The 57,671-nt window shown below is 66.6% G+C and carries 42 protein-coding genes (2 of these 42 cut by a window edge); 13 read left to right on the top strand and 29 right to left on the bottom strand.

What is annotated here, in order from left to right:
- Positions 1-1,790, bottom strand: partial view of a DUF4347 domain-containing protein gene (locus AC1DVI_RS07590; RefSeq protein WP_476957419.1) — the 5' portion only. The gene continues 1,069 nt to the left of window position 1, outside the view; 1,790 of the gene's 2,859 nt are visible here — the first part of the coding sequence; the start codon lies at positions 1,788-1,790; the stop codon falls past the left edge of the window.
- 580 nt (positions 1,791-2,370) lie between these two features.
- Between AC1DVI_RS07590 and AC1DVI_RS07585 the strand changes: the two genes are divergently transcribed.
- Positions 2,371-3,489 (top strand): NAD(P)/FAD-dependent oxidoreductase, encoded by a 1,119-nt coding sequence (locus AC1DVI_RS07585; RefSeq protein ID WP_476957441.1) that lies wholly within the window; start codon positions 2,371-2,373, stop codon positions 3,487-3,489.
- 28 nt (positions 3,490-3,517) lie between these two features.
- Here the strand turns inward: AC1DVI_RS07585 and gmhB are convergent, their stop codons facing one another.
- Positions 3,518-4,060 (bottom strand): D-glycero-beta-D-manno-heptose 1,7-bisphosphate 7-phosphatase, encoded by a 543-nt coding sequence (gene gmhB / locus AC1DVI_RS07580; RefSeq protein WP_476957418.1) that lies wholly within the window; start codon positions 4,058-4,060, stop codon positions 3,518-3,520.
- 289 nt (positions 4,061-4,349) lie between these two features.
- Between gmhB and AC1DVI_RS07575 the strand changes: the two genes are divergently transcribed.
- Positions 4,350-5,303, top strand: coding sequence for a glycosyltransferase family 2 protein (locus AC1DVI_RS07575; RefSeq protein ID WP_476957417.1), 954 nt, complete (start codon positions 4,350-4,352; stop codon positions 5,301-5,303).
- A gap of 146 nt (positions 5,304-5,449) precedes the next feature.
- Entirely contained in the window at positions 5,450-8,122 is a 2,673-nt protein-coding gene (locus AC1DVI_RS07570; RefSeq protein ID WP_476957416.1) for a hypothetical protein, read from the top strand.
- A 170-nt stretch (positions 8,123-8,292) separates the two neighbouring features.
- Here AC1DVI_RS07570 and AC1DVI_RS07565 read toward each other — a convergent pair whose 3' ends face one another.
- Positions 8,293-10,137, bottom strand: coding sequence for a DUF7657 domain-containing protein (locus AC1DVI_RS07565; protein WP_476957415.1), 1,845 nt, complete (start codon positions 10,135-10,137; stop codon positions 8,293-8,295).
- A gap of 345 nt (positions 10,138-10,482) precedes the next feature.
- Here AC1DVI_RS07565 and AC1DVI_RS07560 point away from each other — a divergent pair, with 345 nt between their 5' ends.
- From AC1DVI_RS07560 to AC1DVI_RS07545, 4 genes are all read left to right on the top strand, one after another.
- On the top strand, positions 10,483-11,436 hold the full coding sequence (locus AC1DVI_RS07560) for a glycosyltransferase family 2 protein (protein WP_476957414.1): 954 nt from the start codon (positions 10,483-10,485) through the stop codon (positions 11,434-11,436).
- The gene (locus tag AC1DVI_RS07555) at positions 11,433-12,377 is read left to right on the top strand and encodes a WxcM-like domain-containing protein (protein ID WP_476957413.1); all 945 of its coding nucleotides are present in this window, start codon (positions 11,433-11,435) and stop codon (positions 12,375-12,377) included. Before AC1DVI_RS07560 ends, AC1DVI_RS07555 begins: the two co-directional genes overlap by 4 nt.
- A gap of 113 nt (positions 12,378-12,490) precedes the next feature.
- Positions 12,491-13,636 (top strand): DegT/DnrJ/EryC1/StrS family aminotransferase, encoded by a 1,146-nt coding sequence (locus tag AC1DVI_RS07550; protein WP_476957412.1) that lies wholly within the window; start codon positions 12,491-12,493, stop codon positions 13,634-13,636.
- Positions 13,637-13,850: 214 nt separating this feature from the next.
- Entirely contained in the window at positions 13,851-14,180 is a 330-nt protein-coding gene (locus AC1DVI_RS07545; protein WP_476957411.1) for a DMT family transporter, read from the top strand.
- An 86-nt stretch (positions 14,181-14,266) separates the two neighbouring features.
- Here the strand turns inward: AC1DVI_RS07545 and AC1DVI_RS07540 are convergent, their stop codons facing one another.
- From AC1DVI_RS07540 to AC1DVI_RS07485, 12 genes are all read right to left on the bottom strand, one after another.
- Positions 14,267-15,649 carry an ABC transporter ATP-binding protein gene (locus AC1DVI_RS07540; protein ID WP_476957410.1) on the bottom strand — a complete coding sequence of 461 codons (1,383 nt, stop codon included), beginning with the start codon at positions 15,647-15,649 and terminating at the stop codon, positions 14,267-14,269.
- A 285-nt stretch (positions 15,650-15,934) separates the two neighbouring features.
- Positions 15,935-17,563, bottom strand: a complete 1,629-nt coding sequence (locus AC1DVI_RS07535; protein ID WP_476957409.1) for a hypothetical protein — start codon at positions 17,561-17,563, stop codon at positions 15,935-15,937.
- A gap of 154 nt (positions 17,564-17,717) precedes the next feature.
- Positions 17,718-19,520, bottom strand: coding sequence for a class I SAM-dependent methyltransferase (locus AC1DVI_RS07530; RefSeq protein ID WP_476957408.1), 1,803 nt, complete (start codon positions 19,518-19,520; stop codon positions 17,718-17,720).
- Between the two features lie 34 nt (positions 19,521-19,554).
- Positions 19,555-20,661 (bottom strand): non-hydrolyzing UDP-N-acetylglucosamine 2-epimerase, encoded by a 1,107-nt coding sequence (gene wecB / locus AC1DVI_RS07525; RefSeq protein ID WP_476957407.1) that lies wholly within the window; start codon positions 20,659-20,661, stop codon positions 19,555-19,557.
- 46 nt (positions 20,662-20,707) lie between these two features.
- Positions 20,708-22,621: a glycosyltransferase gene (locus AC1DVI_RS07520; RefSeq protein ID WP_476957406.1), complete on the bottom strand. Its 1,914-nt coding sequence runs from the start codon at positions 22,619-22,621 to the stop codon at positions 20,708-20,710.
- Complete coding sequence (locus AC1DVI_RS07515; protein ID WP_476957405.1) at positions 22,618-25,362, bottom strand: glycosyltransferase; 2,745 nt, start codon at positions 25,360-25,362, stop codon at positions 22,618-22,620. Before AC1DVI_RS07515 ends, AC1DVI_RS07520 begins: the two co-directional genes overlap by 4 nt.
- 239 nt (positions 25,363-25,601) lie before the next feature.
- Entirely contained in the window at positions 25,602-26,465 is an 864-nt protein-coding gene (gene rfbA, locus AC1DVI_RS07510; RefSeq protein WP_476957404.1) for a glucose-1-phosphate thymidylyltransferase RfbA, read from the bottom strand.
- A 27-nt stretch (positions 26,466-26,492) separates the two neighbouring features.
- Positions 26,493-27,380: a dTDP-4-dehydrorhamnose reductase gene (rfbD, locus tag AC1DVI_RS07505; protein WP_476957403.1), complete on the bottom strand. Its 888-nt coding sequence runs from the start codon at positions 27,378-27,380 to the stop codon at positions 26,493-26,495.
- Positions 27,377-28,432: a dTDP-glucose 4,6-dehydratase gene (gene rfbB, locus AC1DVI_RS07500; protein ID WP_476957402.1), complete on the bottom strand. Its 1,056-nt coding sequence runs from the start codon at positions 28,430-28,432 to the stop codon at positions 27,377-27,379. The genes rfbD and rfbB overlap by 4 nt, the downstream gene beginning before the upstream one ends.
- A gap of 42 nt (positions 28,433-28,474) precedes the next feature.
- Positions 28,475-29,026 carry a dTDP-4-dehydrorhamnose 3,5-epimerase gene (gene rfbC, locus AC1DVI_RS07495; protein ID WP_476957401.1) on the bottom strand — a complete coding sequence of 184 codons (552 nt, stop codon included), beginning with the start codon at positions 29,024-29,026 and terminating at the stop codon, positions 28,475-28,477.
- Positions 29,027-29,030: 4 nt separating this feature from the next.
- The gene (locus AC1DVI_RS07490) at positions 29,031-32,336 is read right to left on the bottom strand and encodes a glycosyltransferase (protein WP_476957400.1); all 3,306 of its coding nucleotides are present in this window, start codon (positions 32,334-32,336) and stop codon (positions 29,031-29,033) included.
- 233 nt (positions 32,337-32,569) lie between these two features.
- Positions 32,570-34,183, bottom strand: coding sequence for a hypothetical protein (locus AC1DVI_RS07485; protein WP_476957399.1), 1,614 nt, complete (start codon positions 34,181-34,183; stop codon positions 32,570-32,572).
- A gap of 782 nt (positions 34,184-34,965) precedes the next feature.
- Here AC1DVI_RS07485 and AC1DVI_RS07480 point away from each other — a divergent pair.
- Positions 34,966-36,087 carry a class I SAM-dependent methyltransferase gene (locus AC1DVI_RS07480; RefSeq protein ID WP_476957398.1) on the top strand — a complete coding sequence of 374 codons (1,122 nt, stop codon included), beginning with the start codon at positions 34,966-34,968 and terminating at the stop codon, positions 36,085-36,087.
- A gap of 13 nt (positions 36,088-36,100) precedes the next feature.
- Positions 36,101-36,928 (top strand): phytanoyl-CoA dioxygenase family protein, encoded by an 828-nt coding sequence (locus tag AC1DVI_RS07475; RefSeq protein ID WP_476957397.1) that lies wholly within the window; start codon positions 36,101-36,103, stop codon positions 36,926-36,928.
- A 55-nt stretch (positions 36,929-36,983) separates the two neighbouring features.
- Here AC1DVI_RS07475 and AC1DVI_RS07470 read toward each other — a convergent pair whose 3' ends face one another.
- From AC1DVI_RS07470 to AC1DVI_RS07445, 6 genes are all read right to left on the bottom strand, one after another.
- Positions 36,984-37,955, bottom strand: coding sequence for a glycoside hydrolase family protein (locus AC1DVI_RS07470; RefSeq protein ID WP_476957396.1), 972 nt, complete (start codon positions 37,953-37,955; stop codon positions 36,984-36,986).
- A 32-nt stretch (positions 37,956-37,987) separates the two neighbouring features.
- Positions 37,988-38,650, bottom strand: coding sequence for an acetyltransferase (locus tag AC1DVI_RS07465; protein WP_476957395.1), 663 nt, complete (start codon positions 38,648-38,650; stop codon positions 37,988-37,990).
- Positions 38,647-39,285, bottom strand: coding sequence for a class I SAM-dependent methyltransferase (locus AC1DVI_RS07460; RefSeq protein ID WP_476957394.1), 639 nt, complete (start codon positions 39,283-39,285; stop codon positions 38,647-38,649). The genes AC1DVI_RS07465 and AC1DVI_RS07460 overlap by 4 nt, the downstream gene beginning before the upstream one ends.
- Positions 39,282-40,226 (bottom strand): glycosyltransferase family 2 protein, encoded by a 945-nt coding sequence (locus tag AC1DVI_RS07455; RefSeq protein ID WP_476957393.1) that lies wholly within the window; start codon positions 40,224-40,226, stop codon positions 39,282-39,284. Before AC1DVI_RS07455 ends, AC1DVI_RS07460 begins: the two co-directional genes overlap by 4 nt.
- Positions 40,223-40,921 (bottom strand): WbqC family protein, encoded by a 699-nt coding sequence (locus AC1DVI_RS07450; RefSeq protein WP_476957392.1) that lies wholly within the window; start codon positions 40,919-40,921, stop codon positions 40,223-40,225. The genes AC1DVI_RS07455 and AC1DVI_RS07450 overlap by 4 nt, the downstream gene beginning before the upstream one ends.
- A gap of 235 nt (positions 40,922-41,156) precedes the next feature.
- Positions 41,157-42,788 (bottom strand): hypothetical protein, encoded by a 1,632-nt coding sequence (locus AC1DVI_RS07445; protein ID WP_476957391.1) that lies wholly within the window; start codon positions 42,786-42,788, stop codon positions 41,157-41,159.
- 196 nt (positions 42,789-42,984) lie between these two features.
- On the opposite strand from AC1DVI_RS07445, the gene AC1DVI_RS07440 reads away from it, so the two are divergent.
- A complete protein-coding gene (locus AC1DVI_RS07440) occupies positions 42,985-43,350 on the top strand; it encodes an EamA family transporter (RefSeq protein WP_476957390.1) in 366 nt (121 codons plus the stop codon).
- Positions 43,351-43,390: 40 nt separating this feature from the next.
- On the opposite strand, the gene rffA is transcribed toward AC1DVI_RS07440, so the two are convergent.
- The 8 genes from rffA to AC1DVI_RS07400 form a co-directional block, all read right to left on the bottom strand.
- Positions 43,391-44,524: a dTDP-4-amino-4,6-dideoxygalactose transaminase gene (gene rffA / locus AC1DVI_RS07435; RefSeq protein ID WP_476957389.1), complete on the bottom strand. Its 1,134-nt coding sequence runs from the start codon at positions 44,522-44,524 to the stop codon at positions 43,391-43,393.
- Between the two features lie 184 nt (positions 44,525-44,708).
- Positions 44,709-45,497, bottom strand: a complete 789-nt coding sequence (locus tag AC1DVI_RS07430) for an ABC transporter permease (protein ID WP_476957388.1) — start codon at positions 45,495-45,497, stop codon at positions 44,709-44,711.
- Positions 45,498-45,612: 115 nt separating this feature from the next.
- Entirely contained in the window at positions 45,613-46,689 is a 1,077-nt protein-coding gene (locus AC1DVI_RS07425) for a glycosyltransferase family 4 protein (protein ID WP_476957387.1), read from the bottom strand.
- A 166-nt stretch (positions 46,690-46,855) separates the two neighbouring features.
- On the bottom strand, positions 46,856-47,827 hold the full coding sequence (locus AC1DVI_RS07420) for a replication protein RepA (protein WP_476957386.1): 972 nt from the start codon (positions 47,825-47,827) through the stop codon (positions 46,856-46,858).
- Between the two features lie 461 nt (positions 47,828-48,288).
- On the bottom strand, positions 48,289-49,248 hold the full coding sequence (locus AC1DVI_RS07415) for a UDP-glucuronic acid decarboxylase family protein (protein ID WP_476957385.1): 960 nt from the start codon (positions 49,246-49,248) through the stop codon (positions 48,289-48,291).
- A 140-nt stretch (positions 49,249-49,388) separates the two neighbouring features.
- Entirely contained in the window at positions 49,389-51,293 is a 1,905-nt protein-coding gene (gene cysC / locus AC1DVI_RS07410) for an adenylyl-sulfate kinase (protein ID WP_476957384.1), read from the bottom strand.
- On the bottom strand, positions 51,293-52,198 hold the full coding sequence (gene cysD / locus AC1DVI_RS07405; protein WP_476957383.1) for a sulfate adenylyltransferase subunit CysD: 906 nt from the start codon (positions 52,196-52,198) through the stop codon (positions 51,293-51,295). The genes cysC and cysD overlap by 1 nt, the downstream gene beginning before the upstream one ends.
- A 165-nt stretch (positions 52,199-52,363) precedes the next feature.
- Positions 52,364-53,869 carry a glycosyltransferase gene (locus AC1DVI_RS07400; protein ID WP_476957382.1) on the bottom strand — a complete coding sequence of 502 codons (1,506 nt, stop codon included), beginning with the start codon at positions 53,867-53,869 and terminating at the stop codon, positions 52,364-52,366.
- Positions 53,870-54,061: 192 nt separating this feature from the next.
- On the opposite strand from AC1DVI_RS07400, the gene AC1DVI_RS07395 reads away from it, so the two are divergent.
- From AC1DVI_RS07395 to AC1DVI_RS07385, 3 genes are all read left to right on the top strand, one after another.
- A complete protein-coding gene (locus tag AC1DVI_RS07395; protein WP_476957381.1) occupies positions 54,062-55,528 on the top strand; it encodes a DUF2142 domain-containing protein in 1,467 nt (488 codons plus the stop codon).
- 159 nt (positions 55,529-55,687) lie between these two features.
- Entirely contained in the window at positions 55,688-57,448 is a 1,761-nt protein-coding gene (locus AC1DVI_RS07390; RefSeq protein ID WP_476957380.1) for a class I SAM-dependent methyltransferase, read from the top strand.
- 42 nt (positions 57,449-57,490) lie between these two features.
- Positions 57,491-57,671, top strand: partial view of a rhamnan synthesis F family protein gene (locus tag AC1DVI_RS07385; protein ID WP_476957379.1) — the beginning only. Its footprint extends 863 nt past the window's final position; the window shows 181 of its 1,044 coding nt (coding positions 1-181); the start codon lies at positions 57,491-57,493; its stop codon lies beyond the right edge, outside the window.

Raw genomic sequence — 57,671 nt, 5'->3', positions numbered from 1 at the left:
TCGCCGCCGTCGTAGGTCACCGTCCCGGCGTCGCTCTGCGCCGCGATGATGAAGGTGTCGTTGCCGGCACCGCCCTGGATGATGTCGGCCTCGGGCAGGGGGTCGTGCGCGCCGCTGTAGAACACGTCGTCGCCGTCGCCGCCGATCATCGTGTCGACGCCCCAGTCACCGATCAGCGTGTCGTTGCCGGTGCCGCCATCGAGCATGTCGTTGCCGCCGCCGCCGGCCAGCAGGTCGTTGCCGGCCTCGCCGTACAGCATGTCGTCGTCGGCCCGCCCGAAGGCCCGGTCGTCGCCGCCGCCGCCGTAGATCGTGTCGTTGCCGATGCCGCTTTCCATCGTGTCGTTGCCGGCGCCGCCGATCTCGACGTCGTTGCCGCCGTGGCCCCAGAACCAGACGCCGTCGTCGTTACCGACCAGACGGTCGTCGAACTCGCTGCCGATCCAGCGCTCGATGTTGGTGAAGCTGTCGCCCGCGGCGTCGCCCGTGCTGTTCGCCGGGTTGCGCAGATCCAGAACGATGCCCGCGGTCGAGTTCGCGTAGGTCACCTCGTCGAAGCCGTCGCCGCCGTCGAACACATCGGCGCCGGCGCCGCCCTCCATGGTGTCGTGGCCGATGCCGCCGATCAGCGTGTCGTTGCCGGCACCACCGTTCATCAGGTCGTTGCCCTGGCCACCGTCCATGCTGTCGTCGCCGTCACCGCCGTTGATGGTGTCGGTGTCCCCTTCACCGAACAGGGTGTCGTTGCCGGCGCCGCCGTCGAGCATGTCGTTGCCCCAGCCGCCGTAGATCAGGTCGTTGCCGTCCTCGCCATAGAGAACGTCGTTGTCGGCGCGGCTGTAGATCTGGTCGTCGCCGGCGCCGCCATAGACGGTGTCGTTGCCGTCGCCGCTCTCCATCGTGTCGTTGCCGGCGCCGCCGATCTCCACATCGTCGCCCGCGTGCCCCCAGAACCACACGGGGTCGTTTCCGGCCCTCATGGTGTCGGCAAAGTTGGAGCCGATCCAGCGCTCGATGCCGGTGAAGCTGTCGCCCGCGGCGTCGCCCGTGCTGTTCGCCGGGTTGCCGATGTCGATGACCATGCCGGTGGTGGCGTTCTCGTAGGTGACGACGTCGAAGCCGTCGCCGCCGTCGAACACGTCGGCACCGGCGCCGCCGTCCATGGTGTCGTGGCCGACCCCGCCGATCAGCGTGTCGTTGCCACCGTTGCCGAACAGGATGTCGTTTCCGGCCCCGCCGTTGATGTTGTCCGCCGCGTCATCGCTGGTCAGCGTGTCGTTGCCGTCGGTCGGGGTGCCGGTAACGGCCAGCTCGTGGGCCCAGCCGCGCGCTCCAACGCCCTCGACCCCGGCGAAGGGGGAGGGGGTGAACACGGGCGCGGTGCGCACGTCGAGCTTCCAGGAGGCTCCCCGCTCCGCCGGGCCGACCGGCCCCGAGGAGGCGGCGACCACCGCACCCGTGGCGGCGGCCAAGCGGTCGAGGAGCAGGCGGCCCGCCTCGCCCGCACCGGCATGGCAGGCGTGGATGTGGATCTCGGTGCCGCGCGCGTCCGGCCAGGAGCGGTCGAGCAGCGACCGTGCGTCCAGCGGCTGGGCGCCGATCAGGACCCGTCCCGGTTCGCCATGGGCGACCAGATGCAGGACGGACGGGCGGGCGGCGAGAGTCGCGGCCAGCACGGCGTGGCCATCGTCAGCGGCGGAGACGAGCGTGACCTGAACGCCGGGGCGGCGGTGGCTGAGCAGTCCGTCGAGATCCTCAAGGCCAGCGTCCGCGATGATGACTTCGGTCAAGGGAGACTCTCCGTGGATTTTGTTGTGATCGTTGGGATGCCAGATCGCCTCCTTCGCGGACATTGGGAAGGCGGCGACATCCTATGACATGAATTTTGATGGTATATTCCTGCAATCCTCTAAGAAGAAACAATCCAAGCTCCTCCGTATTACCATGATCTGCCAAAAGACAAGCCCGTCTGAAGTGAGTTTATCAGTCGAATATTTTTGGTTTTATTGGAGACACCCGGATAATCCGGCGCTTCCGGAAGAGGGGCGGGAGGGGCTAGCCCCCTTCCTACTCCGCATTTTCGAAGGGAGGGGAAGGGCGGATGGCCGTCACACGGATGCACCCGCTCCCCTTTCGCGGTACGCCCAGCCCCCTTCGGCGCCCCGGTCGTCGCACCGCCTTCCGGCAGAGGCGGCGGCCCAGGACGGGTGAACTCCCACACCGGTTTCCCGGTCTCCACGGGGAACGGCGCGGCGCGACCTTGTACGGCCTTGTGCGGCGGGGCCGGTCTGGCGTTTCTATGCCATGCCGGGGGATTGGGCCTGAGGATCGGGCCTCGTGGATCAGGCTGGCGGATCGGAGAGGAACGCGATGGAGCGGGTGGACTGCGTGGTGGTGGGGGCGGGGGTGGTCGGGCTGGCGGCCGCCCGGCGGCTGGCCCGCGCCGGCCGGGAGGTGGTGATTCTGGAAGCGGCCGACGCCATCGGCACGGGCACCAGCTCACGCAATTCGGAAGTCATCCACGCCGGCATCTATTATCCCACGGGAAGCGTCCGGGCGCGGCTGTGCGTGGCCGGACGCGACGCGCTGTACGCCTATTGCGCGGCGCATGGAGTCGAACACAAGCGCATCGGCAAGCTCATCGTCGCCACCGAGGAGGCCCAGTTGCCCAGGCTGGCGGCCATCCAGGCGCAGGCCGCAGCCAACGGGGTGGACGACCTGCGCTGGATCTCCGCCACCGAGGCGGCGGCGCTGGAACCCAACCTGCGCTGCGTCGGCGCCCTGCTGTCGCCCTCCACCGGCATCATCGACAGCCATGGCCTGATGCTGGCGCTTCGGGGCGATGCGGAAGAGGCCGGCGCCATGCTCGCCCTGCTGAGCCCGCTGGAGCGCGCCCACCGCGCCGCCGACGGCTTCGAGTTGGAGGTCGGCGGGGCGGAGCCGATGCGCATCGCCTGCACCACCCTGGTCAACGCCGCCGGGCTGGGCGCCTGGGCCGTGGTGCGGAACCTGGGCGGTTTCCCCGCGAATCGGATTCCCCCGCGCGTGCTGGCCAAGGGCAACTACTACGCTCTGGCCCAGGGGCGTTCCCCTTTTTCACGTCTGGTCTATCCGGTTCCGGTGGAGGGGGGCTTGGGCGTCCATCTGACGCTCGATCTTGCCGGACAGGCCCGCTTCGGCCCCGACGTGGAATGGCTGAGCCCGGAGGATTACGACCGTATCGACTATGCGGTCGATCCCCGGCGCGCCGACGGCTTCTACGGCGAGGTCCGGCGCTACTGGCCGGGCCTGCCTGACGGCGCCCTCGTCCCGGCCTATTCCGGCGTCCGCCCGAAGCTGAGCGGCCCCGGCCAGCCGCAGGCCGATTTCCTGATCCAGGGGCCGGAGGCGCACGGCGTCCCCGGCCTCGTCACCCTGTTCGGCATCGAATCGCCGGGCCTGACCTCCTGCCTCGCCATCGCCGACGAGGTGGCGGCGCGTCTGGCCTGAACCCGCCGCCGACCCGCGTCTGCCCCCGTCAGGACAGGTGCGGGATCAGGTCGGCGGGACGGGCGATCGTCAGGGTCGCCGCCGTTCCGGCAGGACCCTGGCCGCCCTCCGCCAGCAGGACACGCCGCCCCACGCCGGCCGCCAACGCCGCTTCCATGTCGGTCGGTTGATCGCCCAAGAACACCGAAGCGGGCAGGGCGAGGCCGAAGCGGCGGGCCGCCTCCAGGATCATGCCGGGGTTCGGCTTGCGCCAGAAGCTGTCGCGGGCGTAGCGTTCCACCACGCCATCGCGGTGATAGGGGCAATGGAAGACCCCGGCGATCTCCACGCCGTGGCTTTGGAAGACATCCCGCATCCAGTCGCTCAGCACCAAGAAGTCCGCTTCGGTATAGCGGCCGCGGGCGATGCCAGCCTGATTGGTGATCACGACGATGCGAAATCCCCAGTCCACCGCGTGGCGGGCCAGAGAAAAGATGCCGCCCACAAACTCAAACCGGTCGCGATGGCCGACATAGCCATGATCGATGTTCACCACGCCATCACGGTCGAGCAGCAAAGCACGGCAAGTCATGCTCGTATCCTCCCCACCTCAGGGCACGGACTTTTTACGTGACCATGAAGTCGTAATAGTGAGGGTGGATAAGACCACGATTGATTGCCATCCACCGGTCGGCTAACTTCGTCCATCCGGAAAAGCTCGACCGGGCACCTCATATCCACACCGCGATACACTTTCAATGATAAACACGTCGATCATGCCGCCGCCCATTACCGGACCTGCAACCGCCGAATCGTCGACGGCCGTCGTGGAGCCCGGCGCCATCCCCGCCCGGACGCCGGTCCCGGCCCCGGAACCGGATATGGCTCCCGTGGTGGCGGTCTTGATCCCCTGCTACAACGAAGAGGCAGCGATCGCCTCGGTCGTGCGGGACTTCCAGGCGGCGCTGCCCGACGCCACGGTCTATGTGTACGACAACAACTCGTCCGACCGCACAGCGGAGGTGGCGAAGGCCGCCGGCGCGGTGGTCCGCCACGAGCCGTTGCAGGGCAAGGGCAACGTCATGCGCCGGATGTTCTCGGACATCGAGGCGGACGTCTATGTGCTGGTGGACGGCGACGACACCTATCACGCCCCCTCCGCGCCGCTGATGGTCAAGCGGCTGTGGGACGACCAGCTCGACATGGTCAACGGCGCCCGCGTCACCGAGATCGTCAAGGCCTATCGGCCCGGCCACCGCTTCGGCAACAAGCTGCTGACCGGCATGGTCGCGCGCATCTTCGGCGACCGCATCCAGGACATGCTGTCCGGCTACCGCGTCTTCTCGCGGCGCTTCATCAAGTCCTTCCCGGCCCTGGCCAGCGGCTTTGAGACCGAGACCGAGCTGACCGTCCACGCGCTGGAGCTGAACATGCCCATCGCCGAGATCAAGGCGCCCTACAAGGACCGCCCGCCCGGCTCGCACAGCAAGCTCAACACCATCCGCGACGGCGTCCGCATCCTGCGCACCATCCTCAATCTGGTGAAGGAGGAGCGTCCGCTGCCTTTCTTCGGCGCCTTCGGCGGGCTGCTCGCCGCCGCCGCGGTTCTGCTCGCTTGGCCGGTGGTGACGACCTTCCTGCACACCGGCCTCGTGCCGCGCCTGCCCACCGCCGTCCTCGCCACCGGCCTCATGCTCCTCGCTTTCCTCAGCCTCACCTGCGGCCTGATCCTCGACACCGTCACGCTGGGACGCCGCGAGGCCAAGCGCATGCGCTACCTCTCCATCCCAGCGCCAGGCACCACCCCTCCGGACATGCGGTCTACAGGGATCTGATCCAGGCACCGGCGTTACAGTGTGGCCAAGACCCAGAGACAGGCGCAAAAACAACGACCGCTCATACGCCGTCATTAATTAATGACTGGAAATTTATTATGAAATATTGGACACTAATATTGCGATCACCTAGGACATATGTTGCGTTGTCGATCGTATTTATTCCGGCAATGTTAATAATTTTCGGTATCTTTGGCCCATTCCTAACGAACCCTCTGTATCTATACAGTGGTCTTGGCATCGGCGTCGGCTCAGCGTTGCTGCCCGGATTGCCCACAATCGACCCGAACATCGGCACAACGTCACTTTCGCTAGGCGCGCGAGCTGCGTTCGACGTGCTGTCCGGCCACCTCCCGCTGTGGAATCACTTCGAAGGGCTGGGGGCGCCGCTGCTGGGTGAAATGCAGTCGGCCGCCCTTTTTCCGCCGACGTGGCTGCTGGCCTTGCCGCACGGGCAGGTAATCGAACAGGCGTTACTGCAGGCGTTGGCCGGAACCGGCACCTACCTGTTCCTGCGAGCGTTCGGTCTGCGCAAAGGAGCCGCTCTGGCCGCCGCCCTTCTGTTCGAGGTAAACGGCGTTTTCGCGTGGCTGCGCAACGCGGTCTTCAATCCCGTGGCGTTCCTACCCTGGCTGTTCCTCACCATCGAATCCCTGCGGTCCGCCGCCATCGCCGAGGCGCCCTTGTCCTGGCGCCTACCGCCGGTTTGCTTGGGCGCAGCCATGGCCGCCCTGGCGCTTTATGCCGGTTTTCCGGAACAGGTGTATCTCTACTCGCTCCTGCTGATCGGCTGGGTGGTGTTTCGCAGCGCTGGGATGGACGCCTGGCAGATCCGGCGCTTCATCCTGAACCTGCTGCTGACGGCTCTTTTGGCTGGTGCCCTCAGCGCACCGCTTCTTCTGGCCTTTGCCGAATTCCTAACCGAAGCCGCCTTGTCGGGACACAGCGACCACGGCTTCTACGGAAGCTGGCTCTCCTCCGCCGCGCTTCTCCAATATCTGATGCCGTATGCTTACGGGCCGATTTTCGACGCTCCGGTCTCCGCCATCGCGTCCGTGTGGTCTGGCACTGGCGGGTACATAGGCTTCATGCCGGTGGTCTTGGCTTTTGCTGGGGTGTTCCTAGCCGATCGGCGGCCGGTGAAGGTCCTCCTGGCGGCGTGGATCGTCATCGCCATAGGGGTAAGCCACGGCTTGCCTGGGGTCTATCAGGCCTTCATGGCTTTGCCCTTGGCGAGGATCGCCGCCTCGTTCCGGTACCTGAACCCGAGTTGGATCTTCTGCTTCGCATTCCTGACCGCCTTGTTCCTCGACCGGGTTCCGCACCTGCCGCGGCCGGTCTTGAGGCGGGTCATGGCGTGGGCGGTCGCCGCCACCCTGTTGTCGGTCGCCCTGGCCGCGGTGCCAGCCTTTCCGCCGGTCAGCGATCTCTGGAAGATCGCGACCGACATACAGGCGGGTTTCCTCATCGGCGCGTTCGTCGCCGTGGCCCTGCTTTCCTTCGCGACCTTATGGGCTTCGCACCTCGCGGGGACGGGACGGGCCGCCATCGTGCTCTCGGTGCTTCTCATAGGGGAGGCGACAGCGTGGTTCTTGGTTCCCTATCTGTCTTATCCGCGCACGGGCACGCTCGATACCGATGTCGTCGCATTCCTGAAGTCGAACATCGGATTCCAACGGGTCGCCGAAACGGCCGAGCACCGCCTGGGGCCGAACTACGGAACCCTTTTTGGCATCGCAGCGCTTCATTACGATAATCTTCCGACGCCGCAGCGCACCGCCGACTACATCAGGAAACACCTGGACCCTTATGCCAACCCGACGATCTTCCAACCCTGGTTTCCCTATTTGGAACCGGAGCAGCGGGCAGACCGGGAAAAGCTCTTCCACGAACGCCTTCCCCGGTACGCCCAGGCCGGCGTAAAGTACGTGCTCGGCGGACCAAGCATTGGCGCCGAAACGGCCGTCCGCCTGGAACCGCAAGGGCACACGCCCCACGCCGTCGCGGCGGACGAGTGGGTCGAGATGACCGGCCGCCTGCCGTTCGAACGCGACATGACCGTGTCGGAAGTCTCCCTGCTGATCGCGACCTACGGCAACACGGCGAACGGCTGGGCGAAGGTGACGCTCTGCGCGCAAGATGGCTGCGCCGACGGGGTGTCGGATATCGGCCAGGCACAAGACAATAGCCTGCTGACTGTCAGGTTGTCCCGCCTGGTGCATATCGCCGCCGACCAGGACTACACCCTGCGCTTCGAGAAACTCGACGGCGAACGGCCCTTGGCGCTGTGGATCCGACCGAAGGCCGACGCCACGCCCTTTTCGGCCGCCGGGCCGATCGGTCCGCTCAAGGACAATTATGCGCCGGAGGTGCGATTCACCGCCCATATTGGCCTGACGCCCGTCTATCGCAGCCCGACCATGGACGTTTACGAAGTTCCGGGAGTGCGGAATTATGTTTCGGCCGAGGGTTGCAAGCTGACCCCGGTGACGCGGGACCGCATCGACAGCGTTTGCATGTACCCATCCATGTTGGTCCGCTTGGAAGTGCATATGCGCGGTTGGCAGGCGACCATCAACGGGAAGCCCGTGCCAATTGGATTGTCCGACGACACGTTTCAAACCATCGAACTGCCGGCGGGGGCCGCGCGGGTGGAGTTCACCTATGCGCCAACGGGAATGAACGCTGCCCTCGCCATGGCTGGCGTCGCCCTGCTTCTGGTCCTCGCCGTCCTGGTCCGAAGCATCGGCATCTGGCTTGCCACATTGATCCGGGGATGGCCAGAGCGGGCAGCCGCGTCGGAAGGGGCGATGCGGTAAGCGGCTCCTTCCCTGGAGAATGTTGCCGTGTGACGTGGCGGCGGTCGAGCCGTGATCCGGTCGGCAGGCACTGGAAGCGAGTTCCCGGGAGCCCCCATCCTGCCCGCATTCTGCGCACCGCCTGATCCTCGACACCGTCACCCTCGGAGAGAGCACGCCAAGCGTATGCGCTACTGCGCCGCTCCGGGCGCGGTTTCCCCACGCTGATCCTGCGGGGGCGGCAGGAACCGCTCCATCGGGAGCTGGATCACGTCGGCCTGCGGCGAGCCCGGCGCCGGCAGGCCGGGCACGATCTGGATATGGGCGTAGCGGTTGAAGAGCTGGTTGAAAACCGCGTCGTCAATCTCGGGGAAGTAGGGCCGGAAAAATCCCAACTCAGGTGCGATCTGGACATGCTGGAGCGACCGGTAGCCCAGCCCCTGCATCACCGCCCCCGGCAACATACCACCGCGCACGACCCATCCCTGGGGGTGGGCGGCGGCGCTCTCGGCGAAGGCGGCGGTCACCGGCGTGGCCGGACGGTGGAAAATCGGCCAAGCGGACTGGATGGGGTTGAAGCCGCCGAAGCCGACCGCGTTGACGGCCAGGGCGCAGAGGATCAGGGCGAAGCTGCCCTGTGCCCCGGACAGCCTGCCGCGCATCCCCAGCCAGACCACGACGGCGAGCGGCGGCAGGATGGCGAGGTCGGTGAGGTTGTTCGCGAGCCGCCCCGCGAGGTTGTTCAGGCCGCCGTTCGCCGCCGCCCAGGCCAGCCCCACGGTCAGCGCCGCGACGGCGAAGCGTCCCCAGGACAGCCGCACCGCCCCGGCCCGCAGCAGCACGAGCGCGAGCGCGAGCAGAAGCAGGCCCGTGGCGAAGACCATGCGGTTGCCCGGCACCTTGTCCCACAGCAGGAGGCGCCCCCAGCTGCTCGGGATCGGAGCCAGCATCCAAACCGACATCAGCGCGAAGGCGGCCAGCAGCAGGGCAAGCTGACGCAGCAGCGCCGTTCGCGCGGGGCCGCCATGGCGCAGGACCGTCCCGAGCTGGCCGTAGTCGAGGAACACCAGCGCCAGCAGCAGGAGGTGGCTTCCGCCCGTCGCCACCTCGCAGATGTTCAGGCCGAGCAGGTCCCGGTAGTCATCCGTGCTGACCAGGAACGGGAGGAACTGGGCGAGGTAGAGCGGCAGCGGCACGCCGCCGCCGTCCAGCGAGCGCGAACCGGGATAGACCGTCGCCGCCATCACCCGGATCGGCTCATGCAGATAGAGCCAGGTCAGCCCGATCCCGACCGCGGCCCCGAGCAGGCAGGGCAGCAGCCTGCGCGGGCGCAGGGCCTCCGGCCGGAAGGCCAGCAGCAGCGCCCCGCCGGCGAAGGCCAGTGGAACGATGATGGGGGGGTACAGGTGGCTGAGGAGCCAGAAGGCCGTCACATAGGCCATCAGCGCCGCGTGCAGGTACCAGGGCAGCCGGGCGAGGGCGGCCAGCAGCAGCCAGGGGAAGATCGCCAGGAGCGGCCCCGTCGTTGTCCACCAGAACTGGGCGTAACTGGTGAAGAACAGCGCGCAGGCCGCCGCCGCCGACCAGGCCCGGCTGAAGCCGAAGGCGACGAACAGGCGATGGTAACCCGTCAGGAACAGGACGATGAGGACGGCGTGCGAGAAGGAGAAGGCCCAGGCCGGGTCGACCGCGAAGAAGGGCCAGAATTGCGGCTTGAACGCCAGCCCCCAGTCGAGCAGCGGCAGGGCGTTGAAGTTTCGCAGGTCCTCGGTATAGGGAGACAACGCGTTGAAGCGCCCGAAGCCGTTGTTGACCGCAATCTGGACAAAGGGCGTCCACACTGCCCATTCGTCGGACCGAATCGGCTTCGGCGTGCCGACCACCAGCCCCTCGCCCGACGCGCCGATCCCGCCGAGGGCCACCCCATAGGACGACGGCGTCCAGGCAAGCACCGTATAGACGAGGCCGGCCAGGACGACGGCCAGGACGAAGACGTCGGGCCATGACCGGCTTCCCTTCCGAGCGGGAAAAGCCACCGCGACCGTTGCAAAAATTCGGGACAGGCGTTCCATGGACTTGTGGCCGTTTCGATCGGAGCGGGGGGCGGGGCGGAGCCTGCTTATCCCAGCTTCACCACGGCGTCATGGGGAAAAATTGCTCCAACCCCATTCCCGCGCGCCGTCCCGATGCGCGCGGGAATTGGGGCAGGCCCGAGACAAACCCGCGTGGCGCGCCGACTCCGTCCGCGCCAAGCAAAGGCTAAGACCGGCCCCCCGAGCCTGTACTTTCCCCTCTCCGCATGCTACAAGGCCGACAGGGCCTTTGGTTGCAGATACTCGGCGCTCCCAAAGCTTACATTCAGATCATTTGTCGAAAGATCCTTGGGCCGCTCCATGTATTCCCTAATAATTCCGGTTTACAAGAACGAAGGATCAATTCCAGAACTCATTATTGAGATTGAGCGGCTGAACAAAAACCTTGATCATCAATTGGAAGTCGTGTTCGTCGTCGACGGCAGCCCGGACAATTCATACGGGGAGCTGTCGAGCCGGTTGGTCCATGCGACGTTCCGGTCCACCGTCATCTGCCTTTCCCGCAATTTCGGCTCCTTCGCGGCGATCCGGACCGGCCTGGCCGCGGCAACGGGCCCGCTGTTCGCCGTCATGGCCGCCGATCTCCAGGAGCCCCCGGAACTCGTGAGGGACATGTTCCTGGCCTTGCGCGACGAGGGGATCGACGTGGCGCTGGGCGTGCGGGCTTCGCGCGAGGATCCCGGGCTCAGCACGCTGTTCTCGACCCTGTTCTGGGCCGTCTATTGCCGGTTCATCCAGCACGAGATGCCGCGCGGCGGCGTGGACATGTTCGGATGCAACCAGAAGGTCCGGAACTGCCTGCTCGCGCTGGAGGAGTCCAACAGCACCCTGGTCGGGCTGCTGCTGTGGGTCGGCTTCAAGCGCCGGGAAATCCCCTACCATCGCCGCGCCCGCAAGATCGGCAAAAGCGGATGGACCTTCCGGCGCAAATTCCGCTACATGACCGACAGCATGTTCGCCTTCTCCAGTCTGCCGATCATCACGCTGAATGTGTTCGGTTTTCTTGGCGTCGTAGCCTCGATCCTGATCGGAGGGCTCGTCCTGCTGTTCTGGGCGCTCGGTCTGATCGATGTCTCTGGCTACACTCCGATCATGTTGAGCATCATGTTCTTTGGCGCCCTGAACATCTTCGGGCTTGGTCTGCTCGGCTCGTACATCTGGAGAGCCTTCGAGAACACCAAGCGCCGGCCCAACTTCATCGAAATGTCACGCGAGCACTTCCTAGGTGGCCCCCCGCAATGAGTGTCTTCGTCCATCCCCAGGGCTTGTGCGAGTCCAAATCCATCGGCGACGGAACCCGGATCTGGGCGTTCGCCCATGTGCTGCCGGGCGCCCGAATCGGCCGCGACTGCAACATCTGCGATCACGTCTTCATTGAGAACGACGTGGTCGTCGGCGACCGCGTGACGATCAAGTGCGGCGTCCAGCTGTGGGACGGCGTGCGGTTGGAGGACGACGTCTTCGTCGGCCCCAACGTCACCTTCACCAACGACCCGTCTCCGCGCAGCAAGGTCTATCCCGAGAGCTTCGCGCAGACGGTCGTCGCGCGCGGCGCCTCGATCGGGGCCAACGCCACCATCCTGCCGGGCGTGCGCATCGGGGCCAACGCCATGGTCGGGGCGGGCGCGGTCGTGACACGGGACGTGCCGGCCAACGCGGTCATCGTCGGCAACCCCGCGACGATCGTCAATTACGCGAACGCGGTCCACGACACGCCCGCCACCTTCAACACGACCCAGCAGGTGGGCGTGCGGGAATGCTCGGTGCCCGGCGTGACCGTGCACACCTTCCCCCTGGTGGGCGACATGCGCGGCAAGCTGACGGTGGGCGAGTTCACCGACCAAGTGCCGTTCCTTCCCAAGCGCTTCTTCATGGTCTTCGACGTGCCCGGACGCAACGTCCGCGGCCAGCATGCGCATAAGGTCTGCCACCAGTTCCTGATCTGCACGCACGGGTCCTGCTCGGTCATGGTCGACGACGGCACCCGGCGCGAGGAGATCCGGCTCGACTCCCCCAATCTGGCGGTCTACATGCCGCCGATGATCTGGGGCGTGCAGTACAAATACTCGCCCGACGCCGTCCTGCTGGTGTTCGCGTCCGATCCGTACGATCCGGACGACTACGTCCGGGATTACGACGAGTTCCTGGCCCTCGTCGCCAAGGGCCCGCCGGCGCGCGCCTGACGCCTCCTTCGTCCGACCACGCATCATCCGCTTTCGGCAAACCAGAGGAACCGAGGAAGGCGCATCCCGCACCGTCCATGCAGGGCTCCTCACAAGAGGGTTATCGCTCACCGATGACGAACACGGTCATTCCCCAAACGGATCCCAAGGCCGCCTATCTGGAACAGCGCACCGCCATCGACCAGGCGATCACCCGCGTGCTGGAAAGCGGATGGTACATCCTGGGGCGCGAGGTCTCCGCGTTCGAGCGGGAGTTCGCCGCCTTCAACGGGGCTGCGCACGGCGTCGGCGTGGCCAACGGCACGGACGCCCTGGTGCTCGGCCTGCGCGCGCTCGGCGTGGGGCCGGGGGACGCGGTGGTGACCGTCTCGCACACCGCGGTCGCCACGGTCGCCGCCGTCGAGCTGACCGGCGCCTTGCCCGTCCTGGTCGACGTCGACGCCTGCCACGGCATGGACCCCGACCAGCTGGAGGAGGTGCTGAACGGGCGCCTGGCCGGCGGCGCCCGCCTGTCCTCGCCCGTCAAGGCGATCGTCCCGGTCCATCTGTACGGCCACCCCGTCGCCCTGGACCGCATCATGGAGGTCGCGGCGCGCTTCGGCGTGCCGGTGCTGGAGGACTGCTCCCAGGCCCACGGCGCCACCTTCGACGGCCGGATCGTCGGCACGTTCGGCGCCATCGCCGCCTTCAGCCTCTACCCCACCAAGAACCTGGGCGCGCTCGGCGACGGCGGTGTTCTGGTCACGAACGACGCGGCCCTGGCGGAGCGGCTCCGCCACCTGCGGGAATATGGCTGGAAGGAGCGCTACATCAGCCACGACGCCGGGCACAACAGCCGCCTCGACGAACTCCAGGCGGCCATCCTGCGCGTGAAGCTGGAAAGGCTGGGCGCGCACAACGCCCGTCGGCAGGCCATCGCGGAGGCTTATGACCGCGGGCTGGAAGGCCTGCCGCTCGAACGCCCGCGCCGGCGCCCGAACACCGTTCCTGTTTTCCATCAGTACGTCATCGACACGCCCAACCGGGATGCCCTGCGCACCGCGTTGCAGACGCGCGGAATCATGACCAACATCCACTACCCCGCGCCCGTCCACCTCCAGCCTGCCTATCTCGGCCGCCTGCCTTGTGGACCCGGAGGGCTGACTCGGACGGAGCGGATGGCCGGACGTGTGCTCAGCTTGCCGATGTACCCTCAGCTTGGCGACGAAGCGGTTGCCGCCGTCATCGAGGGGCTGCGTTCCGTCGCGCCAAATCTGTAAAGGGCGACCGTTGCGGGCCCCCTTGGGCTTCCATCGTCAAGGGGATTCCTCCGTCAGCTCCTCTCAAGACCTTGCTTCGGTCGGCTTGCTGCTATGGCGCGCCTGAACCGAGGCTGGTTTTGAGAGGCGCTTGTCTTGCGACAGTCATCCCAGAAAGCCCAGAATCAATAGACAAGCAGAATTCTCAAGCCAGACCAATCAAGGACGACGACGCATGATCCATTACATTTCTTTGGGAATTTCTATTATTCTTGGGGTTGGAGGACAAATACTTCTAAAAAAAGGAGCCGTTGAAAGCGAGTCATTCATAAAGCAGCTTTTTCACATTCCGACCATTATCGGCTTGTCTCTGTATGTCGCGTCGGCATTGCTTTACCTGATCGCCCTGCGGCGGCTTCCGGTGTCGATCGCCTTTCCGAGCGTTTCCCTGTCCTACGTTGTCGTTGCGGTGCTCGGCAACTTGGTATTCAACGAGCCCCTGGGCGTCCAACAGCTGGCCGGCATCCTTGTGATCGTTGCAGGCGTAGCACTGCTGTCCTGGTGAGCCTTCATCGGCGCACGCCGCGGTCCTGAAGGCCGCGCCGGCCTGGGCACCGCCCCGCTCGCCCGGCGACGCGGCGTCGAGCGTCCTCAGGGGGCCGCTTGGGAACCGGCGGGTTGGCGCGCGCCTTCGACCTCCAGCGCGATCTCGAGCATGGGGATGCCCACAAGCCCGCGGGAGACATGGCTGGAATGGACGCGGAAGAAAAGCGCGTCATCCACCCAGTGGTGTTGGACGTGGTCGTGCTGCGTGCCTTCGGCGATGGCCGCCACGACCGCGAAGTCACCGACGGGCAGATAAGGCATTTGGAAGCGGAAGGTCGCGGCGAATTCCTGCCCTGGCTCCACCATCAACGGGGCATCGCAATAGGAAAGGAACGTGTTGTCGCCGAACAAATTCTGCCCGAGACGGTCTTTGATGTAGAATCCGATGATCGGGCTGTGGATCGCCTTCTCCGCACGGCAGATCACCTTCAGAACCACCTGCTCTCCACCATCCAGCGACGGCAGCATGTTGCCCTGCGGATCGAGAAGCTGAACGCCAACAATGCGCGCGCCCTCCACGCCATACCAGGGGCTGTCATTGTTGAATTCGAAAATTTCGATGGTGTTGCGGTGTTGGGAGGATTTCAGACGATCATCCCGTGGATCTTGGACAGCGGCGACAGCGGCCGCTGGAGCCGTGCGGCGGCCGCCGATGCGGAAGCTGTTGGAGGTGTCGCGCTCGCTGTGGAGATCGGCAATGTAGTGATAGCAGACGTCTTTGGCCGCGCCGATCTCTCGCACCTCGCCGTTGTCCAGCCAAACCGCGCGATCGCACAGGCTGACCACCTGGGAGGTGTCGTGCGACACGAAGAACAGAGTTCCGGTTTCTCGGAAGTTGTGGATGAAGCGCATGCACTTCTGCGTGAAGGCGGCGTCACCGACCGCGAGAATTTCATCCACGATCATGATGTCGGCATCGACATGGGCCGCCACGGCGAAGGCGAGCCGAGCGTACATGCCGCTGGAATAAAGCTTTACCGGCTGCTCGATGAAATCGCCAATTCCGGCAAAGGCCACGATGGCGTCGTAGCGTTCGTTGATCTGCTCGTTGGTGAGGCCGAGCACCGACGCGGCAAGGTAGACGTTCTCGCGTCCGGTGAACTCCGGATTGAAGCCGGCGCCCAATTCCAGCAGAGCCGCAATCCGCCCGTTGACGGTCAGCGTGCCGCAGCTCGGCGTCAACGTGCCGCAGACGAGTTGCAGGAAGGTGGACTTCCCCGACCCGTTTCGGCCGATGATCCCGATCGTCTCCCCCTTGGCGACGGTCAGGTCGATCCCCCGCAAGGCCCAGTATTCATCATAATACTTGCGCCGACCGCGGCAGATCATCTGTTTCAGACGGTCTTGAGGCTTACGGAAGATCGGATAGACTTTGCCGAGGCCAGACGCCTGGATGGCCATCTGGGGAGTAGCGGCTTCAGACGACATCGACAATACCCTCACGCGCCTTCATGAACCCATGCTCCTGCCCATCCGTTGCCGCTTGGAGGGCGGGCGCGGCACTCTACTGTGCGCCCCCGCCAATGACAACCACTGCCGGCTGGCAAGGCAAACGCAAGGCCGGCACGAGGCGAATACGCTGTGGATGGAAAATCCTTTGTCCTGCTTCGGACAAAGAATGAGCGACCAAGCCGGTTGCTTGAAAGGCAACCAAAAAAGGCAGAGGGGGATTTCCCCCAACTTTCCATCCGCGATCCTGTACGCCCCAAATTTCTAAGACATCTTTGGCACCAAAGTCTCTGGATCAAAATCCAACCGGCATCCATGGTCAGATTTTATACCGTCATCAGCTATCGTTTCCCTGTCAATGAACTGTATGTCGGAAGCGCTGGAACTCGCTTTCTCATGGAAGCCATACAGACGCATCATCGAGTCCGGTTCCGTAACGACAATCCACTTTTGCTTGAGCCCGAGCCTTCTTTGAAGGTAGCTGATGTCAAATGTCATGAATGGGCCCAGCACATTGCTCACGCCGGTGACCGTGATGGTTTGGCATGAGCGCAACCCTTTCTCCTGCAAACCATCAATTCCCCTGAACTGACGATCGACGCGCTCACGAATTGTCGCGTGCCAGTTGAGTATTTGGGCACGTTGCGTATAATCCGCGAAGGAAACCACAGCGGCAAGACCCGCGGGAAGCCCGACACTGACGACTTTGGCCCCGTAACGATTGGGATTTGGCAGTTTTGCAGCAAGCAAAGCGGAAATACTCACGATGCCAGCACCAATCATAGGAATGAAACTCACCTCATAGTATCCAAATGAGCGCGGCAGAAGCATATAAGGAAGCATGAGCGCCGCAACAATCATGATCATTGCACAAGATTTCCACAGGAAGTCACGGCGCTCTTTTAGAAGAATGCCGCACAAGATTGCAACACACGCGATAAAGACGAACGCCGCAATCAGTATTGTAAACCCATTTGATGAAAAAACATAGAATTCAATATTCTTTGAAAAATTGCCAAGAGGGCTAGAGAGCTTATAGGCTCCTTGATTGGACAGAAATGGAGAATGAAAAAAGATCGAGTGGAGCACGCTCAAACCGTATGGAACACACAGGATGAAACCGTAGAGGCCACCGGCACGAAGAAGAGCATAATTTCCTTCACCACGTCCCCATGTTTGAGCCAGAGCAATCAAGCAGACGACGCCGATGAACCCGGCCATATCCTCTTTTGAAAAGGCCGCCAACATAACGAAGAGAAAAGTCAAAGAAATATTTTTGAGAAACCCCTCACGCTGCGCGCGCAGCAAAAATATACCGGCGGCAATGCCAAAAACATACGAAAGCATGTTCGTCATAAGACCAAGATACTGAAACGCCACATTGGCGAACGGCATTGAAAAAAACATTACTCCCGAGATAAAAGAAAGAAAAAACGCATAAAATCTAGACAATCTAATATTGACTATTTGAAACGAGAAAATAACACTGAGAGATACAACGAGGAACACCAAAACAGATGCCATCGTATAATAAAAAACTTCCCCGAAGCTCCCGAAGAAGATAATAAAATTTGTCGAGAAAGGCCGAGGAAGAGCGAAATCGAATTTACTAAAACCTCCCAAAGCCAAAAAATCGTCATGAGACCACGGAACAAACGCCGTCTTCCAACCAAAGTCCGAATAAACAAACACCGCCAAGAACGCAGAAATAACTCCCAGAAACACCCATGCAGGATTATACACTGAGCTCTCAGAATTATCATAAAAAGGCAAGCGATTTTTCATCGTCATTATTCCCTCTTTCTTTCCGCTTTGGCGCGCCTTTTTACAAAGGGCAAACAACCAATCATGAAGCCAGCGAGTCCAAAGGTGGCGGGCGCCGCACAAGTTCACGGCGCCTCCACATGGACTCCAGCAAGCGAATGAATGGAAAGGCCTCGTGCATTCGCTCGCCAGGATCGCCGAACGATGCCCCGATCATGTGGGAGCGGCCTCCACTGCAGGCCCAAGCCAGCGGAGGCGCTGGCCCCTCCCATCCATCGGCACATCAAAGCGGCTTGCGGGCGAGAACCGGCAGGCTCCAATTCTCGGTGAGGAGAATGCCGTACTCCGGCACCGACTCCTCAAGGAAGCCAATGTCCGTGAAGCCGGCCGCCCGAAGGTTGGCCTCCACGTCCTTGCGGCAGAAGACCCGCATCTCCAGGGTCTGTCCCGGACCGCCATGAAAAACGGGATCCCGGTACAGTTCGTACTCGCCGTCGGCGGTCTGCCCGACCACGAGGTAGGTCTCGCCCAGCTTGGCGACCGTGAAATCGGTCAGCTGGGGGTAATGCTCGACCGTCCGGTCGTCCAGGGTGAACGGAACCGTCAGAATCAGCCACCCGCCGGGCTTCAGCAGCTCGAAGGCGCCGGCGAACGCCTTCAAGGCAGGGCCGAGCGTGTGCTCGAACACGTCGGTGGAGATCAGGAAATTGCTGGCCCCCTTGAGGGCGGCCGGGACGTTCTCGATGTCGAGAAGCGGCTCCTGGTGGTAGAAGGTGTTGGTGTAGCTGAACTTTTCCCGAAGGGGCTCGGCATAGCCGATCCAGTCGCTCAGGCCCTTGCCAACCACCGACGGGTCCTGCGGGAACTCCGGGAGAGGGATTGAGCGGCCATACAGAGCGGTGCTCAGCAGGTGGATGATCGACCGCATGCGGACGGTTGAGCCGCACCCTTCGCAGGACGCGGTCTCCCGGCCGATCTTGTCGCCGGTGCAGACGGTCCGGGTGCCGCAAACGTTGCACTGGAACTCGACCCGCCGGGCGGGATCCGGCCGGAAAATCTCCCCGCGCGGGGCGGCTGCCTCACCGACCTCCACACCGGGATCGCTGGTCAAGGCGGCTTGCGTTTCCATCGTCGTGTCCTCGGCCAGGGGTGAAGGTGCCGGACGCCCCGCCAGCAGCGCGTCCCGTTCCGTGATGAGGGCGGCCACCTCGTTCTGCAGGACGGTCGCCTGGGTGAACATGGCCTGGCGCTGGGCCATGGCCGTTTCGATCTGCTCTTCGGCCGTGGCCTTGAATTCGGTGTAGACCTTCTGCATCTGGAGCCCCTGCTCCAGGTAGGTCGCGGCGTTGCGGCTGGCTTCCTGGTGCTCGTGGAGGAGCCGGACGCGGTCGCCGAGCGCCTCGAACAGCGCGTAGAGCGCCGCCTTGTCCGCCTCGGGGAGGCGACAGAGCGCGAGCAGGGCGTCCGGCACCGCCGCGCCGACCGCGACGACGCCCAGCCCGTAGCCGAACGGAAAGTTGAGGGTCGGGTAACGCGCTTCGATCTCCGTCCAAAGGCGCCAGACGCCGAAGTCGCCGGTGCGGACCTCGGTGTCATGCATCAGGATGACGCCGGACCGGCTCATCTTCGGCAGCCAGGTCTCAAAGTCGTGGCGCACCGCCTCGTAGGTGTGCAGGCCGTCGATGTGCAGCAGGTCGATGGAGCCGTCCGCGAAGCGCGGGCGCGCGTCGTCGAAGGACTCCCGCAGCAGGGTCGAGAAGCCGCTGTAGAGCGGGTCGTGGTGCGCCCGCAGGACGTCGTAAGTGTCGCGGGCGTAGGCGCCGGTCTGGTGGTCGCCGTCCCAGTGGTCGACCGCGGACAGGCGGGTGCCGGTTCCGAAGGCCGCCGCCCCCTCGCAGAAGGCGCAGTAGGAGGCGCCCTTCTGCGTCCCCAGCTCGACCAGCCGGCCGGGACGCAGCAGGTCCATCAGCAGGAAGGCGAAGGGGATGTGCATATGCCATGTGCTTTCCGGCAGCCAGCCGGGCGTCCGGAAGATCGACGGCCGGCCGAGCAGGTCCGCGACGGCGCTGGAAACGGGGTGAGACATGCTGTTCCTCGGATGACGGTGCCGGTCGGGCCGCTCAGGACGCCGGGAAGCGGGCCTTGATGGCGTCCACGATGCGTTCGCTGGCGTGCCCGTCCCCATATGGGGATTCGCCCCGCGCCATGCGGCGGTAGGCATCGGCGTCGCGCAGCAGTTCCCGGCCATGCCGGAGGATGACGTCAGTGTCGGTGCCGATCAGCCGGACCACGCCGGCCTCGATTGCCTCCGGCCGCTCCGTCTCGCGCCGCAGGACCAGGACCGGACGCGCCAGGGCCGGCGCCTCCTCCTGCACGCCGCCGGAATCGCTGAGGATCAGGTGGGCCCGCTTCATGGCCGCGACGAACCCGCCGTAGGGCTGCGGCTTGACGAGGTGGATGCGCGGGTTGGAGCCGAGCGTCTCGTGGGCGACGCCCGTCACGTTCGGGTTCGGGTGGACCGGCCACAGGACCTCGACGTCGTCGTGCTCCTCGACCAGTGTGCGGATCGCCCGGCAGATGCCCTGGATCGGCTCGCCGAAATTCTCGCGGCGGTGGACCGTCACCAGCACCAGCCGGCGGGCGGGGTCGAGGTCGACGGGCAGGGGCGGATCCTGGGCCGCCACCATGTGCAGCGCGTCGATCACGGTGTTGCCGGTGACGACGATGTCGCCGTCGGGCACCTTCTCGTCCAGCAGGTGCTGGCGCGCGCTCGCCGTCGGCGCGAAGTGCAGCGTGGCGATCCGGCTGGCGACGATCCGGTTGAACTCCTCTGGGAAGGGATTCTGCATGTCGAAGCTGCGCAGCCCCGCCTCGACGTGCAGGAAGGGCACCTGGCGGTAGAAGCAGGCGGTCGCCGCGGCCATCACCGACGTCGTGTCGCCCTGGGCGATCACCATGTCCGGGGAGGTGTCGCCGATCACCCGGTCCAGCCCCACCAGGGCGCGGGCCGTCAGGTCGGCCAGCTTCTGGTTGGGCTGCATCAGGTCGAGGTCGACGTCGGGCGCGATCCCGAACAGGCTCAGCACCTCGTCGGCCAGCTCCCGGTGCTGGGCGGTCGCGACGACCACCACCTTGGCCCAGGGCTCCCGGCGCAGCGCGAGGATCACGGGCGCCATCTTGATGGCTTCCGGCCGGGTGCCGACGATGCAGAGGATGGTCTTAGTCATGGGGTCGCTTCGATCCGGGAAAGGCTGGGGCAAAGGCGGGGACGGCTCAGACGGATTGCGGGGTCTCGGGCTCGCGGTACTTGTGCGGGACCCAGGCGCCCCACTTCTGTTCGTAGAGGCGCTTGTTCTCCTCGAACAGCTTCTGCCGCCGCTCCAGCCCCAGGGCGTTGAGGCTGGCCGACAGCTCGTGGTGGACGAAGACGTCGTCCGCGATCACCACCTTGAAGCCGGCGTCGCGCGTCCGGCGGCAATAGTCGTCGTCCTCGAACATGCCGATCCCGAAGATCTCGTCAAGCTCGCCGACCGCCTCGAACACCGCGCGGCTGAACATCACGCAGAAGAAGGCCACCGTGTCGGAGGACAGGGTGCGCCCGCGCCGGGCCTCCACATAGGAGCGCGAGGCGGTGCACATTGCCTCGTGGCCGTCGTAAGACAGCTCGATCTTCGCCTCGTTGCCGATGTTGTTCGTCACCGGCCCGACCATGCCGATCCCCGGACCGATCCCCGGGTCGCGGCGGAAATGGCGCAGCAGGTCGAAGATCCAGCCGCGCGTGACCTGGGTGTCGTTGTTGAGCAGGACCAGGTAATCTCCGGTGGCGACGCGCAGCCCCGCGTTGTTGCCGCCGGAGAAGCCCAGGTTGCGCTCGTTCAGCACCAGCTTGACCCAGGGCCGTTCCTTGGCAAAATCGACGAGAAGGTCACGCACCGCGGTCTCGGGCGAGGCGTTGTCGACCAGGATCAGTTCCAGGTTTGGGTAATGGCTGTTGGCCGCGATGCTGTCCAGGCAGCGCCGGGTCAGCTCCAGCCCGTTGTAGACCAGGACGACGACGCTGACCTTCGGGAAGAAGGGGGCGAGCGCCTCGTCGAACTGGGCGATACGGGCCGACCAGGTCTGCGCCGTGGCGTAGGCGACGCGCTCCTCGACCAGCCGGGGATCGTCGTGCACCGCCATGGCCTGGCCCAGCTTGGCGATGAAGTCCTGGTGGTCCTCGCCGACGAAGACCAGCCCGTCGCGGCCGATCCGGATCTCCGGCATCGCCGTCCCGACCATCGGCCGCCCGGTGGCGAGGTACTCGTACATCTTCACCGGGTTGGTGTTCAGCGTCAGCTCGGTGATCAGGAAGGGGATGATGCAGACGTCGAAGCCGTGCGCGTATTCCGGCAGGATGGCGTAGGGGATCTCCCCCAGAAACCGGACGTTGGGGAGATTCCGCGCCGGGGAGATGTCGGAGCCGTGGGAATTGCCGATCAGCACAAAGTCCCAGTCCGGGTAGGCCTGGGCGGAAGCCACCAGCAGGTCCACGTCGAACCAGTGGTCGATCGCCCCGAAATAGCCGACAACCGGCCGCTCGCTCAGTCGGCGCACGGGACGGTCCGGCCGGCGCAGGAAATGGGTCACGTCGCAGGCGTTGCGGATCAGCGTGTTCTCGCGCAGGCGCCCGACAATCTCCGACAGCCCCGCCGCGGTGGTCAGCACGAGGTCCGCCTCGTGGATCAGCCGGTCCTCCTCGACCAGCATGGAGGACTCGTTGTTGAGGAAGCCCGGATGGTAGTCCATGCAGTCGTAGACGGTGAGGTTGCCCTGCATCGCCGTGGCGATCGGCCGCCAGAAGGGCAGGTCCACAATGGACACCGTCGTGCCGACCGCGCAGTTGCGGCGCAGCGTGTCGATGGCGTCGAGCAGGGCCGCCGTCTGTTCCGACGTCGGCATCTGCTTGTAGATCGACGGCGCCGCGCCGGGGCAGCGGAGCTGCACGACGAACACGTTCTCCTCCGGCTGGTCCCAGAAGAGATAGGGGCGCGCGGTGTCGGCCGGCGCGAAGTCCACCGTCAGGTAGAAGATGCGGTGGCCGCGGCGGGCCAGTTCCAGGGCGAGCTGCTGTGGCCGCTGATGCCGGAAGGTCCAGTCGATGACCGGAAACACGAAGACGTCGTACGGATGTGTCGAACTGGAATTCATCGGGCGGCCCCGGCGCGCTGACGGACCAGGGCTTCGACCTGGTCGCTGATCTCATGGGTGGGCGGAATCTTGGCGCGCGTCATGAGGTGACGCAGCGTCGCGAGGCCCCGCTCCGGCGACCAGTGGCGGGCCACGAAGTCCAGGCCGTTGCGCGCCACGTCCGTCCACAAGGCGTCGTCCTCGTAGAGACGGGCGACGGCCTCCACGAAGGCATCGTCCAGCTCCGCGATCAAAGCATCGCGGCCATTGGTCAGGCCCATACTTTCCGCAGCGATCGGGCTGACGACGGAGGGCAACCCGAAGGCCATGGCCGTCGCCACCTTGCCCTTCAGACCGGCGCCCCAGCGAAGCGGCGCGATGGAGACACGCGCTTGGTCCATCTCCGCCCGCAGATCCTCGACATGGCCCAGCACAAGGACATCCTCCTGCTTCAGCGCGTGGACCGCCGCCCCGGCGTGGCTGCCGGCGATGCGCAGCCGGGCCCCGGGCAAACGGGCGCGCAAGCGCGGCCACAGGTTGACCACGAAGGCGACCATCGCGTCGACGTTCGGGGCGTGGCCGAAGCCGCCCACGAACAGGATGTCCCGGCGGCCGGCCGGGCCGGGGGCATCCTCCACCGGGCGGGCGATCCAGGGCAGCACCTCGACCAGCGTCCCTGGCGCTTCGACGCGCAGGATCTCGCGCTCCACGGCGCTGTGGGTGATGGTCGCGTCCACAGCGCGCAGGGTCGCCAGCTCGGCCGCCTTCTCCTCCACGGCCGCCGCGGCGAGGGCCGCGTCGCCGTAGAGCGCCGCCTGGCGCTCGGCCCGCAAGTAGTGCAGGTCGGCGTTCAGCAGGATCGTCTTCGGGCGCACGGCGAGCCGGCCGATGTGCGGCAGGATCATCGCCGCGACCACGTAGCGCACCATGAAGACCAGGTCGCAGGAGTCCCCGTAACCCTCGACATAGTCGGCCGCGGAGGTGAAATAGGGCGCGCGCACCACCTCCACGCCCAGACGCTCCAGCGCACGGACGTCGTCGCCACGGCCCTGCGGCATGCGGATCGCGGCGAAGACCACCGCATAGCCGAGGCGCTGGAACAGCCGGATCATCTCCATGGTGACCACGGAGCCGGCGTCGGCGTTGGGGTGGGGCAAGTCGTGGTCGACGACCAGCACGCGGCGCTGCCCGGGGCGCTTCAGGCGGTGGGCATCGATGGGATGCGAGGCCGGCAGGGTGGCCAGCAGCGGCGTCCACCGCTCGGCGAAGGTCGCGCGGTTGACGGCCTGGAAGCGCTTCATCCCCTGCGACGGGTCGGTGCCGGCGGTGCCGCCCTCGATGTGGACGACGGCCGACAGCGGCTGGCAGTAGACGCGGAACCCGGCCTCGCGGATGCGCAGGCAGAGGTCGCTGTCCTCGTAATAGGCCGGGGCGTAGCGCCGGTCGAAGCCGCCCAGCCGCCGGAACAGGTCGGCGGGCACCATCAGGCTGGCGCCCGAGCAGTAGTCGACCTCCCGCGCGTGGGAAAAGGCCGGGTTCTGCGGGTCCCGGTTGCGGCCGAGGTTGGCGGCGGTGCCGTCGCGCCAGACGACGGCGCCGGCCTCCTGCAGGCGTCCCGAGGGATAGATCAGCGCCGACCCGACAGCGCCGGCCTGAGGCAGGACCGCGAAGGCGTCGACCAGCTCGTCCAGCCAGCTGTCCAGCACCACCGTGTCGTTGTTCAGGAACAGCAGGTAGCGCCCGGAGGCCAGCTCCGCCCCGCGGTTGCAGGCTTTGATGAAGCCGCCCGCCTGCTCGTTCCGGTGCAGGACCAGACCGTCGATCCGCGCCAGCCCGTCCCGGGTCTCCGCGTCGGAGCCGTCGTCGACCACCACCACCTCGAACCCGCGCCGGGACTTGTGGCGGCTCAGCGCGTGCAGGCAGCGCACGGTCAGGTCCAGCTTGCCGTGGACGGGCACGATGACCGACACCTCGGGCGCCTCCGGGTGCGGCAGCGCGAAGGGCAACAGGTCTGCGGCGGTTTCCCGGTCGGAGAAGCCGGCAACCGGGGCGATGCGGGTCGCTCTCCGCTCCTCGTGGCGGCCAAAGACAGCGTAATGGACGAGCGGGTTGATGCCTTCCGCGATGATGTCCGGGTTTTCCCGCCGGTAGACGTCCGTCTCGAACAACGGCTGGGGATCGCGCCCTTCCATCCAGCCGCTGCGCAGGTAATGCTCCAGTGGCTCGATCCCCGCCGCTGCGATGTCAGGGTTGCTGTCCTGGTAGAACGTCACGTCGAACAGCGGATGCGGGTCGCGGCCCTCCTTCCAGCCGTTGCGCAGGTAATGACCGAGCGGCTCGATCCCCGTCGCCGCAACGTCCGGATTGCTGATCCGGTAGAACGCCACGTCGAACAGCGGATGCGGGTTTCGGCCCTCCTGCCAGCCGAAGTCCAGGTAGTGCTTCAGCGGCTCGATCCCCGCCGCCGCGACGTCCGGGCTGTTGCCCCGGTAGAACGCCACGTCGAACAGCGGATGCGGGTTTCGGCCCTCCTGCCAGCCGAAGTCCAGGTAATGCTCCAGCGGCTCGACCCCCGCCACGGCAATGTCGGGGTTGGTCTCCAGGTAGAAGCGGACGCAGAACAGCGGGTGCGGGTCGCGGCCCTCCTTCCAGCCGAACAGCCGGTAGTGTTCCAACGGGTCGCCCCCCCCTGCCGCCACGTCGGGGTTGGTTTCCTGATAGAAGACCGGATCGAACAGCGCCTCGATCCGGGGTGTCGACACGGCTTTGTCCGTTCTGCCAGCAGGCGGGGTGGCCGCGAACCGGGCCAGCCGAGAAAGAAGCAAAGCGCGCATTGGGTCAACGTTCCGTTCTGTTGCGACGGTTCAAACCGAACACGTCCTGCTGTACGGCAGGGGCGGCCAGCGAAAAATCCGGACAACGCTCGGAGGCGCCATCCTTCAACCGCTTCGGACCCTGCCGGAGAATTGTGAAGGGAGCAAAGGCGTCGTCTGTATCCGCCCTACTCGGTCAGGCTCAGCAGGTAGCGGCCATACTCGTTCTTTTTCAGCGGCTCGGCGAGGCGGCGCACCTGCTCGGCGTCGATCCAGCCGGAGATGAACGCGATCTCCTCCGGACAGGCGATCTGCAGGCCCTGCCGATGCTGGATGGTGCGGACGAACTCCGCCGCCTCCAGCAGGCTGTCGTGGGTGCCGGTGTCGAACCAGCCGTAGCCGCGGCCCATCTGCTCGACCGACAGGCGGCCCGCCTCCAGATAGGCGGCGTTGACCGAGGTGATCTCCAGCTCGCCGCGCGCCGACGGCTTCACCGCCGCGGCGATGTCCAGAACGTCGTTGTCGTAGAAGTACAGCCCGGTGACTGCCCATTTTGAGCGCGGGTTGGCCGGCTTCTCCTCGATGCTGAGCGCACGGCCCTGCTCATCGAACTCGACCACGCCATAGCGTTCCGGATCGCGGACACCGTAGGCGAAGACGCGGGCGCCCTGGGTGTTCTCCCCGGCCGCGCGCAGAAGGCTGGTCAGGCCGTGACCGTAGAAGATGTTGTCGCCGAGCACCAGCGCGCAGCTGTCGTTGCCGACGAACTCGCGGCCGATGATGAAGGCCTGGGCGAGGCCGTCGGGCGAAGGCTGCACCGCGTAGGTCAGGTTGATGCCCCACTGCGACCCATCGCCGAGCACGGTCTGGAACAGCGCCTGGTCGTGCGGCGTGGTGATGATCAGGATGTCCTGAATTCCCGCCAGCATCAGCGTGCTGAGCGGGAAGTAGATCATCGGCTTGTCGTAGATCGGCAGGAGCTGCTTGCTGATCGCCCGCGTCACCGGATAAAGCCGGGTGCCGGACCCGCCGGCCAGGATGATGCCCTTCATGATCGCGCCGCCTGTGGTGGAATCGTCTTAGGATGCAGGGGTGGAAAGCAGCTCGTCCAGCACACGGTCCAGGCTGTCCTCCCAGCGCGGTGCCGCGACGCCGAACGCGGTGCGAATGCGGGTGCAGTCCAGCCGGGAGTTGGCCGGCCGGCGGGCCGGGGTGGGGTAGTCGGCCGTGGCGATGGCCAGCAGCCGCGGACGCCGGCCTGTGGCCGCCTCCAGCCGCTGGAAGACCCGCTCGGCGAAGCCGTGCCAGGTCGTCTCGCCCGTTCCGGTGAAATGGTAGGTGCCCCAGGGAACATCGTTGCCGGCGGAAATCCGCCCGGCGATGGCCACGATCGCGGCGGCAATGTCGGAGGCCGCCGTCGGCGCGCCGTGCTGGTCGGCGACCACGCGCATCTCCTCGCGCTCGCGCCCGAAACGCAGCATGGTCTTGACGAAGTTGGCGCCGTGCACGGCGTAGACCCAGGACGTGCGCAGGATGACGTGACGCGGCAGCGCGGCGCGCACCGCCGCCTCGCCAGCCTCCTTGCTGGCGCCGTAGGCGCCGAGCGGGGCGACCGGGTCGTCCTCCGTGTAGGGCGCCGGCTTGGTGCCGTCGAAGACGTAGTCGGTGGAGATGTGGATCAGCGCCGCGCCGCGCGCCGCGCAGGCCGCGGCGAGGCGGGCCGGGCCGTCGCGGTTGACGGCGAAAGCGGCCTCGCGGTCACCCTCGGCCTTGTCCACGGCGGTGTAGGCGGTGGCGTTGACGACGAGGGCAGGGGCGTGCTCCGCCACCGCCGCCGCCACCGTCTCCGGCCGGGCCATGTCGACCTCCGGGCGGGCCAGCCCGACCAGCTCCGTGCCCGGCGGCCAGGCGGCCCGCATCAGCTCGGTGCCGACCTGTCCGCTGGTGCCGAGGATGAGGATCTTCATGCCGCGTCGAGCCCCAGCCGCTCGCCGCGGTAGGAGCCGTTCAGGATGGCCTCCCACCAGGAGCGGTTCTCCAGGTACCACTCGACCGTCTTGCGCAGGCCGGTCTCGAAGGTCTCCTGCGGAGTCCAACCCAGCTCGCGGGTGATCTTGGAGGCGTCGATGGCGTAGCGCTTGTCATGGCCCGGCCGGTCGGCGACGAAGGTGATCAGCCGGTCGTGCGGCGCGCCGGCCGGGGCCAGCTCGTCCAGCAGAGCGCACAGCGTCCGCACCACGTCCAGGTTGGTGCGCTCGTTGTAGCCGCCGATGTTGTAGCTCTCGCCGATCACGCCCCTGTCCAGCACCAGCCGCAGGGCGCGGGCATGGTCCTCGACGTAGAGCCAGTCGCGGACGTTGTCGCCCTTGCCGTAGACCGGCAGCGGCTCCCCCTTCAGACCCTTCAGGATCATCAGCGGGATCAGCTTCTCCGGGAAATGGTAGGGGCCGTAGTTGTTCGAACAGTTGGTCAGGACCACCGGCAGGCCGTAGGTCTCGTGCCAAGCGCGCACCAGATGGTCGGAGGACGCCTTGCTGGCCGAGTAGGGCGAGTTCGGGCTGTAGGCGGTCGTCTCGGTGAAGAAGCCCTCGTCGCCCAGCGTGCCGAACACCTCGTCGGTGGAGATGTGGTGGAAGCGGAAGGCCGCGCGCTCGTCGGCCGGCAGCCCCATCCAATAGGCGCGCGCCGCCTCCAGTAGGCGGAAGGTGCCCACGACGTTGGTCTGGATGAACTCGCCCGGCCCGTCGATGGAGCGGTCCACGTGGGATTCCGCGGCCAAGTGCATGACCGCGTCCGGCCGGTGCTCCGCGAAGACGCGACGCAGCTCGTCGCCGTCGCAGATGTCGACCTTCTCGAACGCGTAGCGGGGATTTTCGGCCGCGCCCGGCAGCGAGGACAGGTTGGCGGCGTAGGTCAGCTTGTCGACGTTGACGACGAAGGCGTCGGTTTCGGCCAGGAGTTGACGGACGACGGCCGAGCCGATGAACCCGGCCCCACCCGTGACGAGAATGCGCTTCATCAAGACACCTGCCCCCTTTGCCAACAAGTCGTCAACACCGCGTCAGAAACACTCGCCCAATTCCGCCAGCCGCGGATGCTTGAGATCCTTGTCCGAAAGCAGAGCCTTGTCCGCCGCGACCGGCCACGCGATGCCCAAATCCGGATCGTTCCACAGCAGACCCCGGTCATGCGCGGCCGAATAGAAATTCGTGACCTTGTATACCACTTCGGTATTAGGTTCCAGTGTGCAAAATCCGTGCGCAAAACCGACGGGGACCAGAATCTGGTTCCATTCCTCGGCGCTGATGACCGCGCTGACGTGGCGCCCGTAGGTGGGCGATCCCTTGCGGATGTCCACCGCGACATCTAGGATGGCGCCCCGGACGACGCGCACCAGCTTGTCCTGCGCGAAGGGCGACAGCTGGAAATGCAGGCCGCGCACCGTGCCCACCTCCGCCGAGAGGGACTGGTTGTCCTGCACGAAGTCGTAATGCAGCCCGGCCGCCTCGAACGCCTTCTTGTTGTAGGTTTCCGAGAAGAAGCCGCGGTGATCGCCGAACTTCTTCGGGCGAATGATCTTCACGTCAGGAATGGCAAGCGCGATGACGTCCATTAGGTCAGGTGCTTTCGTTATCGAGCCAGGGTTTCGTGACGCGCGGAGGAAAGGCCAGTCCGAAATCCTCGGCGTCCAGGGACAAATTGGGGTTGTAATACGGATCCTGCGCCAGACGATCACCCCAGCGCCGGCGCATGTAATTGACCTCGCTCAGAAAACGCTGAACTTTGTCGGGCGCCGTGTCGGGACCGCGCGACGCGGACTCCAGATGGTGCAGCTCGGCGAATGGCGTCCACACGACCAGATAGCCCTGGTCGCGAATGCGCAGGCAGAAGTCCACGTCGTTGAAGGCGACGGCCAGGTTCGCCTCGTCCAGGCCGCCGACCTCCTCGAACACCGCCCGGCGCATGATCAGGCAGGCCGCGGTCACGCAGGACAGGTCCTGCGTCAATTGAGCGCGGCTGAAATAGCCGTGGGCGTCGCGGGCCAGCCCCTTGTGCCCGTGCCCGGCCACGCCGCAGATCCCGGTGATGACGCCGGCGTGCTGGACGGTTCCGTCCGCGTAGTAGAGCTTGGCGCCGACCGCCCCCACCTCGGGACGCAGCGCGTGGCTCACCATCTCCTTCAGCCAGCCGTCCCCGATCACCTCGATGTCGTTGTTGATCAGGCCGATCACCGAACCGGTCGCCTGCGCCACGGCGAAGTTGTTGATGGAGGAATAGTTGAAGGGCGCCTCGTAGCGCAGGACCCGCACCCGCGGCTCGTCCTTCAGCGTGTCGAAGTAGGCGAAGGTCTTCGCCTCCTCGCTGTTGTTGTCCACGATGATGACTTCGAGGTCGGGGTAGTCGGTGCGCTGGAGCAGCCCGTCCACGCAGCCCTTCAGCAGGCCGACCTTGTCGCGCGTCGGCACGATCAGCGACACGCGGGGCAACGGGTTGGGGAGGGCGTAGCGGATGCGGGTGAAGCGGTGGGTGGAGGGCGAGGTCTCGACGCTGGCCTGGATCCCGCGCCGCTGGAAATGCTCGGTCAGCGCGCGGTGGGCCGCCGCCGTGGCGCGCGGCAGGTCGACTGTGGAGAAGGCGGTGGACTCCGCAAAGACCCGCCAGTGGTACAGGATCGCCGGAATGTGGCGGATGCGCTCCGGCGTGGTGGCCTCCACCGCGCGCAGGGTCAGGTCGTAGTCCTGGCTGCCCTCGAATCCCTCGCGGAAGCCGCCGACCCGCTCGATCAGGGAGCGGCGGAACACACCGAGGTGGTTGACCATGTTCTGGCCATGCAGCAGGTCGAGGTTGAAGTCCGACTTGAAATGCGGGTCGTGGCGCCGCCCCCCGGCGTCGATCTTGTCCTCGTCGGAATAGAGGATGTCGGCGTCGGGATGGCGGTTCAGCTCGACCGCGACCATGTAGAGCGCGTGCGGGGTCAGGCGGTCGTCGTGGTCCATCAGGGCCACGAACTCTCCGGCCGCCAGTTCCAGGGCGCTGTTGCTGGCGGCCGAAATGTGGCCGTTCCGCTCGCGCCGGACCACCTTGATGCGGCGGTCCCGGGCCTGGTATTCGGCAAGCAGCGGGGCGACGTGCGGCGCCGTGGAGGCGTCGTCGGCGATGCACAGCTCCCAATCAGGATAGAGCTGCGCCAGCACGGAGTCCAGTGCCTCGCGCAGGTAGGCCTCCGGCGTGTTGTAGACCGGCATGACCACGGAGATCAGCGGGCGCCGCGCCAGCCGCGCCGCGTCGGCCCGGATCGCCGCAAGCTCCTCGGTATCCAGCGTGTCGTACAGCCGCACCCAGGTTGCGTAATCGGCCGCCCGGTCGCCCGGCAGCAAATCCTGGGCGACCTGCTGCTTGGTCGCCTGCCAGCCGTGCCGCACGAGGTGCGACAGCAGGCGCCGCGGGTTGCGCCGGGCGTAATCCAGCAGCAGGTGGGCCCGCCCGATCTCACGGATTGTGAAATCGGCGATGTCGAAGGACATCGGCCGGGTGGCCGGGTCAAAGCGCAGCGCGAGGGTCTTCGGCGGCAGCAGGGCGAGTTGGTTGACCTCCCCGATGGTGTCCACCGGCAGGCGGATCGCCGTCCGCTCGTCGAACCCCTGCCCGCCGTCCGCGTAGAGGAGGGGCGTGAGCGGGGCGGAGGCGTGCCGCACCTTGTAGGAGATGACGCACCAGCGGCTGGGCAGCCGCCCGAGGTCGGACTGCAGCAGGAAGGCGGGATCGCCGCCGGTGCTCTCGTAGCCGCCGTCGGCGGCCGGCTTGATGTCGCTGTGCGGCACCAGCGACATCCGGTGGACGCAGCGGCGGTAGGCGCGGCTTACCTCGTGGTAGACGTGGCCGCACTGGCGCACAGGGGCCGACAGCCTCCAGGAGGTCGAGGCGAGGATGGTGCCGATCTGCTGTTCCCGCTGCGCGAGGAGATCGCGCAACGCGTCGATCGTCCGCCCCTGCATCGCCAGGTCGCGCTCCTGCCGGCGCAGGCAGCCTTCGGCTTCGGCGAGGGCGCGGTCCCGGTCGGCGGCCTCGTTCCGGAGCGACGCGACCATGGCGTGCAGCGACGCAATCTCGGCCTGGAACACCGTGCGATCGGCTGCGGCGCCGGCGCGCAGCCGCTGTCCCTGCTCCTCCAGCTCCTGGATGGTTTCGGCCCGGACCACGCGGTCGCCCAGCCGCTGGAACAGCAGCCGGGTCGTCTCCAGCGCTTCGCCGCCCTCCGCCTGCACCGCGAACAGCGTGCGGACCGCCTCGGGCAGGTCGTCCCCGACACCGAGCACGCCGAGCCCGTGGGAATGCAGGAAGGTGAAGGAGGGGTGCGCCGCCGACAGCTCGTCCCACAGCCGCCAGACGCCGAAATCGTCGCGGCGTTCGGCGATGTCGTGGAACAGCACCACGCCGCGGCGGCTCATCTTCGGCCGCCACGCCTCAAAATCATGGCGCACCGCCTCGTAGGTGTGCAGCCCGTCGATGTGCAGAAGGTCGATCGAACCATCGGCGAAGTCGGCCAGGGCCTCGTCGAAGGTCATCCGCATCAGGCGCGAGAAAGCCCCGTAGCGGGCGTCATGGTGCGCGGCGAAGGTCCGGTAGACCTCCTCGCCGTAGTGGCCGGCCTGCGGGTCGCCGGCCCAGGTGTCGACGGCGGAGCAGGCCGTCGGCAGGCCAAGATGCTGCACCGCTTGGCAGAAGGCGGCATAGGAGTTGCCGCTGTGGGTCCCAAGCTCGACGAAACGCGCCGGACGCAGCACGTCCATGATCCAGAAGGCGAAGGGCGTATGGCCAAGCCAGGGCGGGGGGTCTGTGACGAGATCAGGGTCAAGCAGGCTGATCGGTCGGAACAGGCGGCCCGGATTATCAGATCCCGGAGCCTTCACGTACAAATCCACAATCGCCTCTTGTCTTGCCTCGTCCGACATCACCGCCGGAACTCCATGGCTTGTCTGGAAATGACGAACAGATATCCTTTATGAAGAAGCATGCTGTCAAACCCGATTACCCGAGGCCATGCCCCCGCCCCGGATCGGCGGCAGAGATACGCTGGCACACTTGAGAATGCAAGGCGAACGCCTGTGTTCTTGCCCTGGCCCGATCCGCCCGGCCGGCCCCGCGGATCGGCGCCTCAGGGGCCGGTCACGTCGAAGGGAACGGGCTCCGTCCGCAGGCCGGCGGCCGGATCCACCACCTCCAGCCAATGCCGCCCCGGTGCGTCGATCCGGTCGGCCGGGACCAGGGCCGACACCACGTCGCCGGCCACCGTGCTCACCAGCGGCACGCCGTCGAACCGCACCTGGGCCGCGCCGCTGAGGCCGGAGACCGACAGCCAGAGCGCCGAACGGCCGTCGGGCTGCCGGTTGAACGGCACGCCGGCCGGGGTCGCGGTCGGGCCATAGGCCTTGACCTGGACGATCCGGGCCTGCCCAGCCGCCTGCTCCAGGATGTAGGCCGTGCCTCCGGGGATCGGGACGACGATGCGGTAGCGCTCGCGCACGACGTCCATGTAGCGCGCCGCCCAGACCGCGAAGCGCGAGGCGTCCGTCTCGTTGGGCGCCCAGTCCTGGACGATGATGACCGGGGGCCGCACGGACGCCGTCAGGGCGATCGCCTGGTCGATCCAGCCCGGACGGATGTTCGGCGTGTTGTCGTCGACGTAATGCTCTTTGAACAGCATCCGCCGTTCCGCCATGAAGGCGTATCCAGGGCAGTAGGGAACGCAGACGATGCGGTCGTCCGGTCCGGAATTGGCGCGGATGATGCGGTTGATCGTCTCGTACTGCTGCTTTTCCGCCGCGGACACCGTGACGTCGATGCCGGGGCCGATGCTCATCCGCACGTCGCGGCCCTGGCGCTGCGCCAGGACGCCGACTCCCGGCACCTGGACGCCGTGCAGGACGAACAGCCCGGCCTGCGCCGCCAGGACGAACAAGACGGCCCCGCCCGCCGCCCGCCCCGCTCCGGTCTTGCGGAGCCCCGGCGCGGACAGCAACCGGACGGCGGCAACCGCGGCCAGCAGCAGGTAAGCGTGCATGAAGGTCGCGAAATGGATCCAGCCCGGCCGGAAGAGGGCGAAGATCGGCCACTGGCTGCCGGCGATCATCAGGACCGCCACGTTCATGAGGTTTTCCTGCGCGTCACCCGGACGCCGGATCCAGCGCCATACGACGTAGGCCGCGAACGCGGCGAGGCCGAGCATGGTCGAGTAGATCAGGAAGGCGAAGACCCGGTCGCCGGCGTCGCTCCCGAACAGCGCCGACACCGGCAGGATGCGCAGGAAGCCCGCGTCGGAAGCCTTGCCGCCAACCATGTTCGACAGGCTGGGCGATTCCAGGATGAAGTAGAAGATGCGGCGCGGGTAGGTCAGGTAATCGTCGAGGACGGCCGGCAGATACCCGTGCAGGCGGGCGTGGAGGAAGAGGGGCGCCATGGTCGCGGCGATGGCCGCCACCATCAGAAGGCTGGAGCGGAGAAGGCCGAGCAGACGCCCCACAATCGTGCCGTGAGCGTACCAGCAGCGCAGGGCCAGAAGCCCCCAGAGACAGAGCACGAAGAAATACCCGAAATCCGGCCGGAGCATGAAGGTGATCCCGACCGCCATCGATGCGAGCAGCAATTCCCGACCATCGCGCCCGACCGGAGCCCGCGCCAGCAACACCAAGGCGGCCAGATTGAGGCCGAGAGAGAGGGAGCGCACCGCCGATGCGGAGAAGGGGGGCACCAGGACAAAGATGACCGCCACCAGCAGAGACACCCAAACCCGCTTGGTCGCGAGATAAGTACCAAGGAACAAAAGGCACGAGACCAAGAAAATAACAGTGTACAGCGTCAACAGGATCGCGTTGTAGTCGACACCAGTGACCTTGAAAACAGCTGCGCCGATCGCGTACCAGAGCACCCCGTACCCGACGAAATCGCCAGGAACCGCACCACGATGCATCTCGTAAACAGTTTGTGCATAAGAACCAACATCACCCCACTCAAATCCATAATTAAAGAAACTGCCAAACACTAAAAAAGATATCAAAGTGATTACCGGCAGAAACATAAAGCAATGGCACTTCTTTCCAGTCCCATTGATACGCGCAAGTACGGCCTGCAGCATGGATTCCTCTAAATATCACCGGCAACGAGCCCATCAAGCCTGCCAGATTTTGATTGAAAACTGGCATGCCCGAAGCCCGTGATGCATCGGCGGGGTGGGAAAAGCCAGGACCGGTTCACGCTCTCGACCGGGGAGATTTACCTTTCTTTCGAGCGCCCTTCAACCACGGCCTCTCCACCGAAACGGGCTGGAACGGTCACCAGGGTCCGGTTGATCGCCCGGCGCCTTGGTTGATCGACTGTCGCCGGTGCTCGTATAGTGTCTGGCCCTCAGACTTGGATGAACGTCGATATGCGCAATTTCCGTAGGCAATGGGCACCCCGCACCGCGTGTACATCCGCATGACGACACGCACGGGCACACCGAATTCATGCCCGGCCTGCGCCTCGATGCACGCTGAAGGGCTGCCGATTCCTGTCATGGACCGCGCCATGCTGAGCGACGGGCGCATCCATTCCAGTCCTCTCGACAAGATGCGGTGCACCGCTTGCGGCCTCATCCGCCACAGGCGTCGCCTGGGACCCGAAGAGGTCGCCGCCATTTATGGCTTTGAATACAGCCTGCCTGCGATGACCGGCAGCGCAGAGGACATGCGCGGACAGGCTTATGCCGATGTGATCGCCAACGTCGTGGCTCCCCTCGGAGCCGGCGCACGCCTGCTCGACGTCGGCTGCGGATCAGGCGCCATGCTCTCGGCCCTGCTTGCCAGAAACGAACTGATCCACGCCGTCGGCATTGATCCTGCCCAGCCGCGGCCCCGCACCGGCGCGGGTGGCAGACTGCAACTGCTGCGCGGCCTGCCGGAGCAGCTTTTGGACGGCCGCGACACCTTCGATGCCGTCGTATCGATCAACACCATCGAGCATGCGGCCGATCCGGTCGCGTTTCTGGAAACCCTGAGGCGCCTCCTGCGGCCCACGAGCCCAAGCGCCTCCGGAAACATCGTGATCGTCTGCCCGGCGGCCACGCCGGCCAATAATGAACTCCTCTTTTACGATCACTTGTGGACGATCACGCCCGCGGCGATGGCGTGCTTCACAGCCAAGGCCGGCTTACACCTCCAGGCGCACCGCCCCTTGAGCGGGCCGCTTGCGGGCTTTCAGCTTTTTGTTCTGGCGGCTGATGCCGCCGCTGACAGAACCGGGCCGAACGCGTTCAAGCAGGACGCCGCCACACCGGGCAATGGGACGGCCGAAGACGCGGCAGCCTATCTCCAGGCTTGGCAAAACCTCGATGGCTGCTTTGCCGACGATATCCGAAGGCTTGGGCGGCCGGTTCAAATGTTTGGCGCCGGACAGATGGCCGCGCTTCTGCGCGCTTACGCACCACGCAGCTGGGCATGCGTCGAGCGGCTTGTGCTCGACCATCCGCAGGAAGCCTGGCCGCTGGACCGGGCGGTCGCCCCGTACGCCGGCAGCGACCACGCATCCGGTTGGATAACCCTTGTCGCCGTGCATCCGGCGGCCCAGAATGCCGTCGCCGCAAGAATTCTCGCCGATGGCGGTCTGCCTTTGGCCTTGCCCCCGTCGATTCGCCATTGATCCAGGAGACGAGATGACCGGACACATCGCCCAGAGCTACGGGATCCGTGAACGCGTCCCGGTCGAGAACGCGGTTGATGCCGCGGTCGAGTCTCTGCGGACCCTTGGTTACGCGCTTGTCGACGGCGGGTATGACGAGGCCGAACTCGCTGCCTTTTCCCAAGCCTTCGACAACGCCCATGCCGCCGCCCATGCGGCGGCCGGTGGGCGCAAGGCGCTTGAGCCCATCGACGAGCACAACACGGTTCGCGTGCCCTTCGCCTACGACCGTCGCCTGCTCGCCCTCGCGCTCAACCCGCGCATCCGGGAGATCACCGCCCGCCTTATCGGCGGCTACCAAGTGCTCTCACAGCAAAACGGCATCATCAACCCACCCAACCTCCAGCCCTACAATCAGGCGGCCTGGCACCGGGACCTTCCGTACCAGCACGTCGTCTTCTCGCGTCCGCTGGCGATCAATGCCCTGTTCTGCCTGGACGAATTCACGATGGACAACGGGGCGACGCTGGTCCTGCCGGCCACGCACAAACAGGAGGAGTTCCCGTCCGGACACTTCGTCGAGCGGTGCGCCATCCAGGTAACGGCGCCGCGGGGGCACTACATCGTCCTCGACTCAATGATCTTCCACACCGGCGCCACGAACCGCACGGCAATTGCGCGACGCGCCATCAACAATGTTTACATTTCCCCCATCCTTCGCCAGCAAATCGATCTGCCGGCTTTCCTTGGGGAACACTTTACGGACGATCCCGATCTGCGCCGTCTGCTCGGCTACGAGGTAACGACGCCACGCTCCGATGCCGAGTATTTCGAGGCGCGCCGCCGGAAGCTTCAGGGTTGATCATCCGCAGGCCGATCATCGGCAGATTGGGCGGACGCCGCGCCGGCGCCCGCCGTCAATCCTCCAGGATCGCCAGGCCGAAGCCTTCGCGCCCGTAGCCGTTGCCGTTGTACAGCATGTAGCGGCGGCCCGCGTGATCGAAGACGCACGGGTAGGTCCGTTCCGTGTCCTCCCAGGGCTCGGGCGTGCCGAGGAAACGCAGGCCGTCGTCGTGCCGCTCCCAGGACTCCCCGTCGACGGAACGGGCGAAGCCGAGGGCATAGCCGGGCCGGCGCCGCGCGTACCACATCGACAGCGTGCCGTCCGGCTCGCGCAGCACGCAGGGGCGGGACACCGCGAACTCCCGGGGATCGGCCGCGCCGGCGAGCCCGACGACCACGCGGTCAGACGGCGTCCAGGTCACCAGGTCGGCGGAGCGCGCCTCCTTCACCACATGGACCATCTCCAACCCCTCCGCCCCCCAGGAGAGGTGCGAGCCGAACCACATGCGCCAGCCGTCGCCGTCCCGGATCACCCAGGGATAGCCAACGGTGAGCGGGTTCTCCCGGCTGCGCCCGACGACCGGGACCGGCGAGGCGCGCTCGAAGCTCCCGCCCCCTTCCGGATCCCCCGCGGCGGCACCGCCGACGGCCAAGCCGATGAAGTTGGTGAATGGCACGGTCCGAAGCACCGTCCAGCCGAGATAGAAGCCGTACAGCCGCCCGTCCCACGGAACGACGCAGCCCATGGTGACGCCGTCCGCGTCGAAGGCGCCCCGCGCGCCCGGCGACAGCACCGGACCAAGCGGCGAACCGAGGGACTCGAAACGATCGCCGTCCAGGCCGATGTCGATCGCCGCGACGGAGGACCGGTTGCCCGCGTCGCGCACGGAAAAGAAGACCCGAATCCGCTGACCGGACAGCGGCAGAACCGTAGGGTAGCTGGCGTGGCTGGCGGCCCAAGGGGCCTGCTGGGAACCGATGGCAAACCCACCCTGCACACGCCCCAGAGGCCGCCAGACGTTCCGGAAGGGATGGTCGTTCGTCATGCCTGCTCGATCCCCGTGGCCTGACCGCGGCGTCAGATGGACTTGAGGCGCGTGCTTTTGACGCGCCGCTCCTCCGTGTGGTCGGCCACCATGTGGACGCTTTCGGGCGCGGTGTCCTTGATGATCAGGCCGCCGGCGCCGACCAGCGTGAAATCTCCCAGCGTGACGTGGTCCCGGATCGTCGCGTTCACCCCGACGAAGCAGTTCGCGCCGACCTTCACGCCGCCGGACACCACCACGTGGGACGTGATGAACGCGTTGTCGCCGATGCTGCTGTGGTGCCCGATGTGGTTGCCGCTCCACAAGGTGACGTTGTCGCCAATCGTCACGAAGGGCTGGATGGTGTTGTCCTCCAAGATGAAGGCGTTTTCCCCGATGCGGTCGGTGTACACCGTCGCCCGCGGGCTGATGTAGCTGGCGAGCCGGTAGCCGAGCGCCTTCAGCGCCGCGCATTTCGCGGCCCGCAGCCGGTTCATCGACTGATAGGACAGCGCCACGAAGGCGTCGTGACGGTCGGGCGGAAAACGCACCGCCACCTCCTCCAGAGCGACGAGGGGACGGCCGAACCGCTCATCCTCATTGCGGTAGGCGGCGTCCACGATGAAGGCCACGACCTCCCGGCCGGCTTCCTGCGTGAAGTAGAAGTCGGCGAGTTCGGCGATGTCGCCGGCACCGAAGACAACGATGGGCCTCATGGCTTCTCCTCCGGGGCGGTGCGGACCAGCACCGTGAACTCGTACAGGCCGTAGTCGTGCCGCAGGGCCACATGGCGCCCGAACCGCCCGATGCACCAGTCGAGCATCTCCGACGGCGAGGCGTAGTAGAGCCTTGGGTCCATGCGGTCACGGTCCGAGTAGGCGGTCAGGACGTTGAAGGCGATGCCGCGCCGCGCCCGAACCGCCATGGTTTCGATGGTGCCTCGGATGAAGGCGCGCCAGTCCTCGTCCGGAATGTCGAAACGGACGTTGAAGATGCCGCTGGCGACGACATAATCGGCCTCGGCCGGGGTATCGCCCTCGTCGAACCGCACGCCGGTCAGGCTGGCCTGGACAGCGCGCGCCGTTCGAACCATCTCGGCGGAGATGTCGTAGCCATGGTACGGGTTCGCCCGCCCGGCGCGGCGCAGGTAGGCGGCCAAGGCTCCGTAGCCGCATCCAAGCTCCGCAATGGTCCCCGAGGGATCATCACCGACCAGATCCAGGAGGCGGGCGAAGCGCAGTTCCTGGCTGTGCTCATCCCGCCAGTCCACGCCACGGGCCGTGGCGCCGTGTGCCGCCAGCTTCCCATCATAATAGTCCGCGATGCGGTGAAGCAGCGGAGAGCGTGTCATTGCCGGACCTCCTCCAAAGCAGGGCTGACCCGGTGGACCGAGGCCACGATGGCGCGCGGACGCCGTTTCACCTCCAGGAAAATCGTCCCGATGTAAATGGCCAGCAGACCGTTGATGAAGGTCAGGAAGCCGCAGAACAGGACCAGCGCCACCATCACCGACGTCCAGCCCGGCACCCCGATCCCGGTGATGAAGTAGCGCGCAAACAGGACGACGATGGTGACAAGAGCACCAATGCTGACCAGGATGCCCGCCAGGAACACCCCGATAAGCGGCGCGATGGAGAAGGACGTGATCGCCATCAGGAACAGCCGCAGCAGCTTCTTGGCCGTATAAGAGGTCGGCGATCGCGATTCCTTGTGGATCGGGAATGGGATCTGGCGGAATCCGGCAACGTGCATGATGCCAACCAGAAAGATCTCCCGTTCCTCAAAGGAGAGCAGGGCATCGACATAGCGTCGCGTCATCAGCCGGGCCGTCGCGACGTCGCGCGGGAAATCCAGGTCGCTGAGAATGTCGAGCAGACGGTAGAAACCCTTGCGGCAGGACTGGTAGAGCGGGTTGCCCTTCGGCCGTATCTGGACCCCGTAGACCACGTCCGCCCGCTTCTCGGCCAGCATCCGATGGAAATCCACGGCCCAGAGCGGATCCTCCTCAAGATCGCCGTCCATGACCATGACTAGGTCGCCCGTGGCGATGCCGAGCCCCGTCCACAGAGCCTTGTGCTGCCCGAAATTCCGCGACAGGTCGACGACGACGACGTGGGGGCCGCGCTCGGCCAGGGCGAGGGCAACGTCGAGCCCGTCGTCAGGAGACCCGTCGTTGACGAACACGACTTCGTGCTCGAAACCCAGCCGGCGGGCCGCTTCGGCAGCCCGTTCGGCGAAAGGCTCGATGTCGCCGGCCGTGCGGTAGATTGTCGTGACGAAGGAAAGCTTCACGGAGACGCGACCTCGGCAAGGGGGCGGCAGTGGGCGGCGGCATCGGGGCCGAGCGCGAAGAGGACGTCGATCACCGAAACGGCGTGGTCGAAGGCGGGACCGCGCTGCGGGTAGGGGGGGTAGGGCCCGTAACCCATCCAGTCCACCGCGATCCCGGCCTCTGCGAAAGGAGCCTCGTCCAGGTAGTCGCGCGCCGAGGGTCCCGACAGGTAGCGGGTGGCGCCGACCTTGCGGCAGATGTCCAGGAGCCGGTCTCCGCGCCGCCCCTGCGCATCGAGCGCGCGATCGCGGACAACCCTCGTCGCGAGGCCGAGCCGGCGCATCAACGCGGTGAGGAACAACTCGTTTACCTCCGTCAGAAGGGTGAGACGGTCCGCCTGCTCGTACAAAGCCTTCAGCGCGGGCGCCTCCTCGGCGAAGAAGGGTGCACGCCGATAGGTCAGCTCGATGGAGCGCCAATGCTTTTCGGCCCAGGGCTCAGCGAAGCCGACCTCCTCAATCGGCTGTTCGAAGCGAGACTTCGTCACGACAGGAATGGTGAGCCAAATTGGCCCGTCGGGCGTCATGATGCGGTTTCGATTGTGCCAGTGCCGCTTGGCGTACTGGGCGCCGTCCAGGATCACGTAGAGATCCGTCCGGCCGATCAGATCGAAGAAGCCCTTCCACGGAATGTAGCAGGACTGGATGATCGACACTCTCATCGGGTCTCCGTTGCGGCTCCCGCCTTGCTGTTCTGATGGTTCGGACATGTCCAATTCCATGTGCCCCGCAGTTCTGAGCGGGCAGACCATCCCATCTGCGGCAAACCTTTCATCGAACCGTCTCTTCCTTACCGGCACACCAGATTATTAAGACCCCTTTGGGGATGCTGGCAAGCAACGCGAACGGAATGTGGGAGGTCGGCAGGGAGATTCAGAGGCTCTGCTTGGCTCAAGGCCGAACCAGCTTTGAGGGCCCGCAGCGGACGTTGTCGAGATCGAAGCGCGACGTCCGCGCCAGATATTCAACGTCAAGCGTACCGCCAAACCGCTCGGCACAGTAGGCGCGCAGCAGAGGGGTCAAGTGGCTGGACGTGATAAGCGGCAATCCTTCGGCCGAGCGAAAAGCTTGGATTACGGCATCCGGACTGCCGCCGATTTGCGCAACGGCCCAAGGGGCGAGGGAACTCGCCCCCAGCCCATAAAGGCGAAGCTTCGGCATCTCCTCCCGCAATGCTAAAGGACGGTAAAGCCATTCGAAAGGTAAAGCTCCACCCCAGACCACATACACCCGTGCCGGATCAGCCTTCCTCGACAGCACAGCCTCACTCTCCCGGACAGCCTCGGCCGCGTCGAGCGCTTGGGGAACGCGGTACCCTAGCGAGAACACCATGGCCCCTAATGCCGCCACTGTTATGACCATCTCAGGAAAAAGCGGCAAAGCGGTTTGCGGCGCGCGCGGCAACATGGCCACCGCGACACAGGCCAGCACGACTAACGGCGGATAATAAATGCGTGAGACGCCGAGCCGCCCGCCAGCTGTAAGGAACAGCGCAAGGCCGACCAGAAGGAACACACCCAAGCTCAGCCGTACCAAGGCCGTCCCGCGTAGCCAGATACTGGCCACCAGCAGCAGTGATATCACCGCAAGCATGTCGGCCTCAGCGAACTGTGCCATGAGCCCGCTTAGCCGAGCAGCACTAAGCCCGAAAAAGGCGGGCAACCCCACCACTTCCAGCGCTGCGCGCATAGCGTCGGGAGAGGAGAGGCGGGTGTCCACCAGCCACCAGTTTTCCACCATTGAAAGGTCGTTCAAACTCCAACCGGCCGCAGCCAACGCCTTTGGATCGGCAGCCACACGGGGCGCGGCGTTGAAGTCTGTAAAGGCGGCGCGCAGCAAATTCTGGGCATGGTGAGCAGTCCACTCTGGCGCGGACAACAGGAGGTTCTGGTGCCATTGCGCGGCTAGAGCCAGCAACAGCAGAATTACCCCCGCCGCCCACACCCGGCGATCCTGAACCAGCGCGGGCCGCAGCAGGAAAGGAAGGGCCACTGCCGCCACGAACAGAAAGAGGTGGTCGCGCATCAGGATGCTAGCCAAACCCAGCACCGTGGCGGCCGCCAGCACCGACACGCGGGGTCGAGCCAGGTAAGCCAGCATCGCCAACACAGTAGCCAAGGCCAGGAATCCTGCAATCACTGTGAACTGCGGCGCGAAAACCGCACGGATTCCCACCGCTATAACGACCGCTAGATTCAACCGGACACGCCCGTTCAACTCGGTCAGGAAGGCGAAGATCGCAGCCATTGCCACGACTTGCGCTCCCATGAGATAGACACCGTAACCGGACAAACCAAAGGGCCAGCCCATCGCCTGAATCGCCAAACCCTGCCAGACATTGGAAAACAGCAACAGAGGCGTTGGCTGGCCGGCGATGCCGAAACCGTGGGCCATCATCATCATGGCCACATCATCGTTCGTCTCAAACCGGATGCCAAACCACCGCTCCACAAGCAGGGTAAGCATGGCAAAGGCCAAAAGGCCCAGCAGAAAACGGCGGTGCGTCGCAGTTGACCGTTCCATACCCATCACCGCTCTGCCTGCTTAACCTCTGTCAGCCTGCGACTCCCGAGCCGATGCGCTGCGGCCGGGAATGCGGGATGACCGGATCGTGGCTGGCCTGTGATCAGCCCATCGCTTCGTTTCCAGCGATGGACTTTCTGTTGTCAGATGCAGCTTCATAAGGTAAACAATCCATCCATTCTAGAAAGAGGCAATCATGGACAAGTACATATTCATCGGCGGAACCCTTCTGCTTACAGCATTTGGGCAGATTTTGATCAAGTTTCGCGCACTTACTCTTGGCGGTGCAGGGTCAGATCGACTCGCCTACTTGAAGGGGATGTTTCTTGACCCGCCAGTCTGGTTGGGTCTCGGAGGCGCCGTTTTGGCTTCGGTCTGCTGGATTCTGGCGTTGCAGAAGCTCGATGTGTCGGTGGCCTATCCTTTTATGGCCTTGTCCTTTCTGATCGTACCGCTCGGCGCCAGCATCACCTTGGGTGAGACGGTCTCACTCCAGCAGTGGGTTGGTTTCGGTCTGATTGTTCTGGGGGTTTCCGTAGCCGCGGGTGGCGTAGGGCGCTGACGAGTAAGCAGCGCTCCTGCCAACGGCCGTTGGGACAGTCTTACAGTATAGCTTCGATATGGTGGCTGGCCCGCTCGATGACGCGCTGAACAGCGTCCCCCATCTTCGGGTAGAGCGGCAGCCGAACCAAACGCTGGCTGACGTCCTCCGTTACCGGCAAATCGCCGACCGGACGGCCGAACCGCTGCCCGGCGGGAGCCGAGTGAAGCGGGACATAATGGAAGGGAGCGTGGATTTGGTCGTCCAGCAGACGGGCAATCACCTCCTGACGGGCCTCCAAGCTCGGCATCAGAAGGTAATAGAGATGCGCGTTGTGCGTGCAGTGCGGTGGAACGAAGGGAAGCCCCACACCACGATGTCGGTAGTCGGCAAAAGCTGCATCGTAGCGCATCCAATTCGCCATGCGCTCCGCCTGGATCGCGCCGGCCCGTTCGAGTTGGCCATAGAGGAACGACGCGATCAGTTCACCCGGCAGGTAGGAAGAGCCCACGTCGACCCACGTGTACTTGTCGACTTGGCCACGGAAGAACTGCTTCCGGTTGGTGCCCTTGTCGCGGATGATCTCGGCCCGGTCGGCGTAGGTCCGGTCCCGTAGGAGCAGGGCGCCGCCCTCTCCGGAGATGATGTTTTTCGTTTCGTGGAAGCTGAAGGTTGCCAAGTCACCAATGGCTCCCGCGGATTGCCCGCGGTACTGGGAACCGAAAGCGTGGGCTGCGTCTTCGACCACGGCCAGCCTGTGGCGGCGGGCGATGGCGCAGATTGCGTCCATTTCGGCCACCACGCCGGCATAGTGGACCACGTAGATGGCCTTGGTACGGGGAGTGATCGCGTCGGCAATCAGCGTCTCGTCGATGTTCAGGGTGTCGGGACGGATGTCCACGAACACCGGCACCCCCCCCCGCAGCACGACTGCATTCGCGGTCGAGACGAAGGTGAAGGACGGCATGATGACCTCGTCGCCCGGCCCGACGTCGAGAAGGATGGCGGCCATTTCCAACGCGGCCGTGCAGGAATGGGTGAGCAACGCGGCTTGGGCGCCCGTGAATTCTGACAGCCAGCTGTGGCACAGACGCGTGTAGTGCCCGTCCCCCGCCAGTTGACCGCGGCCGATTGCTTCCCGGATCAGGTCGAGTTCCCGGCCGGCGGCGACGGGAAGATTGAAGGGAACTTTCATCGGTCGCATATCCTCATCGCTGCCGGGACGCAAACGAGACCGATCGTGTTCACCTGGCCCACTCAGTTGCTTTCCCGTGTCCCGCAACCGTCCCGCGGTTTCCCCTGTATAGCCTGTCCTAGAAGGCATTCCCACCTTTTCGGGTAGGTTGTTCCTACGAACGGCGATCGGGCCTGCTTCCCGGTCAGACGACGTCGGCGAAGCCCCGGCGGGTCTTCGTGAACCACGCATAGCCAAGCCAGGCGATGACCCAGGCGGCCAGCGTGACCAAACCCCAGTCGACCAAAGACGGGAGCCGTCCCCAGAACAGCAGGTCCTTCGACTGCTCCAGGATCGGGGTCAACGGATTGAGATGGATGAAGAGGCGGAACCGCTCCGGCACCGCGGAGACCGGGTAGAAGATGGGGCTGAGAAACATCAGCACCGTGACGCAGACACCCACCACCTGCCGGATGTCGCGCAGGAAGACGCCCGCCGAGGACAGGAACCAGGACAGCCCCAGCGTCATCAGCGACAGCGGCACGAGCACCAAGGGCAGCAGCAGCGCCGTTGCCGGCGGCAGGCCCAGGAACAGCAGGTGGAACAGCAGCAGGATGGCCACCCCGATCCCGGCGTTGACCAGGGCCACCGCCAGGACGACCACCGGCAGAATTTCCAGAGGGAAGACGACCTTCTTGATGTAGCTGGCGTTTTCCAGCAGCAGGCCGGGGGCGCGGTTGATGCAGTCGGCGACGATCGTGAACAGGATCAGCCCGGAGAACAGCAGCAGGGCGAACTGCGGGCTGCCGCCGTCGCCCGTTCCCCAGCGCGCCTGGAAAACGGTGGTGAAAACAAAGGTGTAGACGCCCAGCATCAGAAGCGGATTGATGACCGCCCACAGGATGCCCAGCAGGGATCCCCGGTAGCGGGCCGCCAGTTCCCGTTTGGCCAGGCGCGCGATCAGATGCCGGTGGTGCCAGACGGTACGGAACATGGCGGACGGACCGGCGCCGAACCCCGCGCCCAGAGGATTCGCAGAGGGCGTGATCAGCAAGCTTCAGGATTCCCTTCTTTCAGTGGCGCGACCATAGCGGCCGTTGTCCCCGGGTTCAAGGGCGGGGGCTGGCCCCATCCCGCAAGGCGGCGGCCAGCCGCGGCGCGGTGACCGGAAGGGCGTAACGCTTCTCCACCAGCCGTCGGCCGGCCGCCCCCATGCGGGCCCGCAACTCCGGGTCGGCGGCCAGCCGGCCAAGCGCGTCGGCCCAGGCGTCTTCGCCCTCGGCCAGGAAGCCGTTCACTCCATGCTGCACCAGGCTGGTGTTGACGCCGACCGGGGAGGCGACGACCGGCCGGCCCGCCGCCATGTACTGGATCAGCTTGTAGCCGCACTTGCCGCGTTCCCACGGGCTGTCCGGCAGGGGCATGATGCCGACGTCGATGCGGCCCAGCTCTTCGGTCTCGCTCTCCTCGCGCCACGGCACGCAGGTCGCCGGCACCGGCAGGGCGAGGTCGGAGGCCCCGACGACCCGTAGCCGCACGGCTGTTCCGAGCCGGGCGAGCGCCCCGCCGACCATGCCGAGATAACGCGCCGTGGACGGCGAGCCGATCCACCCCACAATCGCCGGACTACCAGCCGCGGCGGGAAAGGGAAGCACCGGGTAACGCGCGGCATCCACCACCGTCGGCAGGATCCGGACGTCGGCGCAGCCGGCGCCGCGCGCCCAGTCGGCCAAATAGGGGTTGCCGGCCAGTACGATCCGCGCGTTGCGGGCGAGCGTCGCGAACTTGCCGCCGAGCAGCGCCCGCACCGGCGCCCACCGGTGGCCTGCGTAGCGCTCGAACCAAGCGTCATCAATGTCCATGACGTAGGGGACGCGGCCGAGCCCCGCCGCCGCTTCCGCCCCGAAGGGCAGCCAGGGCAGGGCTTCCTTCTCCAGCCAGATCAGGTCATACCGCCGGGACGACCGCAGCGCAGCGGCGCGCCGGGCATAGGCGGCGGCGATCCGGCGCCGGTCGGCCCGCTCCCCGTCGTAGAGCCTGCGCAGGTAATCGTCGTCGAGCAGCGGGGCTTCGGTCACCCGGAAGCCGATGTCGCGCAGGGCCGGCAGATAGGCGAGGAAGCGCAGCCGGCTGCTCGCCCCCAGCCGGCCGTAGCGGGTCAGCATCAGGATCGAAGGGTCGGTCACCGGGCCACGTCCTGATACCGTCCGTTCCGTTGAGCGCAACGCTTGGCCGTCATTGGGTGCCGGTTGGGAGTTCGGAAGGGTGGTTGGAAACGAGGTGTCTGGAATGTTGTCGCGACCGGAAGGGGGGAGCGCTTGGAGTCTTGTCGCGTCCTCCCGCAGGACGGCGTTAGCCCATGAGCTGCGACATCTTGCGCTCTGGAATGGGCGGCGGCGAGGGATGGAGGAGAAGGCCGTACTCTTCCACGTCCACCCGCGCATCGGGATAGACGGCAAGCGCCAGCTGCAAAGCCTCGATGAAGCGTTTGCGGAAATCGCGCAGTCGGGCGTAGCCGGCGCCGAACTGCTCGAACACCGCCGGCCAGGTGATGGTCGTCGACTTGTTCAGGCTGTGCAGCCGGTAGGCCAGCCAGATGTAGATGTCGATGCTCGTGCTGTTGTTCTGGATATGCCGCAGCGCCGGTTCCCAAATGGGCACCGGATGAGCCTTCAGTTCGCGGAAAAAGGCTTCGGAGAGCAGGACGCGGTCTTCCCACAGCGTGCCTTGCGGGGAATTGTGCTCCGACGAGAAATGGATGCCGCCCTTGACGATCGAATCCTTCTCGAAGCCCAGGCTGTTGGCATCCTCCCAGGCGAAGGTCAGGTTGCAGGCGGCGATGCGCGAGGCCTGTTCCCGGATGTCGCGGTAGGTCTGGCCGCCCACGGACAGCCCCATGCGGTCCAGCCAGTCGTGCATGCTCCGACCCAGTTCGACCTCGCGGCTGTCGGTCTGAAGCGCGCGGGTCTGAAGGTAAAGCAGGATCATCCGGGCCCGGCTTCCATAAGGAACGCCGTAGAGCTTAAAGCCGCCACCGCGGACCGGCAGTCGACCGGGCTCGATCAGCAGACGAATCCGGTGACCTCGCCTTTCCCAAGGTTGGTCATCCGGCAGGCGACGATGCGGAAGGGCGGTCAAGGCAAAGCCTGAATAGGTAATGCCAAGCTCTTGCCGTTCTTCCTCCAAGACCGCCGCAGCGATGTCGACCAGCGAGCGCTGATCCGGATCGCTCTGGAGTGCTTTCGCTTGCTCGCGACCAACCTGACTGATCAGGCGATGCAACTGGCCCATAGCGCGCTGTTCTCGCCGTTTGTTCCAGGTCAATTTAGGTTTCGATCCATAACACGGCAGGTTGGTGGCGGCAATTTGGAATCTTGTCGCGCAGACTATTTGTAAGGTTACTAGATTTACCTATTTGTTTGAGCGACAAGACTCCAGTAGAGAATCGCGAGTCGCGCGACAAGAGTCCAGAAATCCCGCGACAACATTCCAGGGGATAACTCGTTCCACCTGTGGAAGCTTGGGGTGACGCGACAAAACTCCAGATTTCGCCTTGCGAATCGAGGGTTTGCGCCCAATCAGGGGTGAGCGCGATTCGCAGGGCGACTCGTTCCGGTCATCGTCGAGCCATTTTCGGGCTCTGGTTTGGCAATGGCCTGGTCCGCGCTTGGCCGTGGCGGGGTCGTTTCCTGCCCGGCGAGGAGGCCGGAAGGAGCGGATGGGCACGGCGGATCGGGTGGAGAGCGCGACAAGACTCCAACCCGGCTTGTGCCGCGCGGCCGGCGTCAGGCGAAGAAGCGGCGGCGGAAATCGTCGATCGTGCGCGCCAGCCCGTCGCGCAGCGGCACCGCCGGTTCCCAGCCCAGCAGGGCCTTGGCCTTTGTGATGTCGGGGCGGCGCTGTCGGGGGTCGTCCTGGGGCAGCGGGCGGTGCTCCACGGTCGAGCGCGAGCCGGTCAGCGCGATCACTTGCTCGGCCAGTTCCAGCATGGTGAATTCGCCGGGGTTGCCGATGTTGATCGGGCCGGTGACGGCGGGGTCGGAGTCCATCAGCCGCATCATGCCGTCGATCAGGTCGTCGACGTAGCAGAAGGACCGCGTCTGCGTGCCGTCGCCGTAGACGGTGATCGGCTCGCCCCGCAACGCCTGCATGATGAAGTTGGAGACGACTCGGCCGTCGTTGGGGTGCATCCGCGGCCCGTAGGTGTTGAAGATGCGCATCACCTTGATCGCCAGCTGGTGCTGGCGGTGGTAGTCGAAGAACAGCGTCTCGGCGCAGCGCTTGCCCTCGTCGTAGCAGGACCGCGGGCCGATGGGGTTGACGTTGCCCCAATACTCCTCCGGCTGCGGGTGGACGGTGGGGTCGCCGTAGACCTCGCTTGTCGAGGCCTGGAGGATGCGGGCGCCCAGCCGCTTGGCCAGCCCCAGCATGTTGATGGCTCCGTGCACGCTGGTCTTGGTCGTCTGCACCGGGTCGTGCTGGTAATGGACCGGCGAGGCGGGGCAGGCGAGGTTGTAGATATTGTCCACCTCCACATAGAGCGGAAAGGTGACGTCGTGCCGGATCGCCTCGAAACGCGGGTTGCCCAGCAGATGGGCGATGTTCGTGCGCGCGCCGGTGAAGTAGTTGTCCACGCACACCACCTCGTCGCCGCGGGCAAGGAGGCGTTCGCACAGGTGCGAGCCGAGGAAGCCGGCGCCGCCGGTCACCAGGACGCGTCGATTGTAGCTGCGGATTCCGGCCATGCTGTCCCCCTGGGCGACGTTCTTCCGGGGCGGTTCGCCCCCAAGGGGAGGAATGCGCGTGACGGTGGCCGGATGTCCAGAGATTTGGGGGGCGGGGTGACGCCGCGCCAGCGGTCAGGCGCGGCGTCCAGAGGGCCGGTTCAGGTGCCGAGGATGCCCCGGGCGCGCAGATCCTCCACCACCCGCGTCGCGAGGGCGTCTGCGTCCTCCGCCGTGGTGTCGAGCCGCAGGTCCGGCGCGTCCGGCCGCTCGTAAGGGGAGTCGACGCCGGTGAAGTTGCGCAGGCTCCCGGACTGGGCCTTGGCGTAGAGCCCCTTGGGGTCGCGCCGCATGCACTCCTCCAGCGGCGTGTCCACGAACACCTCCAGGAACAGGCCCGCCGGGAACAGGGCGCGCAGGGCCTCCCGCTCGGCCCGGAAGGGGGCGATGAAGGCGCAGAGCACGATCAGCCCGGCCTCTGTCATCAGCTTCGCCACCTCTCCCACGCGCCGGATGTTCTCGACCCGGTCGGCGTCGGTGAAGCCGAGGTCGCGGTTGAGCCCCAGCCGGACGTTGTCGCCGTCCAGCATCATGGTGTGGTGGCCGAGCGCGTGCAACTGCCGCTCCAGCCGGTTGGCGACGGTGGACTTGCCGGCCCCCGACAGGCCGGTGAACCACAGGACCGCCGGGCGCTGCCCTTTGGCCGTGGCACGCTCCGCCGCCGAGACGGCCAGCTCCTGGCGGTGCAGGTTGGCGGCGCGGCGCAGCGGGTGCAGGATCATCCCGGCGCCGACGGTCCGGTTGGAGAAGCGGTCCACCAGAATGAAGGAGCCGGTGTGGCGGTTGGCCGCGTAGGCGTCGAAGGCCAGGGGCGCCGCCGTGGACAGGTTGCACAGGCCGACCGCGTTCATGACCAGCGTCGCGGCGGCGGTGTGCTCCAGCGTTTCCACATTCACCGCGTGGCGCAGCGCGGTGACGGTCGCCGGCATCCAGCGCGCGCCGATCCGCAGCAGGTAGGAGCGGCCGGGGATCAGCGGGTCCTCGGCCATCCACAGCAGGTGCGCGGCGAACTGGTCGGCCACCTCCGGCGTCGCGCCCGCATTCTCCTCCGGGCCGGCGAGCAGATCGCCGCGCGCGGCGTCCACCGCCTCCTCCAGCGTCACGGTCACCGCGTCGCCGGCCCGCGCGAGCGGCCGGTCGCCGTCGAAGGTGACGACGCGTGCAACCCGCGCGCGCCGCCCCGACGGCCACACCGTGACCGCGTCGCCCGGCGCCAGCCGGCCCGACAGCAGGGTCCCGGACAGGCCGCGGAAATCCGCGTTCGGACGGTTCACCCACTCCACCAGGAAGCGCAGCGGCCCCGCGAGCGCATCCCCGTCCTCCACGGCCGCCGTCTCCAGATGCTCCAGCAGGGCGGGTCCCCGATACCAGTCCATGGCGGCGGAGCGGTGGACGACGTTGTCGCCGCGCCGCGCCGACAGGGGGATGGGCGTCACCGTGGCGAAGCCGAGCAGGGCGGCGAAGGCCGCGAAGTCCTGCGCGATGGCGGCGAAGACCGCCTCGTCGCAGCCGGCCAGATCCATCTTGTTGATCGCCAGCACGACGTGGCGGATGCCCATCAGGGAGCAGACGATGGCGTGGCGGCGCGTCTGCGTCAGCAGGCCCTTGCGCGCGTCGACCAGCAGCACCGCGAGGGCGGCGGTGGAGGCGGCGGTGGCCATGTTGCGGGTGTATTGCTCGTGCCCCGGCGCGTCGGCGACGATGAAGCTGCGCCGGTCGGTGGCGAAGAAGCGGTGGGCGACGTCGATGGTGATCCCCTGCTCGCGCTCGGCCTCCAGCCCGTCCACCAGCAGCGAGAAGTCGATCCCGCCCTCCTCGTCGGTGCGGCCGCGGCTGTCGCGCAGCACCTGCGCCAGCTGGTCGTCGGGCACCAGCCCGGCGTCGTGCAGCAGCCGGCCGATCAGAGTCGACTTGCCGTCGTCCACCGACCCGCAGGTCAGGAAGCGCAGAAGTCCCCGTGAGGGAGTGGACGTGGATGCGGGATTGTGTCCGGTGCCGGCGCTCATCAGAAATAGCCCTCGCGCTTCTTGCGCTCCATGGAGGCGGGCTCATCGCCGTCGATCAGGCGACCCTGCCGTTCGGAGGTTCGCGACGCCCGCATCTCCGCGATGATGTCCTCCACCGTTTCGGCGCTGGACTCGATGGCCCCGCTCAGCGGGTAGCAGCCGAGCGTGCGGAAGCGGACCCGGCGCATCTCCGGCGTTTCGCCGGGGTTCAGCGGCAGGCGGTCGTCGTCCACCATGATCAGGGTGCCGGCACGATGGACGACCGGGCGCTCCGCCGCGAAGTAGAGCGGCACCACCGGCAGCCCCTCCGCCGCGACGTAGCGCCAGACGTCCATCTCGGTCCAGTTGGACAGCGGAAAGACGCGGACCGACTCCCCCGGCCGGATGCGCGTGTTCCAGAGACGCCACGGCTCCGGCCGCTGGTCGCGCGGGTCCCAGCTGTGGCTGGCGGTGCGGATGGAGAAGACGCGCTCCTTGGCGCGGCTCTTCTCCTCGTCGCGCCGCGCGCCGCCGATGGCGGCGTCGAAACCATGCTGGTCGAGCGCTTGGCGCAGCGCCTCCGTCTTCATGACGCGGGTGTGGACGGCGGAGCCGGAGCGGATCGGGTCGATCCCCCGCGCGACGCCCTCCCGGTTCATGTGGACGATCAGGTCCAGCTCCAGCCGGCGTGCCGTCTCGTCGCGGAAGGCGATCATGTCGCGGAACTTCCAGCCGGTGTCGATGTGGAGCAGCGGAAAGGGCACTCGTCCGGGATGGAAGGCCTTGCGCGCCAGATGCAGCAGGACGCCGCTGTCCTTGCCGATGGAATAGAGCAGGACCGGCCGGGCGAAGGCCGCAGCGACCTCGCGCAGGATGGCGATCGATTCCGCTTCGAGCAGTCGCAAGTCATCCGGCAGGTTCGGCATTGGATTCCTAAACAAACATGTGGCCTGAAAACAGACGATCCGAACAGGCGGACGGTCCGAACAGGCGGGTGGAGAGGCCGGATGAACAACCAAGACGGGCTGTTGCCGGGCTTACCGCAACGTGAGCCAGCATGCCAAGAACTTTGGCGGGTTCGCCCAGTTTTGTTACCGTCCCACCCCGGAGGGAGGGCGCAGCCGCGCCAGCAGGCCCGCCAGCCGACCGATGGCCAGCCCCGTGAGGAGGCGTGCCGCCACCCCGCGGAAGGCCCGCCCGCGCGGCGCGCGGCGCAGCAGGGCGGCCAGCAGGCGGCGGCCCGGCCGCGGCCCGGGCAGGAAGGTGTCCACCGCTGTCCGCTGCGCCGCGCTCTCCGGTCCGGCCCCCGGTGTCTCCGTCGGACCGACGCGCCGGCGCAGCGTTTCGGCGAAGGCGGCCCGGCAGACCAACTCGGCATCCGGCAGGCCGATCAGCAGGTGCAGCGGCTTGGCCAGCCGCCGGCGGGCGGTCGCCGACTGGGCCGCGAGCGCCAGGGCCGGGGCGAGGGCGAGGGCGGCGGCCAGCTTGGCGGCCAGCCGCAGGCCGGGGCGCCGCCGGTAACCCAGGCTGTTGGCCCCGTGCTGGACATAGTCGCCCAGCGACTGCGGCAGATAGGCGATCGTGCCCTCCGCCGCGGCGCAGCAGGCGATCCAGTGGTCGTGGTAGGCGCCCCGGCCAAGCGCCGGGAAGGGCAGGGCGAGCCGCAGAAGCGAGGTCCGGAACAGGCAGGCGCAGCCGGTGACGGCGTTGGCCATCAGCAGCGCATCGAGGCTGTCGTGGCGGCTGTCCAAGCCGGGCCAGAAGGTCTCCGACACGACCCGGCCGGCGCTGTCCACCACCCGCATATTGCCGAAGGCGAGGACGGTCCCGCCCGCCCGGCCATCCGCCAGGGCGCCCACCAGGGCGGCCAGCCGGCCGGGGGCCCAGCGGTCGTCCTGGTCGGCCAGGGCGACGAAGTCCGCCTCGGCCGGGACGCGGCCCAGAGCACGTTCGAAGTTGCGGTAGAAGCCGAGGTTGACGCCGTTGCGCAGCGGGCGGAAGCGGTCGTCCCCGGCGGTCGCCTCTAGGATGTCCCGCCAGTGGGCATCGTCGGAACCGTCGTCCTCGATCAGGCACACCCAGCGCTCATGCGTCTGGGAGCGGATGGAATCGACTTGCGCCCGGAACAGGGCCGGGTCGGGGTTGTAGGTGGCCATGGCGATGGCGACGAGCGGCCCGCCTTCGGGCGGCCCGTCCTGTTGTGTTCCGTTCTCCTGTGACCCGGCCGGCGGCGGGGGCGCCGCATCCTCCACGGCGACTGGGCCTGCCGGCCACTCCTCCCGCGTGCCGTCCGTCCATTCCAGCGCCAGGACGGCGCTCTGCGTCCCGCCTTCTGCGGTCGCCGGCAACGTGGCCAGCCCCCAGAATCCGCAGGCCGGATCCGGCTCGACGCCGTGGCGGCGCTGCGCGGCCTCGGCGTCGAAACGGAGCGTGTTCAGTTCGGCGGCCGGGAAGCGCGCCGTGCCGACCACCACCGCGGCGGCGCGCAGGCGGGCGCCCGGGCGGCGGGCCCATCCGGAAAAGCCCCAGACCAGGTCGCGGTGCGGCGGAACGCGGGGAGGCAGGCCGGGATCGAGATGCAGGAGGGTGGCGGACATTCCTCGGCCTTCGGCGGAACCGGCCTCGGCCTTTGGCGGAACCGGTGCGGTGGTGTCGGGGTGGGTGGGGGCGCGCACTCTAACAGCCCTCCGGTGGCGAGGCGAGGACGCTTCGCGATTCCCAAGCAAGCCTGCGTTGTGCTTCTGTCCAGCCGGGCCCGGCCCGAGGGATCACGGAAGAGGATAAGGCAGATGTCCAGCGGCACGCCCATCGGCCGCCGGCTCCCCGCGCGGGCGGGTGCCGCCGTCCGGCTGGAGCCCCTTCTGATCGCGGTACTGGCCATCGCCTACGGCCTGCTGTTCGGCGGGCTGCTTCTGGCACGGACGCCGCCCTTCGCTGGCCAGGATGAGGCCTTCCACTGGCAGCGCGTGCTGCAGATCGCCGATGGGCATCTCCTGGCGGAAACGCTGGGCCCCAACGCCTGGGGCGGGCCGATCGACCGGGCCGGCTATCTCCAGATGCTCTACCACATCGACCGGATACAGAAGCACGGACCGGTCGATCCCGTGGAAGCCCAGGCCCTGTCCGACCATCTCGCCGCCCAGCCGCGGTCCCTGGAGGTGGTGGCCTTTCCCAGCTCGGCCAGCTTCGCGCCGCTCGCCTACTTGCCGCAGGCCGCGGGCGTCGCCGCGGGGCGCGCCGCCGGGCTGGGCCCGCTCGGCCAGATGCAGGCGGGGTGCGTCAGCAATGTCGCCGTCTACGCCCTGATGGTCGCCGCGATACTGCGGGCGCTTCCGGGGGGGCGGGTCGCCGTCCTGGCCCTCGCCCTGTCGCCGGTGGCCCTGCAAAGCGCCTGCTCGCTGAGCGCCGATCCCCTGAACCTGACCCTGCCCATCCTGATGCTGGCCCTGGTCTGGCGCCTGCGCGAGCGCGGCGCGCCGCTCGGCTGGGGGGGCTGGGCCGGACTGGTCGCCCTGTCGGCGGCGTTGGGCCTGCTCAAGCTCACCATGGCGCCCTTCGCCGGAGCGGTTCTCTACCTGCCCACGGCGGTCGCCGGGGGCTCCTGGCGGTCGCGCCTTGGGCTGGGCGGCCTGTGCCTCGCCGTCGCGCTGGGCGTCGCCGTCCTGTGGAACGCCGCCTATCCCTTCGTCCCGGGCCCCTACTGGGGCACCGCCGCCGATCCGGCGGCGCAACTCGCCGGCCTGCGCGCCGACCCTCTGGACAGTCTGCGGGTGTTCGCCACCACGGTGCGCGACTGGGCGGTGATGTGGTGGCGCGACGGCTACGGGCGCTACGGCGGCCATCCCCAGCCCTGGCACGGCTACGCGTCCGACCGTTGGGTGCTGCCGGCCTTCTGGGTTCTGCTGGCCCTGTCCCTGTGCGACGGCGCGCGACGGCGCGACCTCGGCTTCGCAGCCGGCTGCCTGATTCCGGCGCCGGGCTACGCGCTGCTCCTCCTGGTGGCCTTCTGGGTCGGCTACACGCCGGTCGGCGCCGCCACCGTGGATGGTGTCCAGGGGCGCTACTTCCTGCCCATGCACGCGCTGGTCCTGCTGGGATTGGCCGCGGCGGCCGGCGCCTGGAGTCCGGCCGGGCCGCGCGGGGGCTTGCGCCTCGCCCTCTTCGCCGCCGCCCTGGCCCTGGGCGGGGCTGTGCTCATGGAGGTTCTGGACGTTTGGCGGAGTCTCTGGCCCGTCGGCGTCTGTTGCGGAGGCTGAGGCGCGTCCGACGGCCGTGGGCCATCGGAAGGGCGGCGGGAAACGGGTGGCCTGCGATGGAGCGCGGCGTCAGCGTGGTTGCCTGTCCGTTGCGTATTCTGCTATTGCGGCTTTACTCCCTCTCCCGGTCGATCCGGGCCCCTTGCAGGTTGTGAGCAGATGCACATCGACTGGAACACCAGCAGCGCCGCGCCCATCGACGCGGTTTGCCCGGCCTGTGCCGACGCCAGCCCGAAGTCCGTCCGCCTGACCGTCCAGTCGGCCGTCCCGCCCAACCCGCTGCTGCCCCTGGCCCTGTGCGGCCACTGCGGCACCGCCTTCTTCCCGACGCTCCAGCAACCGGAATATGAGACCGCGCAGGCGACCGACGCCGCGCTCGCCTTCTACCTGGAGCAGGGGGCCGGCATCGACGTGATGGCCGAGCCGCTGGCCGCCATCGACCCGTTCAAGGTCCGCCGCTACCTGGAGATCGGCTGCGGCTTCGGTTTCTCGCTCGACGTCGCGCGGACCGTCTTCGGCTGGTCGGTCCAGGGCATCGACCCCGGTTTCGCCGCCCGTGCCGGGCGCGACCTGCTGGGGCTGGACATCTCGTCCATCTACCTGCGCACGCCGGCCGACGCCGGGCCCGACCCCTTCGACCTCGTCCTCTGCTCCGAGGTGGTCGAGCACATCTTCGAGCCGCTGGGCTTCCTGTCCATCCTGCGCGGCGTGCTGGCGCCGGGCGGCACGCTGCTGCTGACCACGCCCAACGCCGGCGCAATCGCGCCCGACACCCCCGCTGGCGTCCTGGTGCCGCTGCTCAGCCCCGGCTACCACGTCACGCTCTACAGCCGCGAGGGCTTCGAGGCGCTGCTGCGCCGCGCCGGCTTCACCGCCGTCTCGGTGTCCGAGCACGGGCCGACGCTGCGCGCCACCGCCGCGATGACGGAGGGAACGGCCGACCTGTCGCGCCGGTTCGACCGGGCGCGCTACCTCAACTATCTCGCCGAACGGTCGCGGACCGTCGCCGCCGACACCCCGCTCGGCCTCGGCCTGCGCTACCGCCGCTTCAAGGAGCTGACCCACGCCGGCCGCTTCGCCGAGGCGCGCGAGGCGGCGGTTCCGGTGCTCGACGCTTGCCGGGCGCGCTGGGGCCTGGAGCTGGACAAGCCGGACGCCCTGCCGCTGATGGCCGACTGGCCAGCCGACATCGCGGGCTTCCACGACCGCGCCCCCTTCAGCCTGTGCGGCATCCTCTACTGCCAGGGCATGGCGGCGTGGCTGCACGACGGCGACCGCGAGCGGGCGCGCCTCTTCTTCCAGGCGGCGGGCGAGGCTGGTGAGCGCGCGCGCGCGGCGTTGCAGGCGGCCGGCGCCGATGACGGCGAAACCGACGACCTCGCCTGGCGCGCCCGCGGCCACGCCGCCGGCATCCTGGCCTGGAGCAACCCGCTTGCGGCCGCCACCGGCATCGAACGCCTGGCGCGCGAGCCCAGCCCGATCCTCGGCGAGCGCATGCCGCCCGCCGTCCTGACCGGCCTGCGCCGGCAGACCTTCATCGATCTGGTTAACCTGGGCCATTACGCCGCCGCCGACCGCCTTGCCCGGAGCGTCGAGGACGACCTCGCCCAATGGGGACCGGCGGAGACGGCCTCGGCGGCCTTCGCGCTCGCCATTCTGTCCCTCAACCATCGCAAGGCGCTGAAGACGGCTGCCGGATGGTTCGGCAAGGCCGCCGAGGCGAGCCGCGAACCGGCCACCCCGCTGCTGTGGCCGGCGCTTTACCACCAAGCCGAGGCCCTGGCCGCGTCTGGGCAGAAGCCCCAGGCGGCCGAGGCGCTGCGTGGCCTCCTCTCCCCCGCGCCGGGTCTGCCGGCGGTACCGGATGAACTGCGCAACCGGGCCGGGGCGTTGGCCCGCTCCCAGCGGCTTCCCGTTTGACCGCGCTCCCGTTTTGACTGCGCCGAGGATGGCACCGTCCCGATGACAAGCATTCTGGCCCGCCTGCTCACGCGCGTGCGCATCGGCTTCTTCTGGATGGTTGCCCAGATCAAGCTGCTGGGGGGCTATGTCTCCTACGGCATCAGCGTCTTCCGCAAGGAAAGCTATGTACACGAACGTTGGGATGGGCATCTGCCCCTGGCCGGCGCGCGCCGGGTGGTGG

The sequence above is a fragment of the Azospirillum sp. P4_B5 genome (assembly GCF_056402275.1).
Note: the sequence above shows the minus strand (reverse complement) of the source record. Positions and strands in the feature narration are given on the sequence as shown.

Excerpts from the sequence above, each read along its gene's own strand:
- wecB (WP_476957407.1), bottom strand. The coding sequence starts at position 20,661 with ATGACTAAGACCATCCTCTGCATCGTCGGCACCCGGCCGGAAGCCATC.
- AC1DVI_RS07390 (WP_476957380.1), top strand. The coding sequence starts at position 55,688 with ATGCACATCGACTGGAACACCAGCAGCGCCGCGCCCATCGACGCGGTT.
- AC1DVI_RS07400 (WP_476957382.1), bottom strand. The coding sequence starts at position 53,869 with ATGTCCGCCACCCTCCTGCATCTCGATCCCGGCCTGCCTCCCCGCGTT.
- AC1DVI_RS07395 (WP_476957381.1), top strand. The coding sequence starts at position 54,062 with ATGTCCAGCGGCACGCCCATCGGCCGCCGGCTCCCCGCGCGGGCGGGT.
- AC1DVI_RS07545 (WP_476957411.1), top strand. The coding sequence starts at position 13,851 with ATGATCCATTACATTTCTTTGGGAATTTCTATTATTCTTGGGGTTGGA.
- AC1DVI_RS07585 (WP_476957441.1), top strand. The coding sequence starts at position 2,371 with ATGGAGCGGGTGGACTGCGTGGTGGTGGGGGCGGGGGTGGTCGGGCTG.
- cysD (WP_476957383.1), bottom strand. The coding sequence starts at position 52,198 with ATGCCGAACCTGCCGGATGACTTGCGACTGCTCGAAGCGGAATCGATC.
- AC1DVI_RS07440 (WP_476957390.1), top strand. The coding sequence starts at position 42,985 with ATGGACAAGTACATATTCATCGGCGGAACCCTTCTGCTTACAGCATTT.
- rfbD (WP_476957403.1), bottom strand. The coding sequence starts at position 27,380 with ATGAAGATCCTCATCCTCGGCACCAGCGGACAGGTCGGCACCGAGCTG.
- AC1DVI_RS07540 (WP_476957410.1), bottom strand. The coding sequence starts at position 15,649 with ATGTCGTCTGAAGCCGCTACTCCCCAGATGGCCATCCAGGCGTCTGGC.
- AC1DVI_RS07575 (WP_476957417.1), top strand. The coding sequence starts at position 4,350 with ATGGCTCCCGTGGTGGCGGTCTTGATCCCCTGCTACAACGAAGAGGCA.
- rfbA (WP_476957404.1), bottom strand. The coding sequence starts at position 26,465 with ATGAAGGGCATCATCCTGGCCGGCGGGTCCGGCACCCGGCTTTATCCG.
- rfbB (WP_476957402.1), bottom strand. The coding sequence starts at position 28,432 with ATGAAGCGCATTCTCGTCACGGGTGGGGCCGGGTTCATCGGCTCGGCC.
- AC1DVI_RS07520 (WP_476957406.1), bottom strand. The coding sequence starts at position 22,621 with ATGAATTCCAGTTCGACACATCCGTACGACGTCTTCGTGTTTCCGGTC.
- AC1DVI_RS07480 (WP_476957398.1), top strand. The coding sequence starts at position 34,966 with ATGGACCGCGCCATGCTGAGCGACGGGCGCATCCATTCCAGTCCTCTC.
- rffA (WP_476957389.1), bottom strand. The coding sequence starts at position 44,524 with ATGAAAGTTCCCTTCAATCTTCCCGTCGCCGCCGGCCGGGAACTCGAC.
- AC1DVI_RS07415 (WP_476957385.1), bottom strand. The coding sequence starts at position 49,248 with ATGGCCGGAATCCGCAGCTACAATCGACGCGTCCTGGTGACCGGCGGC.
- cysC (WP_476957384.1), bottom strand. The coding sequence starts at position 51,293 with ATGAGCGCCGGCACCGGACACAATCCCGCATCCACGTCCACTCCCTCA.
- AC1DVI_RS07430 (WP_476957388.1), bottom strand. The coding sequence starts at position 45,497 with ATGTTCCGTACCGTCTGGCACCACCGGCATCTGATCGCGCGCCTGGCC.
- AC1DVI_RS07470 (WP_476957396.1), bottom strand. The coding sequence starts at position 37,955 with ATGACGAACGACCATCCCTTCCGGAACGTCTGGCGGCCTCTGGGGCGT.
- AC1DVI_RS07445 (WP_476957391.1), bottom strand. The coding sequence starts at position 42,788 with ATGGAACGGTCAACTGCGACGCACCGCCGTTTTCTGCTGGGCCTTTTG.
- AC1DVI_RS07460 (WP_476957394.1), bottom strand. The coding sequence starts at position 39,285 with ATGACACGCTCTCCGCTGCTTCACCGCATCGCGGACTATTATGATGGG.
- AC1DVI_RS07550 (WP_476957412.1), top strand. The coding sequence starts at position 12,491 with ATGACGAACACGGTCATTCCCCAAACGGATCCCAAGGCCGCCTATCTG.
- AC1DVI_RS07475 (WP_476957397.1), top strand. The coding sequence starts at position 36,101 with ATGACCGGACACATCGCCCAGAGCTACGGGATCCGTGAACGCGTCCCG.
- AC1DVI_RS07555 (WP_476957413.1), top strand. The coding sequence starts at position 11,433 with ATGAGTGTCTTCGTCCATCCCCAGGGCTTGTGCGAGTCCAAATCCATC.
- gmhB (WP_476957418.1), bottom strand. The coding sequence starts at position 4,060 with ATGACTTGCCGTGCTTTGCTGCTCGACCGTGATGGCGTGGTGAACATC.
- AC1DVI_RS07465 (WP_476957395.1), bottom strand. The coding sequence starts at position 38,650 with ATGAGGCCCATCGTTGTCTTCGGTGCCGGCGACATCGCCGAACTCGCC.
- AC1DVI_RS07530 (WP_476957408.1), bottom strand. The coding sequence starts at position 19,520 with ATGTCTCACCCCGTTTCCAGCGCCGTCGCGGACCTGCTCGGCCGGCCG.
- rfbC (WP_476957401.1), bottom strand. The coding sequence starts at position 29,026 with ATGGACGTCATCGCGCTTGCCATTCCTGACGTGAAGATCATTCGCCCG.